The sequence below is a fragment of the Acinetobacter sp. CIP 64.2 genome, assembly GCF_000369645.1.
In the GTDB taxonomy this organism is placed as follows: domain Bacteria; phylum Pseudomonadota; class Gammaproteobacteria; order Pseudomonadales; family Moraxellaceae; genus Acinetobacter.
In genome coordinates, this window is the sequence record NZ_KB850122.1 from 390,517 (window position 1) to 448,047 (window position 57,531).

A 57,531-nucleotide genomic window follows, 5' to 3' on the forward strand; every position below is an offset into this window, starting at 1 on the left:
TAAGGTATGAATCATATTGACCTACTTTTAAAGTACCAATGCCATCTGATTTAATACCAACAAAACGGTTACGCATACCCCAATCTGTGTCTGAACCAGTACCGTCAGTTGCAACACCCCATTCTGCTAAATAAACTGCAGAAAGTTTATCAGTCAGTTTTTCTTCACCTTTCACACCAATACGAGAAGCGTTAGAGTTCACTTTTGTTACGCTTTCGTCTTTAAAACCATTTTTATCAATTTGATCCAAAGATACACTGAGCTTACCATACAATGTTGGTGCTGCTTGTGCTGCATTCATGGCTAAAGTTGCTACAGTAGCAGCAAGAAGCAATTTTTTCATTGAGATTTCTCCAAAACACTTTTTTGTAAATGGCTGATGCCTTAGTTACTGTTATAAGCTTGCTTGTGTACATAAAGTTACACAGCTCACTGACTTGTATGCAGTATCGGTAAACTTTGTGACAGAGAAGTGAAAGAAAAATGACAGTTTGATGACGATTCACATTTGGTAATAAATATATTTCTTGTTATTTTTTATGTAATTATAAAAATAAAAAACGGAGTCACTACTCCGTTGTTTTGTTCAAAGCATGACTTAAAGTGCGGCTTTGATCTTTTCAGCAAGCGCCTGAATTTTCTCTTGATCGCCCATTTTTGCTGCATGACGACCAAGTTCATGAACTGAGCTTGGGATCAAATGAAAATGTACATGGGGAACCGTTTGTCCAGCCGCTGCACCTGAAAGCTGCATGAGAACAATACCTTTTGCATCTAAAGCTGTTTCCATTGCCTGAGCAATCTTCTGCACGATTTGGATGGTATACGCCGCTGCATCAGCAGGTAAATCGAGTAAAGTAACAGCAGGCGTCTTTGGAATCACTAAAGCATGACCATCTGCTTGGGGCATGATATCCATAAATGCGAGTACCTGATCATCTTCATAAATTTTGATTGCAGGTAGTTCACCACGAAGGATTCGTGCAAAAATATTTTGGTCATCGTATGCCATAATTCATCCTTTAAATGGAGCGTATTCTTTAACAACTGACAATTTCACTCTCTTGGAAGAGAGTGAATAGGGAAGCTTAATACTTCAGAAAGCTTTCTTTATTTGCAATTAAGCTCTTTTTGACGTGCTTTGATTTCATCAAGACGTTGTTGCTCTTTGTCAGAGAACTTTGGCTTTGTGGTATGGCAATTTTCATTACCAAACTTTGCCTTAGCATCTGCATCTTTGAAACAGAATCCTTTAGAAGCATAGATCAGGTTATAGTCATCCTGTAACTTTTTACATTCTTGTTCTGGTGTTGCAGCTTGTGCACTAAAACCAGTTAGGGTCATTAAGCCAGCAAAAACTGCAACCATTAACTTATTCATGAGGCGTTCCTCTAATTAAAAAAGTATAAATCAAAGCTGTAGATATAGGGCATTTGATCGCTACGTATATACCAATATAAGGTTTATTAATGAAATTTCAATGAAACTGTATGGTAGGAGTGTAATTTTACTCCATAATTCATCCATATAATATTGAAAAACCTTATATATCAAATACTTTTTTATAATTTTATATAAAACAAATAATTATAAGTGATTTTCTTTTGTATTATTTGACTTGGTTTTACACTATATTGCTCTTTTTTAACATTTATTTATGCCTTAATTTCACTCATATGCATTTTAACAAATTAAATTGTAAATGGTGCTATGGACTGTATTTTGTCGAGTTTCGGAATTAACAATCCCAAATATCAACGTTGTTTGGGATCATAGAGTTCGATTGACTATGGATTTATCTAAATCAACTTGAATACTTATTGATTAACGCTTCAGCCTTTGAGGGGAAAGCCGCTAGAAAATAAGATAGGCCAAGAAATGCTTAATCCTGTAAGACCATTAGAGCGAATCCTTGCACAAAAGGATTTTTTGTTTTTTGATTGCGAGAAACTTAAACTATATTTATAGTTATTTGAAATTTATATAATTTTAATAAAAACCCACGACGAATCAAACAAGATGCTAAAAAACATTAAAAACAACTTTCCGATTTTTATACTGATCATCATTGTAGTTGCTGGGTTAGGCTATCCCTTTTATTCAGGTCAGTGGATTATGGCGCCTAGACTCAGTGAGATTGATACTCAGTGCTATGGGGTTGATGTACCTGAACGCATTAAGCATAACGATGTCCTGCACTTTTGTTCGTGTATTCATACCGTTGGAATTGAAAACAAAGAAGAGAAATATAAGTACTGTATGAATCAGTCATCTCTTGAGAACCAAGCTTCCTGACATGGTAATTGTTATTCAGCAAGAAAAAATAAAGCTTTGTTCTACGTTCTAATTTGTATGACCTGTAGGCCTATTGTGTAGCTGAGCTTTAAAATTTTATCAAAATAAGCATAATTTTGTTGATTCACGTCACACTTTTATCTATATTTAGCCTGTTGTTTGATAATAACTAAACAACAATAACCTTCGTTCAGCGCAAAAGAATTAAGGGGAAGCCCACTCATTAGAGTGGGCTTTTTAATTGTGTACAATAGATGAAAAATACCAGCTAAATTCCACATATATCGGTAGTTTTTTATTTTTATATGTGACAAAGGATGATCAATTTGCTATAAGAAAGCCCTAATTTATAACAAGTGGTAAATTCATGAAAAAATTGGTATTTATAGGGTTTTTAGGGTTGAGTTTGACTGGATGCGGTGGTGGTAGTGACTCCACTTATGTACCAATAGATAAAGATAATAATGGTAATGGCGGTTCTCATAATGCTGAAATCCAAGGTGTTTATTCTGGTTCGACGAGTCAGGGCCAAAGTGTTACTGGAATTATTGAAAAGAACAATAAATTTTGGTTTTTATATACACCACCATACCAGAACGTAGTCTCAGGTTTTATGAGTGGCGATTTAAAAGTGACAGGTAAAGTAGCACAAACGACCAATGGTAAAGACTACTATTTTGCTGGAGCAACCAGTTCTAATACCTCAATTATGGCCAATGCTGAAACTAAAAAAAGTCTAAATGGAACGATCGCTTATTCGGGAATGAATCAAGTAACTTTTAATACTACATATGATGCAAGCTTGAGCGAATCTTCAGCGAAGCTATCTGATATCGTTGGTACTTATAATGGTACTTCGGCAATTGTACAGGGTGTAGAAAAAGCTACTGTTTCGATCACGAGTAATGGTGAGATTTCTGGACGTGGAATAAGTGGCTGTACCTTTACCGGTAAGGCAACAACCATTCCTGGTGCTGCGTATTTTAAATTGGATTTATTATTTGGATATTCTCAATGTTATATGGCAGGTCAGGCCGTAAGCGGAATTATCTACTATAATAAAACCAATAGGGCATTCTATGCCGCGGCTGAAAACAGTAGTAGACAAAATGCTGTACTATTTCTAGCGACCAAATAATTTTGCTTATTATTGAGTATAAAAGACCATCTATGCAGATGGTCTTTTAATTAGGGGGATAAACATTTCACTTATTCAGAATTGGTTTGTAGTCACTTTCATCAGTACTACACCGAATATGATGGATGCTGCTGCTAAAAGGCGTAAAAATCCCATGGGTTCATGTAAGAAGAAAATCCCAATCAGAAATGCACCGACAGCGCCAATTCCCACCCAAATCGTATAGGCAGTGCCCAAAGGGAGTGTTTTCATCGCAACGGCTAATAGACCGAAGCTTAAAATCATAAAAACAATCGTAATGATGCTAGGCGTAAGCTTGGTAAAACCGTCGGACATTTTCATGGAATATGCCCATACAATTTCAAAAATACCAGCTAAAATTAGATAAGCCCAAGCCATTTCGACACCTCATTTTATTAATATTTTAGGTCGTCCTAAAGCTTGAAATTTGAATAAAGAGGTCGTCCTCTTCGTTAGATATATAAGCACTGTTAAGCAGTTAGTTCAATTTCTTTTTGTTAAATTTTATTCCAGTTGGTAAAAAGGTACCTTTAAGACAGATACCTTTTTAGATCATTATCATGAATAAAAAGCTCATTCATTACGAAACATAAGCTTTTACATCATATTCAGGCTCTCCAGCCAAAACAGAAACAAATTTCTCGACAGTTTCGGCTGTTAGCAGATAAGGGTTAAATTCTTCTAAATGGTATTTCATGAAAAAATCTGAAATGTTCTGATTAACAGGTGAGAACTTCATCGACCATTGTGAAAAAAATTGATTCTCGCATTCAGTGTAATAGAGAATTTCACAATTGATATGTCGTTCATCTTTCACAATTTTGTTATAAAATAAATCATCAACGATGTTCTTTTGACCTTCTAAACATTGTACAAAATAGCCGTGACCATAATATAAAACACCTCTGATATCATTACAATAATTAAAATCTACAGCCTCATCGAGGATCTTAATCAAATCTGTTTTTAAGTTTGAGTCAATATTCTTAATTTTGCTTACGTATAAAAGTCTGACAGACTTCATCAGTTTTGCTCATTTTTAAGGTTGAATTCTTGTTATATAGAAAAAACAAAAGCTTGTATACTTGAGTCTGTAACTGGAACTTCAGCTTTCGTAAATAATGCTCTTTTAACAACCTGTTAAAGTATAAAAATAGAAAAGCAGTTAATCATTATTTTTCACATTTGGAATGTGATGTTGCTGTAAATCTTTTACTTAAATTTTAGCGCTACTTTTTGATCAAACATTATCCTATTATGTGAACTTATAGGATGCTATCTACATGGAATTATTGGGTAAATGTGACTTTTATCACAAACTTGAAAAAGATATCTTAAATTATTAATTAAACAGATTAAACGGTAATACTTTGATTTTAGATATAAAAAAATAGGCGTAATATTTTTCGTTACAACCATTTTGTCGACAACTGCTGATTTATTTTGCCATATTGCGTTTGCGAAACTTAGCAAAGGTATTTGTCTATGGTGTCATTTATGTTTATTGGTTTGATCATTACGATCTTACTAACACCTGGTCCAACGAATACATTATTGGCTTCGTCGGGAATCCAGACAGGCATTAAACGTTCATTGAAATTGATCCCTGCGGAGGTGGTTGGTTATTTCATAGCCATTACAACATGGGGCTTTTTACTTGAGTCTGTTTCACATTATGTGCCTTGGTTACCACCGCTAATCAAACTACTCAGTGCAACTTTTATTATCTATTTGGCAGTTAAATTGTGGCTTACGTCTACAAAAGAACTGGATTTGAGCCAACCTTTGATTGCGTCTAAGGCTTTATTTGTAGCGACTTTACTGAACCCTAAAGCTTTATTATTCGCTTCAGCCATTTTTCCACACACTGCTTGGCTTAACCTACATGAATACATTGTTCATATGGGTGTATTCCTGGCTTTAATTACTCCGATTGCTTTTTTATGGATTGCATTTGGATCTATTTTAATTTCAAACAAAATCTCTTGGCTGAATCAACGCAATTTACAACGCTCAGCAGCATTTGTTTTAACTTTCTTTGCGATGCCGCTGGCTTATTCAGCAATTTCATCGTTCTAAATTTTCGTTTTGCTGCTGTATTTAAAATTTAAAAAGAGGAGTTTTTTATGAACAATATAAAAATTAAAGTAAAGGATCAATTTGAGGCCGAAAAGATCGCGACAGCTAAAGTAAAAGTTGCTAATGATCAAGAAATTCCCTTGTTTAAGCGTATTGAACATATTGAAGTTGAGGGTGAAATCCTTTTACCCAATATCGATTTACTTTTTGAAAATCCCAAAGATGGTACTATTTATCGATATGTAGGGACGGTATAGTTTCACAGTCTGTAAGGTCAACCCATGCTTAGGCATGGGTTTTTATTGGTCTTTTCCTCATAATGTTAATTCGAATTACGTCCATTTATCTGTTTTTAATCACTTATTTAATTAAGAATGTATACTGTTTGTTCAATTATAAAAATAAGTTAATAAATGAAAAAGATCGTGTTAGGGACTATTGTGAGTCTAATGAGTACAGGGAGCACTTTTGCGGCTTGCAACGTAGTTTAATTCAACAGCTAGAGTATTATAGAATCGAGACAATTATCTTTGTGTTTTATCCTATGATCTATGTTGCACTTGCCTTGATTGGCGTTCTTTCGGGCTTGATTAGCGGCATTGTCGGTACAGGATCATCGATCATTTTATTGCCTATTTTAGCGTATATTTTTGGGGCGAAGCTTGCAGTACCAATTATGGCAATTGCTTCTATTATGGGAAATATTTCTCGTGTTGTGATGTGGCGTAACGAATTAAATATTAAAGCTTTCTTATTATTTATCAGTCTAGGTATTCCAGCAACTGTATTTGGTGCAAATACACTTTGGGTTATGTCTCCATTTCTTTCTAATCTATGTATTGGTCTATTTTTCTTATGTCTTATTCCGATGCGGCATTATGCAAAGCATCGTAATTTTACTTTGAATGCTTGGCAAATGGTGGTTGCTGGAGGGGTGCTCGGATACATTACGGGGATCGTGTTTTCTACAGGACCTTTATTGCTGCCAATTTTTAATGGTTTTGGCTTAATAAAAGGTGGGCTTTTAGCAACCGAAGCAGCAGCTTCCTTCGCAATTTACCTGACAAAAAGTCTAACTTTTGGGGTACTAGGTGTTTTACAGCAAAATATCTTAATTGCAGGGGTTGCAGTGGGCACCTCTTTAATCATTGGTAATTATATTGGTAAAACCTTTGTATTGAAAATGTCAGATCGAACCTTTAATTTTATGCTTGATGCGATGCTTTTGATTGCAGGTGGTTCTATGTTGTTTTCTATTTTTCTACACTAGGGAAACTTAACTCATATGGATTCGTTATAGAGCAGAAAGGGACTAAAAAGAGTACATAAAATTGGGTATTTTTAGTCTTAAACTGGAGAGTTTTCAAAATAGATGAAAATAATAAATAATTAAAACCAATATGTTAAATTGCATTCGAAGCATAAGGAGATCGCTATTTCAACCAAAATTCATGTGGTCGACGCATTGATTGTCGTGGATGTACAAAATGCTTTTGTGTCAGGTATAGATGCTGTACCCGAATCAGAACAGTTGATTGTATCCATCAGTATTTTACTTGCTAAAGCAAGATCTGCCCACGCGCCAGTGATTTTTCTGCAAAATGATGGAGATGAAGGAGCTATAGATGAGCCATTTCAAACAGGTTGGGCATTATTTTTTCCTCCGCTGTCAAATGAGTTTGTCGTACGAAAATATGAGGACAATCGTTTTGATGGAACATCACTCCAGAAAATTCTGGACGAACTAAAAATTAAGTCTCTAGTAATATGCGGTGTACTGTCCGAAATGTGTGTGGCTGCGACTGCGCGTGAAGCAATTGCACTAGGTTATGATGTGTTGTTAGCGCATGATGCGCATGCGACGTATGATGTACCCGCAGGGCCGGGATCGGAGGGTGTACCTGCTGCTATGGCAGCCAGAGCAGCAGAATGGTCATTGGGTGATGAAGTTAGGATTTGTGGATCAGTGAATGAAGTGGATTTTTATGCTGATTGATATAAAGACTAATATAAATAAGGCCCGATATATTAAAAAACCACTCAATAGAGCGGCTTTCATATTGGCAAAAGAATTTTTACACAAGAACTTGCTTATTTCAGCGTAATTTTAGTCCACGATTCATACATTTTCACGGCTGCGGAGAAGTCACTATCTGCTTCAGCGGTTAAATTCGCTGCCTGAATCAAGCTTTGCGTTAAAGACAGGATAGGTGCAGGAAGTTTTGCATCCTTGACTAAATCAAGAGCGATACCTGTATCTTTTGCAAGTAATGGAAGTCCAAAAGTTACAGGGAACTCACGGCTAAGAACACGCTGCGGAAAAATCGTTTCTGTGACCAGACTTTTACCACTCGATGCATTGATACAGTTCAGCGCTGCATCAAGGTTGACACCATGTGCTTTTAAAGTACTAAAGCCTTCAGCAACAGACCATAAATTCACAGCAAGCAACATATTATTAATGGCTTTTACCGCAAAACCAGCGCCAGATTCCCCCACATGTTGAATCAATTTACCGACTGCTGCCATTGCTGGATAAGCACGTTCAAAGGCATTAACATCCCCGCCAACCATCACAGTTAAGGTTGCATTCTCAGCGCCAACAGTTTGACCACTCACAGGTGCGTCTAGAAAATCGATATTTTGTGCTTTGAGTTTCTCTGCCAAACGGCGAGCTGTCTCGGGTACACCACTGGTACAGTCAATCCAGATGGCACCTGATTTAATTGAAACATCTTCAATGAGTTTCTCAACATCATCACTGGTGGGTAGGCATGAAAAGATAATATCAGCCTGAACCGCTTGTGCAAGTTCAACTGCTGTAGTCCCATATTCTGTTGCATGCTGTTCAGCTTTACTAAAATTTCGATTCCAGACATAGACCTTCTCGAAATATTTAGGCAAATGCGCCGCCATACGATAGCCCATAGCGCCTAAACCAATAAATGCAACAGATTGAGTCATAGCTTACCTTTTTATATGTGTCGACCGTTCGGCTAACCATGTTGTCAATGTTGGCCAGAACTCGATTGAACTGTTTTGACTGGACATTAAACCTAAGTGCCCACCAGGGATAAGAGTAAACGTGACATCTTGGCTACTTGTCAACTGGGTCAGCGGAAATGCAGACTCAGCAGTCACGAGCTGATCACCTTTTCCTGCGCCGACGAATAGAGAACAATTAATATTTTTCAGCTCGATGGTCTTGTTCTTGAGTTGAATTGCACCATTTTTTAACGGATTTTGTAGCCAGACATTAAACAGCATGTCTTGATTTACACCACCGGGGTAATCAATCATATTATTTAAGAAATGACTAAGCGTTGCATCTTCTTGTACCAGCTTTAGATTATCCAAGTTTTTCAATAACTGGATATTGCCATCAATCCAGCCTTTCGGATCTAATAGTTTGAATCCAAGCGAGTTTAGGAAGCCAGGTGAATGAATCATTAATTTCGGTAAACGGTTATAAATATAGTCTTTAATGGTCGGATTACGGCTAGTCAGATAAGCCAAAGTTTTGTATAGCTTGCCAATATAACCCGAAGCATAGCTGTCGATCGGGCTACCTAAGACCACAAGATTTTTGACTACACTCGGTTGATGTCGTGCGGTATAAAGGGTGACGAAAATTCCTGCCATGCTCCAACCATGCAGCGAAATTTTTTCAGATGTAGAATGTTGCTGAATAGCTTCTATGCATTTTGGAATAAACTTATCAATAAAAGATAGAAAGTTAACCTGATAGTTTTTATACGTAAGCTTGCCCCAGTCAATCAGATAGACATCAAAACCACTTTCCTGAAAATGCTTTACCAATGAACGATAAGGATATAAATCATAGATATCCATATTAATGGCCAAAGGTGCAACAAATACCAATGGTTCTTTATAGCGTTTGTTCTCTGATGCGTAGAAACGGACACAGGTCTGTTTAAATTGAGCAATCACTTGATACGGCGTAGATTGAGACAAAACCAGTTTGTCTGCATCGAAGACACGCATAGCTAGATGTTTAAAATTTATTTTTTGCTGTTCCACAAGCGATTTCATCTTAGAAAGTCTCATCATGAGTCAAGATTGCACGAAGTCTAAGCGATAATTTCATCTTACGCCTTGACCTTAAATACCTTAGGCGCTCAAAATATTGGCACATTTCGACATTATGATCATAAGGCATACAGAACGATGAATCCAAGCGATGATTTAGAATACCAATTAGAAACACTGGCAATTCGCACAGGGCATGATCGGACCTCTGAAGGTGAGCATAGTGAACCAATCTTCCTGACCTCATCATTTGTGTGTGAAAGTGCGGCTGATGCTGCAGCAAAATTTTCAGGACAAATCGCAGGGAATACTTATTCACGTTATACCAATCCGACTGTACAAGCATTTGAAAAACGCTTGGCTGTATTGGATGGTGCAGAACGTGCGGTTGCAACCAGTTCAGGTATGGCAGCGGTACATGCCATGTGTATGGCCTATTTAAAAGCTGGCGACCATGTGATTTGCTCTCGTGCAGTATTTGGTTCAATCATTGCCTTATTTGAAAAATACGTTGCAAAATTTGCAGTCGAAGTGACCTTTGTGGATTTGGGTGATCTAGAAGGCTGGAAACAAGCCATTCGTCCAAATACACGTATTTTATTTATCGAAACACCATCTAATCCATTGGCCCAAGTGGGTGATATGCAGGCGATTGCCGATATTGCCCATGCCAATGGGGCGCTATTTGCGGTGGATAACTGTTTCTGTACACCGGTATTGCAACAGCCGATTAAGTTTGGTGCAGATTTAGTACTTTATTCAGCAACCAAATATATTGATGGCCAAGGTCGTGCCTTGGGTGGTGCTGTTGTCGGAAAATATGATTTGCTTGAGGAAGTAAATGGTGTGATCCGTACTTTAGGTAATTCGATGAGTCCATTTAATGCATGGATTTTCTTGAAAGGCTTAGAGACCCTTAGCATTCGTATGAAAGCCCATTGTGAAAGTGCTCAAAAATTGGCGGAATGGTTACATCAGCACGAAAAAGTTGAAAAAGTGTATTACGCAGGTCTACCTGATCATCCAGGCCATGCGCTTGCGAAAAAACAGCAAAAAGGCTTTGGCGGTGTTGTATCTTTTGTCGTGAAAGGTCAACGTGAAGGCGCTTGGACGGTGATCGATAATACACGTTTCTTATCAATTACCAGTAATTTGGGTGACGTTAAGTCAACAATTACACATCCAGCAACGACCTCACATGGTAGAATGTCGGCTGAAGCTAAACAAGCTGCAGGAATTGAAGAAGGTTTGATTCGTGTGTCTGTTGGTTTAGAAGACATTGATGATATTATTCGCGACATATCACGCGGTTTAGATTTAATTTAACGAGAGAGACTTATGAACATTAATATGCTCATGCAGCAAGCTCAGCGCATGCAAAAAGATATGGAATCAAATCTTAAAAAAGCCAAAGAAGAGCTTGCAAATACTGAAGTTCACGCTGAAGCAGGCGGTGGTTTAGTTAAAGTGACCATGACTTGCCGCAATGTAGTGAAGCGTATCGAAATTAGCCCAGACTTGTTACAAGACGAAGCTGACATGATTGAAGATTTGATTGCTGCGGCAATGAATGATGCAGCTCGTCAAGCTGAAGCAATTTCTGAAGAGAAATTACAAAGTGCAAATTCAGGTATGGGCTTACCACCAGGCTTATCTGGTTTATTTTAAATCCCTCCCAGCCTCCCTTTAATAAAGGGAGGAGTACCCCTCTTTAATAAAGAGGGGTTAGGGGAGATTATGAGAGTTGATTTGTGTTTAGTGAACGATTTGAACAATTAGTTCAAGCATTACGCATATTACCAAGTGTTGGTCCGAAATCAGCACAGCGTATGGCATTGCATTTATTAATGAAAAATCGTGAAGGTGCATTTGCTTTGTCACATGCCCTACATGAAGCGTCGAGCCATATTCATGAGTGTCGTATCTGCCACTCGCTCACCGAAAATGAAATATGTGATATATGTGCTTCAGCAGAACGTGATGAGCAACTATTGTGTGTGGTTGAATCTCCTGCTGATGTAATGGCGATTGAACAGAGTGGTAGTTTTCGCGGAAAATATCATGTTCTTGGTGGACATTTATCGCCACTAGATGGAATTGGTCCAGAAGAGATTGGTATTCCTTATCTGATTCAACGTCTCAGTGCAGGGCAGATTCAAGAGGTGATTTTGGCAACCAATGCTACCGTAGAAGGGCAAGCGACAGCACATTATCTGGTTGAAGCTACTAAACATTTGCCGATTCATATGACCCGTATTGCACAAGGCGTACCTCAAGGCGGTGAGCTGGAATATGTCGATAGCCATACCTTAAGTCAGGCTGTACATAACCGTATGCGAATGAAATAATAGGCTTCATTCGCATTTTTTTTATATTTATATTAAATTCATGCTGTTAATTTAAACAAATAATTAAATTTTACATTTTGTCTAACATTATCGTAGATCAATTTATTGTGATTTGTGGCACTATTATCAAGCGAAAAGGATTTTCGTTTTTTGATAAAATGGGTAGAGGAGTGATTTCATGTCGTGTATGTGGAATACCAATTAATTTTTTGTATTTTTCAGTTGAGCAATGACTGACATTTGGCAGTTTTATTGCACATGGTTCTTTATTATTTTATTTGAGCACACATGTTTCAGTTTATCCAACAGCAACAAGATTTAGCTGTTCTCCTCAAACAGATGGAACAGTGTTCTGTCTACGCCCTTGATACCGAGTTTATTAAGGTTGATACCTTATACCGGCTTTGTTGCACAAATAGACGAAAGGTAGAGTTGTTCTAATCTTCAGATATTTATGCAACAGCCACCGTTTTAGCTGTACCAAGTTGAGTAAATTTATTCAAAATATCGACTCTTATTTGCAAGTCAACCACCTGACGATTAAAGCATCGACTAGATACACCATGTCCAAGTCGTTTCAAGGCAAACATTTTAGCCTCTATTCTGGATCGTCGATGATAACCAATATCTCGTTTCCACTGCTTTTGACCCTTGTCCCAACAGCCTTGTACTGCATGATTCCTTGCTTTACCAATTTCATTTTCTACCCATAAAGCAGCATTGGAACGAGGAGGGATAATTACATTTGCTTGCCGTTTCAAAATCGCATCATAACAATTCACTGTGTCATAAGCACCATCAGTCGTGACAGATGCAATGGGTTCATCAATTTGATCTAAAAGAGGTGGGAGCATTTCAGCATCACCATATTGGCAGGTCGTGACTTCAACCGCTTGTATTTCTCCACTGTTTGCATCTGTCGCAAGATGTAATTTCAGCCATTGACGATGTTGGTTTACGCCATGTTTTTTACGCACCCATTCCCCATCGCCTGTAACTTTGATCCCTGTGCTATCAACTAAAATATGCAAGTCTTCCTGTGGATTTTTTGCTGATTTATGTAGAAGTGGCTGGAGCTTATCTGCTCGCCGACTCAATGTTGAGAAGTCTGGAACATTCCAGTCGAGGTGAGCCATTTGAAAAAGGCTTTGAATGAAACCTTGTGTTTGGCGTAAAGCCAGTTGGAACAGGTTTCGTATCGTCAGGGCAAATTGAATTGCTATATCAGTGTAGGTAGGTTGACGTCCTTTTTTTCCACTAGGTGTTGCAGACCATTGCATTTGGGGATCAAACCAAATGGTGAAAGCACCCCGTTGACGTAAAGCCTGATTGTACTCAGACCAGTTCGTTGTTTTATATCGGCTTTTTGATTCTGTATTCATCTAACATGTATGGGGATGAAATTTATTTATGCAACAAAGCCCCTTATACCCTAAACTTGGTGTTTGCCAAATCAATTTAAATGGTCAAATTCTATTACTTGATGGTGCAGCATTAGATCTCAGTCATTTTTGGCCAAAGATTTTCGCGGCTCAACAGAATATTTTTCATGCCTGTGGTGAAGATATTGATCTGATCTATCATTATGCCGATCAAAAACCACTCAATAATGTGTTCGATACGCAAATTGCGTTGGCATTTCTCGGACATGGGCTTCAAGTTAGTTATCAAAACGCGCTTAAAACCTGTTTGAATATTGAGATTGAAAAAGATCAGACCCGTTCAGACTGGCTTGCGAGACCTTTGACACAAGAGCAGATGTGCTATGCGGCAAATGATGTCATCTATTTAAGCAAACTTGCAGATGCACTGAAAACAGATCTGAAAGCAAAAGGGCTGTATCAATACGTATTGGAAGATTGTCAAAATCTCACCAAAGAGATTGCGATGGAAACACCACTAGCGGAATTGTATACCGATATCGGTAATTATCGACATTCGCGCCGTGAGCTGATGCAGTTGCAACAACTCAGCATTTGGCGAGAGCAGATTACCAAGGCACTGAATCAGCCACGTAGTTTTATTTTGAGAAACTCTACTATGATTGATTTGGTGGAAAAGAATCCGCGCAATAATTTTCAGTTGGCACGGATTAAAGATATTCGCCCACACATTGTACGCGAACACGGAAAGACCATTTTGGATTTACTCAAGTTCTTACCACCAGAGGAAGAATGGCCATTACGTATGGTAAAACCAATCAAGAGTAATTCCAAAGAAGTTGCACCTAAAATTGATGCTTTGATTGAAAGCGTGGTTTTACAAACTGGTATTCCGAAAGAAGTGTTATTGCGTAAGAAATGGATGAATGCCATTTATGAACATGTGGTCTTTCATTTAGATGAGCAATCTTTACCGTCTTATTTAATGGGATGGCGTTATGACATTCTGACACAACCTTTGATTGCGTTGTTAAAAGAAGATATTGAATATTTAGCGATGCAAATGAAAATTGCACGTTAGAAAATCAAAGAGCTAAGTAATTAGCTCTTTTTTTTGGCTTTGATGATGAGCATCATGGGGCGTCTTAATTCATTCTGCCAACTTAGCCTTTCAACCATTTCTTTAGGTGGTGTTGGTTCAATCACTGCTGTAATTTCAAAACCTGCAGTTAATAAGGCTGTAATATAGGTTTCAAGCGTTCTGTGATATTTCACAACTTTTGCATCTAAAAAATGGGTTTCTCTTTTGCCTTGTGCGAAATAGTGGTCAACAGGCCAGTGCATCGGCTGTTGCTCTGCATCATAGTACCAATCTTGTTGCTCACAGGCTGTGAAAATAGGATGCTCAACCGAATAGTACAGTTCGCCTTGAGACGTTAATAAGGATGCAGCCTTGGCAAACACAGGCTTAATATCTTCGATGTAGTGCAAAGCAAGAGAACTGATTATGACGTCAAAGCTCGCTGTATCTGCTGCAAAGTCCTCAATTGCGGTATGTTGATAATCCACGTTTTGGGCTGATGTTAACAGACGTGCTTTTTCAAGCATTTTAATGGATAAATCAATTCCGATCACTGAACGAGCACCTTGTTCAGCAGCAAACTGACAATGCCAGCCATAGCCACAACCTAAGTCTAAAACCTTTTTATTCTTTAACTGGGGCATATGTGTTTTAAATGTGGACCACTCACCAGCAGCATTTAGGCCATGCACTGAGCGAGGCATTTTTGAGTATTCAGTAAAGAAGTGTGGATCATCATATTTGTTTTGTTGCATAGCTGTGCCATTGAAAAATCATGGCTTGATTATGACACTCTGCGCGAATACTCTGAAATAGGTTGTATTGTGAATCTGGAAAAAAGACGACTCTAGCGTTAACAATCCTTAATGTATCCATTTTTATTTTCATGTATGCTGTGTCTGATTGTTAATAGATGTGAGTCAATATGCACTGCGATATTTATAGATCGAGCAAAAAAGATGAAATGTATATGTACATTGCTCGTCCAAATTATCCTGATGACAAGGAACAAGAAAACCCATTTGAAGGTGTTCCAGAAACAGTTTTACAAGCATTCGGCAAAGCTACTTTTGTGATGCATTTAGAACTTCATAATGAGCGTAAACTTGCACGTGCTAACGTTTTACATGTTTTAGACTCCCTAAATACCAAGGGCTTTTTTATTCAGATGCCACCAGAAGGGTTAATCAATCCAAACGCGGTAGAACCTGAGGGCTTACGCGGTGCTTGAGACTTTAACAGCGATTTGGTCGAATATTCTTTCAGTACTGGATCAGTTTCCTGAAGAAAATGTTGCGATCATTGTTTATGTTACAGGGACATTAATTGCATTGTGGTGCTGGTATCGTTTGATGTCACGCCTACCGAATCCAATAGGTGGCATTCTCTGGATTGTTGCCTTTGCCGTTCTTGCAACACCAACTATTTCAGAAGGTCCAAACTCGGCCTTGGCGCCAGCGATTTTTGGTTTGCTTTTTGGTGTACTTACTAAAGAGCATGTCTTAATCTGGTCAAACTTATCATTGATTTTATTTGTCATTGGTACGGGTTTATTGATCGGTTTCTGCTGGTCGAAATATACTGCAAATAAAACTGCACGTTCAGTTTAGATACAACGTTAAATACAGAAAAATAAGGTTTTTAAATGTCTGCTGATACACAACACTTCACTGGTACAGATCAATATATTGCAACTGATAGCTTAAAGCTTGCAGTGAAAGCTGCCCGCGCTTTGCAGAAACCATTATTGGTAAAAGGTGAGCCCGGTACAGGTAAAACATTACTTGCAGAGCAAGTGGCTGAAAGTTTAGGTTTGAAGCTGATTACTTGGCATATCAAGTCAACCACTAAAGCCCAGCAAGGTCTGTATGAATATGATGCAGTATCACGCTTGCGTGACAGCCAGTTAGGTGATGATCGTGTCTACGACATTAAAAACTATATTAAACCGGGTAAATTGTGGGAAGCATTTACCAGTGAAGAACGTTGTGTACTGTTGATTGATGAAATCGACAAGGCGGATATTGAGTTTCCAAACGACTTATTGCATGAACTCGATAAAATGTCGTTTTATGTTTATGAGACAGGCGAGACTATTACTGCAACACAACGCCCAATCGTGATTATTACCTCGAATAATGAGAAGGAATTGCCAGATGCATTCTTGCGTCGTTGTTTCTTCCATTATATTGAATTCCCAGATGATGCAACCATGCGTGACATCATTGCAGTACATTTCCCGAATATTTCAAATACCTTGGTCAGTGAAGCATTGCAGGTGTTCTTTAAATTACGTGAAATCCCAAATTTGAAGAAACCACCTTCAACATCAGAGTTGATAGACTGGTTAAGCCTGTTGATGGCCGATGATATGCCAGAAGATGTATTGCGCAATCACGATAAATCAAAAGCGATCCCACCATTGTATGGTGCTTTGATTAAAAATGAACAAGATGTGCAATTGCTTGAACGTTTAGCCTTTATGTCACGCCGCTAAGAGTGTTTAAAAATGTTTGTGCGACTGTTTTACACCTTACGCAAATATGGCGTGCCTGTAACAACACGTGAGCTCATTGATCTTAATCAGGCGGTCGCTTCAGGTCTTGTGTTTGCAGATCAGGAACAGTTTTATCAATTGGCTAAAACTGTTTTAGTCAAAGATGAGCGTTTTTTTGATAAGTTCGATCGTGCCATGAAAGATTATTTTGATGGTATCGAAACTTTTGAGTTGGATGAGCTGCTGAAACAGGTTCACAAGTTACCGAAAGACTGGTTTGACCTTGAACTATTAGAAAAACATCTTACGCCTGAACAACGTGCTGAGCTACAAAAGGCAGGTTCTCTCGAAGAGCTGATGAAAATGCTGGAAGAACGCTTACGTGAACAGCATAAAAAACATCAGGGTGGCAATCGCATGATTGGTACCGGAGGAACCTCGCCATTCGGCGCTTTTGGTGATCATCCAGAAGGTGTTCGTATTGGTGGGCCAGGGCGTAAACGTTCGGCGGTTAAAGTTTGGGAACAACGTAAATACCAAAATCTGGATGATGATCAGGTTTTGGGAACCCGTCAGATGCAAATTGCCTTGCGTCGTTTGCGTAAGTTTGCACGTCAAGGTGCGGCAGAAGAGCTGGATGTCGATGGCACCATTCGTGAGACAGCAAAACAAGGCATTTTGGATGTACAACTGGTTCCAGAACGTCGTAATCGCATTAAAGTGTTGATGCTGTTTGATGTTGGCGGCTCAATGGATGCTTATATTGCTGAATGCGAAAAACTATTTAGTGCGGCCAAATCCGAGTTTAAAACCCTCGAATACTTTTATTTTCATAATTGTCTGTATGATCATGTGTGGAAGGATAACCATCGCCGTAGTTCAACCCGTATGAATACATGGGATCTGTTTCATACCTATGGCCGTGATTATCGGGTCATTGTGGTCGGTGATGCCAGTATGGCACCGTATGAGTTAAAGTCTGCGGGTGGTTCAGTGGAATATATGAATGAAGAGTCGGGTGAAGTATGGCTAAGACGTTTGCGTCAGCACTTTGACAAAACTGCTTGGTTGAACCCTGAGATGGAAGGTTACTGGCACTATACCCAGACCATTAGCTGGATTAAAGAAATTTTTGAAAATCACATGTTTCCAATGACCTTGAAGGGTCTTGAAGATATGACCCGTTATTTGTCACGTTAAAATTTTATATTAAAACTTTATAAGAACAGGAAAACATATGGAACATCACATTAATGGCATTGCTTTGCCGAATGAAGCAGGTTTCTTTGGCAACTTTGGTGGGCAGTTTATTCCGCCTCATTTAAAAGAGGCAATGGATGAAATTAATACGGCGTATGAGGAAATTCGTCATACCGCTGAGTTTCAGGATGAGTTGAATGACTTATTCAAAAACTATGTGGGCCGTCCAAGTCCATTGTTCCATGCCAAGCGCTTGTCAGACCAGTTGGGTGGTGCACAGATTTATTTAAAACGTGAAGACTTAAACCATACAGGCGCACACAAGATCAATCACTGTCTAGGTGAAGCTTTACTTGCCAAGTATATGGGGAAAACTAAAGTCATTGCCGAGACGGGTGCTGGTCAGCATGGCGTAGCTTTGGCAACGGCTTGTGCATTGGTCGGCATCCCATGTGAAATTCACATGGGGCAAGTGGATATTGAAAAAGAACACCCCAATGTCGTGAAGATGAAAATCTTGGGTGCGAAACTTGTTTCAGTCACACAAGGCACAGCAACCTTAAAAGATGCGGTGGATAGCGCCTTTGAAGAATATTTAAAAGATCCTAAAAACTATATCTATGCGATTGGTTCTGTGGTTGGGCCACACCCATTTCCCAAGATGGTTCGTGACTTCCAATCGATTATTGGCAATGAGATCAAAACCCAGTCTCATGACCGTTTTGGTCAGAATCCAGACTATGTAGTGGCTTGTGTCGGTGGTGGCTCTAACGCGATTGGTGCTTTTACTACATTTTTAAATACGCCAGAAGTTCAATTAGTTGGCGTAGAACCTGCGGGTCATGGTCTAGATACGGATAAACATTCAGCCACTTTAACCTTAGGTAAGCCTGGACAGATTCATGGTATGGCTTGCTATGTGCTAGAAGATGATAATGGTGAGCCGTTGCCTGTACATTCGATTGCTTCAGGCTTGGATTATCCGGGTGTTGGGCCACAGCATAGTTTCCTGAAAGAGCTTGGTCGTGTGCAATATGAAACAGCAACGGATCAGGAATGTTTGGATGCATTTATGACCCTTTCACGGGTAGAAGGGATTGTACCTGCCTTGGAAAGTTCGCATGCCGTTGCTTGGGCATTACGTGAAGCACCTAAGTTGGGTAAACAGGTAAAGATCGTAGTTAACTTGTCAGGTCGCGGTGATAAAGACTCAGATTATGTGGCTGAAAAGCTAGGTTTGTAAGTTCTTATCCAATATCTGGTTTTAATAGACCGCTTCTGGCAGAGAGGCGGTTTTTTTATTGTTAAATCAACCTGAATCCCGTTAGAATAAAGCGTTTTGCAATTAGCACTTTTGGAGACGCCTAAGTGGAGCGACCGACAATCAGCCCTGAACATTTACAAGAAGCGGCTGAAAACCTAGTAACCATTCGAGATTTTGTTCGTTTTGGGGTAACCGCACTACGTCAATATGACGCGCACTTAGGTCAAGGTACTCAAGATTATTTTGCAGAGAGTTCTGCATTGGTACTACAAACTCTATCACTTGAATGGAAAGCAGATGCTGAAATTCTGGATGCCAAACTTTTACCAAGCGAAAAAGCAGAATTTCTGAGCTTGTTAGAACGTCGTATCAATGATCGTATTCCAACTTCATATTTATTGAATTTAGCGTATTTCTTCAATAAGCCATTTTATGTTGATGAGCGCGTCTTGATTCCGCGTTCACCGATTGCCGAGTTAATCGAACAACGTTTCGCGCCATACTGCCTAGATGAAAATGGCCGTATGTTGGAAGCGTTAAATAACTTGCCTGAAAATAATAATCCAAAAACACCACAACGTATCTTGGATATGTGCACAGGTTCAGGTTGTATTGCCATTGCTTTGGCTTATGCTTTCCCAGATTCAGAAGTTGATGCGACTGATATTTCAAAAGAAGCACTGGAAGTGGCTTCAATTAACACTGAGCATCACGACAAACAGTATCAAGTGGCTTTACTTGAATCTGATTTGTTCTCAAAAATTCCTGCTGAAAACCAGTATGACCTGATCGTCAGTAATCCACCGTATGTGGATGCAGAAGATATGGCGGATTTACCAGAAGAATTCTTACATGAGCCTGAGCTTGCACTGGCTGCGGGTCAAGATGGTCTGGACTTAGTTCGTAAAATGTTGGCTCAAGCTGCTGATTATTTAACGGAAGATGGCTTGATTGTAATTGAAGTTGGTAATTCTGAATGGGCAATGCGTCAGAACTTCAATACAGTTGACTTCCATTGGCTCACTTTCCAAAAAGGTGGTTCTGGTATTTTTGCTTTAACTGCTGAACAATGCCGTCGTTATAAAGAAGTCTTCCAGCAATCAGTTCAAAACTAAGGGGTTAAAGCATGGCAGGGAATAGTATTGGGCAACTCTTTCGAGTTACAACCTGTGGCGAGTCACATGGTGCGGGTTTGATGGCGATTGTCGATGGTGTCCCGCCTGGTCTTGAGCTTTGTGAAGCCGATCTGCAAAAAGATTTAGATCGCCGTAAACCGGGTACATCGAAGTTTGCAACGCAACGTAAAGAGCCAGATCAAGTCGAGATTATCTCAGGTGTTTTTGAGGGTAAAACCACGGGAACATCGATTGGTTTATTGATCCGTAACACCGATCAAAAATCAAAAGACTACGGCAATATTGCTCAAACTTTCCGTCCTGGCCATGCAGACTATACCTATACCCAAAAATACGGCTTCCGTGACTATCGTGGCGGCGGCCGTTCAAGTGCACGTGAAACAGCGATGCGTGTTGCAGCTGGAGCGATTGCGAAAAAGTATCTTGCTGAAAAATTTGGCATTGATATTCGTGGACATGTCACACAAATCGGCAATGAAGTTGCTGAAAAACTGGATTGGGCTGAAGTGCCAAATAACCCATTTTTCTGTGGTGATGTGGATGCTGTGCCTCGTTTTGAACAATTGGTCACTGCGTTACGTGAGCAAGGAACCAGTTGTGGCGCCAAGCTTGAAATCATTGCTGAAAAAGTACCTGTCGGGTGGGGTGAACCCGTATTTGACCGTTTAGATGCCGATATTGCCCATGCTATGATGAGTATCAATGCCGTAAAAGGTGTGGAAATTGGTGATGGCTTTGCAGTGGCAGGGCAATTTGGTCATGAAACTCGTGATGAACTTACCACGGATGGCTTTCTTGCTAATCACGCTGGTGGCATTTTAGGTGGGATTTCAAGTGGTCAAAGCATTCGTGTGGCGATTGCATTAAAACCAACCGCAAGTATAACCACACCAGGTAAAACCATTACGATTGATCGGGAAAATACGGATGTATTGACCAAAGGTCGTCATGATCCGTGTGTGGGGGTACGCGCAACACCAATTGCTGAAGCGATGTTAGCGATTGTATTGATGGATCATTTTTTAAGACATCGCGCACAAAATGCAGATGTGGTTGCACCATTTAAACCAATCGAACCATAATAAAAATATTAAGCCGCACATATAATTTATTATATCTGCGGCTTGCATCACATTTTAAAACACTTTAATTAAATTAGTTTAATATTCATTTAATCATGATGAATGAATTATAATGCTTCAGAAATCATATTATCTGATGTCGCAATATGATACTGATTTCGACCATTACTTTTGGCGATATATAATGCATGATCGGCTTGTGCAACAAACTCAGAAAGACTATCTCCAACACTTGGAATCATGGTCGCGACGCCTACGCTAATAGTCACGTGTTTAGAGACGTTGCTGCGTGGATGTAAAATGCCAATATTACGCACTAACTCCATTAGCCTTTGGACTTGAATAAGCGCTTGGCCACGGTCAGTCATGGAAAATACCAAGAGAAACTCTTCCCCGCCATAACGTGCCGCAAGATCGCCACTACGTGAGGCAATAGAGCCAAGCATGATTGCGATTCGACGTAGGCATTGATCACCTTGAATATGTCCTAACGTATCGTTGTACAGCTTAAAGAAATCGATATCAATCATCATAATGGTAATGGGCATCTCATGACGTGTTGCACGTTTCCATTCATTCTCAAGTACTTCATCCAGATAACGCCGGTTAGCGAGCCCAGTTAAAGCATCCTGTTGTGAAAGAATGGAGAGCTGTTGTGCTTGGCGCATCAGTTCCAGCCGATTGAGTTCGATCATGCAGTTTTGCAAATAATTTTCACGATGCTGACGATCCGTGGCATAGGCCAATGCCATACCTAGAAAACTACTAAAAGTATAAGTACGGTTCAAGAAGGTCCAATCAATCGCTTCACTGAACCATGTACTGGCTGCGATACCAATCAAACCACCCACCCAGCCAGCAATGATTGCAGTATAGAAGCGCATCCCGACAAACCCGTAGATAATCACTACGGCATACATCATGGCAGCATGGAACAGGACATTATTTTGCCCTTGTTCCAAGACGTTAATGATGGTGAACGAGATTGCTACAGCACCTGTTGAGCCAATACACACATAATGATCAAACCATTTGTTCATCATGGGGAGGAATGATAACAGCCATGCAAATGTGATGATCACACCCACCCAGCCATAGGTTGCCATCAAGGTAATGCGTAAGTCTGTAGGCAAAACCTGATAGATACCGAAGCTTAGAAATAGATATAAACCTAAAATGATAGGGGCGCGATAGCGGAACTCATGTGCAGCCTCATTTCTATACTGATCTCGATAGATCACTTCTAATTCTTTAGGAAACCAAACTAAATTTAGCCCGCGAGAAATTAACAAGTCGATTTGTTCTTGTCCCAAAATATTGGAAGCTTTCAACTTCATCTTATCTCTCACCACTCCCAAAATGTTGTTATAAATGTCAAAATAGGGATTATTTTTTTAATACGTTACACTGATTTAAATAAAATGTGTATTAGATTATAAAAAAATATTAATTTTTATATAAGGGTCATTGCCTAATATAATGATTCAAGTTTAAATTAGATTCAAGAAATAAAACTGTTACAAACTAAATCACAAACGATTGTATCTTTGCTGTATTAGGATACAATTTATAAAAAAGCAGCAATCATAGAATATGATTGGGTTAAGTCATACGAAATAGGATGCATCGCAATGACTGCTATGAATCAATATGGAACAAAATTAGAAATTACACCTCATTCGGGTTGGGCTCAACGATTTTGGGATGAATTATTACCTTCAAAGGAACGGGTAAGCAAACATCCTTTATTCTTAGACATGGCGAATGGTTCTTTAAGCCTTGAATGTTTTCGTTCGGCCTTATTGAATTTTTATCCTTTGGTCGCACATTTCCCTTCCTATATGGCAGGGTCTTTAGCGAAAGCAACCGCTTTTTCATTGGATGGTGTAACCGAGACCCGAGACTGGTTAATTCAAAATATCAAGGTTGAAGAGCGACATTTAAGCTGGTATCAGGACTGGGCGGGAGGCTTTGGTCTGACAGTTGAAATGCTAAATAATGTGAAGCCACCTGTGGCCATGAATGCAGTCAACCACTTTTTATGGGACGTTAATTTTCGGGGAAGTTTGGCCGAAAGCATTGCAGCCACGAATCTTGCGATTGAGTGGGCCACAGGAGACTGGACGATTCAGGTCTATAAAGGGATTCAAGCCTATACGCAACATCCTGAAGTAAACATCAATAAGCGGTCTTTAGCCTGGTTAAGAGCACATGCGCATTATGATGATCTCCATCCTTATGAAGCGATGGAGCTGATTAAACGTTTGTGTGATAAAGACCCTGAGCAGCAAAGAAAAGCTTTCTTAGCCGCAAAAGAAGGCTTGGAATATTATGAACTTGCCTTGGATGAATGCTATAAATTGCAGCATAAGAGTTTAGATTTCGAACCATGTTTTGCAGAAAAATGATCTAGAAAGTTGATCAAGAAAAGGTTTTTGGTCAACTAAATTTAAAAAAAATTATAACAGTAGCTTTAATTCGCCTGAGATGGCAGCGGCAGCTAATTTTTACATTAATCAAACATTTGGAGTGTAGTGTGCTTACATTTAAGCTTAAATTAACACTAAAAGAATATTTATAGTAGAACAAAATAAGAAGCACAGATACTTCTATGAATGAGACTTTAGAGCCAAACAAAATTACAAAAAATAGCCCAAAAACCAAGATGCTTATTAGCTATATCATCTTGTTTATTATTTTATTTTTTGTTGGGTGGGGGATTTGGCACCTGACTCATAAATCAGTTACATCCGCTGCAGAATCAACACACGGAAAAAGTGGAAAAAATAGAGGCGCGGGAGCAAATGGGGGTGCAATAGTTGTCGGTGTTACTAAAGTCCGCCAACAACAGGTACAACAAACAGTTCAGGCATTGGGAACGGTGACCTCGACCAATACAGTGGTGGTACATCCACTGATCAATGGCACATTGATGCAAGTCTATTTTAAAGAAGGCAGTCTTGTACAGAAAGGCCAGTTATTAGCCTTGATTGATGATCGGGCACCCAAAGCAACGCTATTGCAAGCACAAGGGCAGTTACTCAAAGATCAGGCCTTATTGACCAATGCTAAACTTGATATGCAGCGTTACGCGCAATTGTGGCAACAAGATTCGATTGCAAAGCAGCAATACGACACACAAGTTTCTTTGGTTAAACAATATGAGGGCGTTGTCAAAACTGATCAAGCAGCCGTTGCGAATGCTCAGCTCCAACTGAGTTATACACGCGTTGTTTCCCCTGTAGATGGACGAATCGGTTTAAGACAGGTAGATGTTGGCAATATGGTCAATACCTCGGATGCGAATGGTATTGCCAATATTACCCAGCTTAAAAACATCTCAGTGGTGTTTGCCGTGCCTGAACAATATCTAACCCAACTGATGCAGATTATGGATAATCCAGAACAGCATGTCGGAGTACAGGCTTGGGATCGTCAAAATACCCAAAAACTTGCTGATGGTCAGTTGGTTGCCCTTGATAATCAGGTCAATATCAATACTGGAACGATCAATATCAAAGCCAGTTTTGATAATCAGAATCAACATTTATTTCCAAACCAGTTTGTGAATGTTCGCATGAGTTTAGGCAATATTCCCAATGCAATCATTGTTCCTACAGTCGCTTTACAACTTGGTGCCAAAGGGTCTTTTGTCTATAAGGTTAATCCAGACCAAACGGTCAGTGCCGTAACGGTCCAGACTGGAGCGGTTGTAGATGACAATACGGTTATTACTGGTGGAACATTAAATGCCAATGATCTTGTCGTAACTGATGGGGTGGACAAGCTAAAGGATGGCGCAAAAATTAGTGTTGCCAATACGGTTGGTCAAGGTAAAAGTATTCATTCATCAACTGGGAATGGGCAGCGGCACAATCCAGTAGCACAGGAAGCTACAGCTGAAACCAGTAACAATCCCGAAAGATCAAAACAATGGCAACGCCACAATAGTGGACAAGGAAACATGGTCATGACACCACCTTCTGCCCAAACTGCGCAGTAAGGAGTGTTCATGAATCCTTCTCGTTTATTTATTCAGCGGCCTGTAGCGACTACACTGGTCATGGTCGCAATTTTTTTGTGTGGATTGGTATCATGGAAGTTTTTACCTGTCGCTTCCTTGCCTGAAGTTGATTATCCAACCATGCAGGTGACGACGCTATATCCTGGCGCTAGCCCTGATGTAATTGCCTCAACCATTACCGCACCACTCGAACGTCAATTTGGACAGATGCCTGGTCTAAGCCAAATGTCGTCCACCAGTTCTAATGGTGCATCGGTCATTACACTACAATTTAATCTCAATTTAGCTTTGGATGTTGCTGAACAGGAAGTACAGGCAGCAATCAACGCCTCGAATAATTTATTACCTTCTGATTTACTCACACCACCAACCTATAGCAAGGTAAATCCTGCTGATAAGCCGATTATGACTATCGCAATCAGTTCCAGAGAGATGCCGATTACCAAGCTGGAAGATTTGGTTGATACCCGTTTAGCCCAACAACTATCTCAAGTGAGTGGAGTCGGGTTGATTAGTGTGAGTGGAGGACGACGCCCCGCAGTCCGGTTAGAGGTAAACTCAGCCGCGTTGGCGAATATGGGCTTAACCTTGGAAGATGTTCGCACCGCAGTTACTGCTGCGAATGTGAATCAGGCAAAGGGCACGATTAGCGGCTCAGTACAGTCATCAACGATTGATGGGAATGACCAGTTACATACGGTGGATGACTATAAAAATCTGATTATTGCCTATAAAAATGGCGCACCGATTCGAATGTCTGATATTGCGTCAACCCTAGATTCAGCTGAAAATGTTCGCTTGGCGGCCTGGGTCGGACATAATAACAATAATGCGCCAACGCAGACCCCTGCAATTATTATCAATGTACAACGTCAACCGAATGCCAATGTGATTCAGGTGGCAAATCAGATTAAACAAATTTTGACACAACTACAAAGCAGTTTTCCGCAATCGGCCAAAGTAGAAATCTTAAATGACAGTACCACCACAATTCAGGCTTCTCTTCAGGATGTCGAGTTTGAACTGATATTGGCAATGGTATTGGTCATCATTGTGGTGTTTTTATTTTTACGCAGTATTCGTGCAACTTTTATTCCCGCAGTTGCATTACCGCTCTCTTTGGTTGGCACCTTTGCTGTCATGTATCTAGTTGGATTTTCAGTCGATAATTTAAGTTTGATGGCACTTACGATTGCAACAGGTTTTGTGATTGACGATGCGATCGTGATGATCGAAAACATTTCCCGTTATATTGAACAGGGCGAGCCCCCAATGCAAGCCGCATTAAAAGGCTCGGAACAAATTGGTTTTACCATTATTTCCCTGACAATTTCGTTGATTGCAGTATTGATTCCATTGCTATTCATGGGCGACGTGGTCGGACGTTTATTCCGAGAGTTTGCCGTTACCTTGGCCGTCTCTATTTTAATCTCTGCTTTTATTTCGCTGACTTTGACTCCGATGCTGTCTTCAAGGCTGCTCAAGCATATTCCAGAGACAGAGCAAGGACGTTTTTATCATGCGATGGGAGGTTTTTTTGACAAACTGATAGGAATGTACTCCACTGCATTACGATGGGTACTGGCACGTCAGGGATTATTCTTGGTGGTGACGATTGCCACTTTTGTGTTTACCGTAATGTTGTATGTTTTTATCCCCAAAGGTTTTTTCCCAGTACAAGATACAGGACAGATTATTGCCACGACAGAGGCTGACCAAACCATTTCCTTTCAGGCGATGAGTGTTAAGCAGCAGGAAGCCGCAAAAATCATCTTGCATGATCCCGCAGTGCAAAGTATTTCTTCATTTATTGGCATTGATGGAACCAATAGCGCTTTAAATACAGGTCGTATCTTGATTAATTTGAAAGATAAATCCGCACGACCAGATATTCAGACCGTGATGAGCGATTTACAACAACGTTTAAATCAGGCTCAAGGCATGACGGTCTACTTACAGCCTGCACAGGATCTGACCATTGACGCGAGGCAAAGTCGTACTCAATATCAATTTACCTTGCAATCGACCAGTACCAGTGACTTAGCGACATGGGTACCGAAATTGATGCATGCATTGGCACAGCGTCCCGAACTTAAGAATCTGGCCAGTGACTGGCAAGATAAAGGTTTGCAGGTTTATGTTGATATTAATCGAGATGCTGCTGCGCAGTATGGGGTGACTACGGCGGGTATCGACAACATTCTTTATAATGCATTTGGACAACGGTTAATTAGCACGATTTTCACCCAAACCAATCAATATCATGTGGTGCTTGGGTTATCTGGGCAAGATCAGGATGGGTTACAGGCATTACAGGATTTATATATCCCTTCAAGTAATGGTGCACCTGTGCGTTTAAGCAATATTGCAACGATCCAGCCAAGAAGTACTTTGCTACAGGTCAATCATCTCGGGCAATTTCCAACAGCAACGGTTTCCTTTGACACTGCTACAGGTGTTTCTTTACAGCAAGCTGTTCAAGCGGTGAAAGATACCGAACAGCAGTTGCAGTTACCAAGCACCATGATGACTCAATTTCAGGGGGCAGCTTTAGCCTTCCAAGCTTCTTTGAGCAATACCGTTTGGTTAATTATTGCAGCGATTGTCGTGATGTACATCATCTTGGGCGTTCTCTATGAAAGCTTCATTCATCCACTCACCATCTTATCTACCTTACCCTCTGCAGGGATTGGTGCATTGTTAGCATTGGTACTTTCCAATAATGATCTTAACATTATTGCCATTATTGGGATTGTATTGCTTATCGGTATCGTCAAGAAAAATGCCATCATGATGATTGACTTTGCCTTGGAAGCAGAACGGCATCAAGGCTTGACCCCCATTGAATCAATTTATCAGGCCTGCTTATTGCGTTTTAGACCGATTTTGATGACTACCATGGCGGCTTTATTGGGTGCAGTCCCTTTGGTGATTGGTAGTGGCATGGGCGCAGAACTACGTCATCCGCTCGGGATTACCATGATCGGAGGCCTGATTCTCAGTCAGTTACTCACTTTATTTACCACGCCAGTGGTGTATTTAGCCTTTGATCATCTGGCACAACGAATAAAGGGGGATCATCGACCAGATAAGCATGCCAGTGAGTTACCACCTTATGAACACTTTAAGCCACAGGTGGATGACGTATGAGTATTTCAACGCCTTTCATTCGCCGTCCTGTGGCCACCACTTTACTTAGTATAGGCTTAGTGTTGCTGGGGGTACTGGCATTTAATATTTTGCCTGTGGCATCACTCCCACGAGTTGATTTTCCGACTATTTCTGTAACAGCCAAGCAAGCAGGTGCAAGTCCAGAGGTCATGGCGGCGACAGTTGCAACACCATTGGAACGTAATTTAGGACGTATTGCAGGGGTGAATGAAATTACCTCCTCAAGCTCGCTGGGGTCGACTCGGATTACATTGCAATTTGACCTGAATCGCGACATCAATGGCGCAGCACGTGATGTACAGGGAGCGATCAACGCCTCGCTTGCTTCATTGCCTTCGGGTCTACAAAACAACCCGACTTATCGCAAGGCCAATCCGGCCGATGCACCGGTCATGATTTTGGCGCTTACTTCAAAAACACTATCGCGTGGACAGATGTATGATGTTGCCGATACCATTTTAGGACAAAAACTCTTACAAATTGATGGTGTAGGAGACGTCAGTATTGGTGGTGCGGCGCAACCTGCGGTACGAATCGAGCTAAATCCAAGTCAGTTGGCGCATCATGGCATTGGATTAGACACGGTTCGCTCCGCAATTACCTCAACCAATGCCAATCGTCCAAAGGGGTTTGTCGAACAGAAAGATCAGCTTTGGGAAGTGCAGGCTAATGATCAGGCTAAACAAGCCGCAGACTATATTCCATTGATTGTCAGTTATAAGAATGGTGCGGCTGTACGAATTTCCGATGTTGCAACAGTGAAAGACGCTGTACTCGATATTCGTAATGCAGGCTACTATGTAGATCAGCCTTCAGTTTTGATCATGGTGTTTAAACAACCGAATGCCAATGTGATTGAGACGATTCAACGCATCAAGGATACTCTGCCAACATTACAGCAGGCCTTACCACCACAAATTGAAATCCATACCGCTGTTGACCGCAGCAAGACCATTCAAGCCTCGTTGAGGGAGATTGAACGGACTATGTTGATTGCAGTGATGCTGGTAATCATTGTGGTGTTTGTGTTTCTGAGAAATGGCCGTGCCACCCTAATTCCTGCAATTACGGTGCCGATCTCGCTGATTGGTACCTTTGCTCTGATGTATGCCTCTGGCTTCTCTCTGAATAATATTAGTTTAATGGCATTGACTATTGCGACAGGATTTGTAGTAGACGATACCATTGTGGTACTGGAAACGATTTCAAGACGAATGGAAGAAGGTCTGAGTCCGATGCAGGCCGCTATTACTGGCGCAAAAGAGGTCAGTTTTACGGTGGTATCCATGAGTATTTCTTTGATCGCGGTATTTGTGCCAATTCTATTGATGGGCGGTATTGTGGGACGGTTGTTCCATGAGTTTGCCATGACCTTGACCTACGCGATTTTAATTTCGATGGTGGTTTCACTGACCACCACACCGATGTTATGTGCATGGTGGCTGAAACAAAATCAGATTAAACAGCTTAAGTTCGATCAATCAACGGATAATCCCAGCACAGAGGTAATCACTGATAGTGAAGCGCTTTTGGTTGCATCAAATGATACGTATCTGAAACAACAAGGTCTATTTGGGCGGATAACCTTGCTTTATAAGCGAAGTCTAGCTGTAGCACTACAGTATAAAGCAATCACACTGATCATTTTTATTTTTACGATTGGGCTGAATATTTATTTATATATTGCAGTGCCCAAAGGCTTCTTTCCGCAGCAGGATACTGGTGTGATGATTGGGTCTTTAGTCGCAGATCAAAATATTTCTTTTGATGCCATGAATCAGAAACTCAAAAACTACATTGCAGCGATTGCTAAAGATCCTGCTGTTGACCATGTCATGGGAACAGCAGGAGGTTCACAAATGAACCGTGCCAATTTATTTTTGGCGTTAAAACCGCTGAGTGAACGAAACGATACTCCTGATCAGATTATGGCTCGTTTACGTAAGTCATTGGGGCATGAAGCAGGAACCCGTTTTACCCTGAGACCAGTACAGGATATCAATGTGGGTGGGCGTTCAAGTGATGCCAGTTATCAATATACTTTACAGGGAGATGATCTCAATACACTACGAAGCTGGACACCTAAAATTCAGGCTGCATTGAATAAGCTTCCCGCTTTGACTGATGTTTCCAGTGATCAGGATGTGAAAGGGCTGGAAACAAAGTTGACTTTTGACCATGACAAAATGAAGTCGTTGGGGATTACTCAAGCTCAGGTGGATAGCACGTTAAATGATGCTTTTGGGCAAAGACAGGTCTCCACGATTTACAATCCGATGAATCAATATCATGTGGTGATAGAAGTTGCCCCTGAGTATGCCCGAACGGTCGAGGCGTTACGCGGCATCTATGTGCAAAATAGTGCAGGGAAATCTATTCCTTTATCTACTTTTAGTGCCTGGCAAGCTGCAAATACCTCACTGTCTGTTAACCATCAAGGATTATTTGCTGCTAGTACCATTACCTTTAACCTGAATGCAGGTTATTCGTTATCAGATGCGACTGATCAGATCAATCAGGCAATGAATGAATTACAAGTTCCCAGCTCGGTGCGGGGTGGGTTTCAAGGTTCAGCCAAAGCGTTTCAATCTTCTTTAAGTTCAGAACCCTTGCTGATTTTGGCCGCCATTGTGGTGATTTATATTGTACTGGGGATTTTATATGAAGATTTTGCCCATCCTTTAACGATTCTTTCGACATTACCCTCAGCGGGTTTAGGTGCCTTAATTGCATTAGTTTTATTTAAAATGGAATTTAGCGTGATTGCCTTGATTGGGATTTTACTACTGATCGGGATCGTTAAGAAAAATGCCATTATGATGATTGATGTGGCCTTGACCTTACAACGACAGCAGAAATTAACGCCTGAAACTGCAATTCTGGATGCTTCAGTACTACGCTTTCGTCCCATTATGATGACAACGCTTGCAGCTTTATTTGGAGCATTGCCTTTGGCCTTGGGTCGAGGGGATGGCGCTGAGTTACATGTTCCTTTGGGCGTATCAATCGTAGGCGGACTCATTATTAGCCAGATATTAACCTTATATAGTACCCCTGTGATGTATTTATATATCGATCAATTAAGTCGGTGGGGGAAACGCAGGTTTCAAAATTTATTCCCAGCTAAGCCATTAAGTTTGAAAAAATAAAAAAGAGGACAACCAGATGTATCAGTTTTTTTCATTACACAACCCAACCAAATCTTTTAAAACACTGAATTTTATTGCTTTGGGTTTAGTGGGGGTGTTATCAGGTTGTCAAATGATTAAGCCGGAACCAACAGCAAAAGTGAATGTTGGGACGCAGTTTTCTCAACCCTCACAATATGGCTTGGATGCTAAAAAATGGGAAACAGAAGGTTGGAAGATTGCGGTGCCAAGTGATAGTTTACCTAAAGGTGAATGGTGGCAAATTTTTCAGGACACGCAACTTAATCAGTTGGTAGACCAGCTCAATCGTGAAAATGCATCGATTGCACAATATGAAGCTCAATACCGTCAAGCGACGGCTTTGCTCAATCAAGCTAAAGCAGGTGCACGACCAACGATTACAGGCAATAGCGCTATAACCCGAGCTAAATCAGGTGATAGTGGTACGACAACAAACTATAACCTTGGTCTGAGTGCCAGTTGGGAACCTGACTTCTGGGGAAAAGTCCGTCAAAATATATTGGTCAATCAGGACAAAGCTCAGGCGAGTGAGGCTGAACTTAACTCGATTCGTCTCAGTATGCAGGCACAACTCACAAGTAGCTATTTGCAGTGGGTGGTACAAGGGTTTCAATTACAGTCTCAGCGAGAAAGTCTGGAAAACCTGCAGAAATCATTACAGCTAACACAAAACCAATATAAAGCAGGTATTGTTGCATCAACCACGGTTGATCAGGCACAAAGTCAATATCAAACTGCGCTCGCCAACTATACAGAGATGCAATTATCGCAAATACAATTACAGCACGCGATCGCCATGCTGATTGGACAACCTCAAGATCAGTTTCAATTGACGATGCCGAAAACATTACCCGTATTACCACAAATTCCAGTTGATCTACCTTCAAGTATTTTACAACGCCGTCCAGATGTAGCCGCAGCAGAAAGAACCATGGCAGCGGCAAACGCACAGGTTGGTGTCGCTAAACTGGCTTTCTTCCCTGATTTTAGCTTAGGTGGCAGCTTAGGATATAAAAGTAGCAAGTTAAGTGATTTATTTAATGCACCTAATTTTATCTGGTCCGTTGGACCAACACTTGCAGCAACGTTATTTGATGGAGGACTTCGTCACGCACAAACAGAGCAGGCAAAGGCCGCCTATGATGCAAGTGCTGCTTCCTATAAGCAAACAGTATTATCTGCCATCCAAAATGTTGAAGACAATATTGCTGCGCAATATTTGCTATCGAAAGAAGTTGCTCAGGAACAGCAGGGTTTAGCTGCGGCTACACGTGCCGAACGTAGTACCATGAATCAATATAAAGCAGGCATTGTTGGTTATTTAAATGTGCTGACGGCCCAAAATAGCCGTCTTTCTGCACAGAACAGTGTTTGGTCATTGATGAGTAAGCAATATCAAACGACTGTTAATTTAATCAGCTCAATGGGAGGAAGCTTTAAATCCAATGATTAATCATTGAGATCACAGCTTTATGCCAGTGGATTCATTCTATCATCAAAATTTTCCAATAGTGCAAAGGCTAAGGGCTGTAGATCGTCTAAGCCTTGTAAGTATTGTTCGAAATCCACCAAAATCTTCTGTCGATCTTCCTGACTGATATAAGGAACATGATAGGCTATATATGGCGGGAGTACCTCAAAGCCAACGTAGGCAAGTGTGCCACGTTGCAGAGGTGATAAATAATGCTCAAGAGGACCATGCACAGCACCTTCACCAAACATATGTTCGCGGCCACCGAGTGTTAAACACAGCATGGCTTTTTTACCCAACATACCGCCATGGTTATAAAAGCGTTTACCACCGTAAAATAGACCAGATACAAACACACGATCAATCCAACCTTTTAAAATCGCGGGTACAGAAGTCCAGTACAAAGGAAAGCTTAGAATCACCAAATCAGCACGTTGAACTTTTTCGATTTCTGTCTGAATATCAGGTGCTAAATGATGCTGTTTAAATGCATGACGTTGTTCAAGTGCATAATTTAAATAATCTGCTTGGTTTAAAGATGAGAAGTCATCTTTTGAAGCAACAGGATTAAAATTCATTGCATAGAGATCAGAAATCTCGACAGTATGACCTTGCTGTTCAAAAGTCTGCCGCGCGGTATCTTTAAGGGCTGCGGTAAATGATTGTGGTTCTGGATGCGCATGTACAATCAAAATATTCATAATAGGGTCACTTTCTCAGAGCCGTTTTTTAGATCAATCTACTATGCTTAAATTTAAAAAAATGTCATAGTTCATTAAGCGCCAACATTTACCATTTCACGCCAAATAGGTTCTGACTGAATGGAGCAAATATGAATCCAGAATTACCAGGTACTTATGTCAATCTATTGGTTGATGTCATACAGAAATGGGGTGTCTCTTCAGAACAACTTTTGGCTGGAACTGGAATTTCCATACAGACGCTGAATGCACCATTTTGGTATGTCGACTTTCATATTTTTAACCATTTATTAGAAAAAGCTGCTTTATTGACAGGTGAGCCTGCAATTTGCATCTATCTTGCTGAAGAGATGAAAGTCTCTTGCTATGGGCATGTCGGGATTGCAGCAACAGCTGTAGATAACTTGGAAGAGGCAATAAAAATTCTGGAACAATTCATTGGCTTACATTGTTCCGTTTTTCAACCCAAGCTAAGCATAGAAGGCGAAATGGCCTATCTATATTTCCAACAACCTTCACCAAAATTTAAACTGCATCGATATGGACTGATGTTTTTAATTTTGGGTTTTTCGCAAATTTTGGAAAACTTGGCTCAGCAGAAACTTGAAATTCATTTTCAGTTGCAGCAGGAAAAACCTGATTTTTATAAAAATATTAAAAAGTTTAATGATTTAAATATTTATTTTGACTGTGATAAGGATTGTTTAAGCTTTAAAAAAAAGTGGTTGTCTTTACCATTAAAGACAGCAGATACTTTATTGGCACGATTAAGTAAACAACAGTGTGAACAAGATGCGTATAAACTTGCACAAAAAAGGAATCAAAAGGGTCGTGTGGACTCACAAGTCAGAGCATTACTATATAACGAGCATGATGGCTTCCGATCTTTAAAACAGGTCGCTGAAAAACTGCATCTCTCAGAACGAACCTTACAGCGCCAATTAAGCAGCAAACAAACTTCTTTTCAAATCCTTGTTGCTGAAGTCCGCCGTAAACAAGCTGAACAGCTGTTAAAGCAATCTAAGCTTTCGATTGAGCAAATTGCGGAACGTTTGGGCTATGCTGATATTTCGCATTTTTCACGGGCATTTAAGAAATGGACCAATGTGACACCTAAGTTCTATCGTGAAGTCAGCATTGGCGATTCTTCATTTTAGGGGTTAACTCCACCAATAGCGTAGAATATGGAAGAAGATTGGTGCAGAGAAGCAGATAGAGTCGATACGATCTAACATACCACCATGACCTTGAATGAGTTGCCCCCAATCTTTTACCCCACGGTCACGTTTGATTGCAGACATGACCAGTCCACCGAAGAAACCAAAGATACAGACAATCAATCCAATCAGTGCGGCTTGCCAATAATTAAATGGGGTCAATGATGACATGAGTACGCCCAGCGCCGTTGCCAAAATGATGCCACCTAGCAATCCTTCTACGGTTTTTGAAGGGGATAGGGTTGGCGCGACTTTATGCTTGCCGAATAGTTTACCGCACACATATTGCAGTACATCTGAGGCTTGAACCACCATAATCAGCCAAATCGCCAACCAGATCTTTTCCCCCTTAAATTGGGGTAAATCTAGGTTTAACAGAGCAGGAACATGGGAAATACAGAATACACTGACCATCAAACCCCATTGAATTTTGGCGCTGCGTTCCAAAAAGTGTGTGGTATCTTCCAGCTTTAAACTGGCAATTGGAATGAGTAAAAATACATACAGCGGGATGAAAATCGAAAATAACCCATACCAATTGGTGTAGACCAAATAATATTGATAGGGAATAACAAAGTAGAACGCGATCAGCAAAGGCAGGTAGTCGCCACGCCGTGTCGGTAATAAACTAATAAATTCACGCAATGCAAAAAATGAAATAAGCCCAAACAGCACAATAAAAGCGGTTTTTCCCAATAGAATGGCGGCTGCTAATACAATCAGCATGATCCACCACGCATTGATACGGGCATTTAAGTTATCAATCACTGGAGATGGCGTTGCTCCTGCTTTTTGTTTCAGGATAAAGCCAATACTTGAGGCAATCACTAAAATCACAGCGAAGATGCCAAACAGTAGATAAGTTTGTTGCAGATTATCTAAACTCATTGATTCTCGGCCTCTTTTAATTTTAATAATTGCTGCTGAGCATGATGTAGAAACTGTTCTTTATCTGCGAATTGATCTAAAGCTAAAGGTTCACCAAAAATAACAGTAGAAAGTAGAGGTAAAGGAATAAATGCACCTTTGGGCATCACCCGTTTTAAATTAGAAATCCAAACGGGAACAACTTCAACTTCAGGAAACTGTTGACTGAGGTAATACAGACCACTTTTAAATTCAAGTAACTCAATATCGTCATTTAAGTTCCGTGTTCCTTCAGGAAAGAAAATAATCGAATAGCCTTCCGCCAAGACATCTTTCACTGGTTGTAAGGGATCTTGTTGATCGCTACGATTACGTTGAATGGTGACGCCCGAAAAGGTGTCTTGAATTAAGAAACGTCTAAATCCATCTTTTAACCAATAATCGGACGCTGCGATTGGGCGTGTTTGTCGGCGTATATGAATGGGCAAGGAAGACCATAATAAAATGAAATCGATATGACTATTATGGTTGGCATAGTAGATCCGCTGTTTAAGTTCAGGCTCACAGCCAACCCATAAACTTCTTGCACCTGTTAATAACCTTGCACCACGACGGGTGAGGAAAGCAATAAAACGGGCAAAGGATTGTGTGATTATATTTTTTTTCATTCAATCTTCATCTATGCGCTAATTTATAAAACAGTATGATGAATACCACATATTGTACCAAGACAATAGCGATCTGTATTTTGAGTAATCTCAAACATCCCTTGAAGCGTACCAACCAATCACGGCCAGCTTTATTTGCAGGCATCAATTTTAAGTCTAACAGTGCTTGGTCAAGTTGTTGAGTCAGGTTTTCTGCATCATCAGATTGGTCAACCATATGCTGCAACAAACCTCGATCAAGCTCAATTCGAATAAATAAATAATGATGAATTATCAATAGCCCTGTAACAAGTAAAAGAGGCATCAGGATCTGCATTTTCGAAAATAAAGATAAGGTAATAATTGACAAAACAAAGACCAAATAGCCTGACTTTAAAATACTCTGACTCTGCTTTAACAGGCGCGTTACCACAACAAAATTCATTTTCATTATTGCATCTCCTGAGTGAGTAGCATTTGGAAATGTTTAATTTCAGCAATATGTGTCTCACTCAAAACAATCCAGGGACGACATCGTTGGATTAAGGCAATGGCTTCTTCAACATCAGTGGCATGATTCTGCTGTAACAACCAGGCAATCAATACACTACAACTACGCGAATAGCCAAGCGCACAGAAGATTAGAACCTTTTGTGCTTGATTGCTCTGTCTTAAAGGCTGAATCAAACGACCGAATGTTTTTACGGCTACCTGTAGTTGCTTAGTTTGGATGGGGATCAAATCGAGCGTGCTAAATTTTTCATAGTGTTGTACATACTGATTTACCGCTAACTCAGCACAGCAATCAAATAAAGCATCATATTGTTTGCTATGTTCAGCAGATGGAATACGACCCAGATAGAGATCCACGCCGTTTAAGTTCAGAATCAGGGAGTCTTCAGGGTGTCGATAAGTCCATAATCGACTATTTAGCCTTGCCACTAGAAAATAAGGGGCAAACAGTAAGTACGCAGCAACCGTCATTCGGCCATTCTGTTGTTTTTGAAAAAAGTGCGGTCGAACCGTGAAATAAGCCAATGCAATTAGCAATAGACTGATGGCTGGATATAACATCCATAGCCAAGTGCCTTTAAATAAGAATACAGGTATCAGACACAGTAAGGCGCCTATCAGATAAAAACAGCCTAATTTTAAATGTTTGCGGGTACGTTGCTGTAATGGATCTTTTTGATAAGGTGGTTTGACTGTGAGTGGAAACAGCCATAAACATAGCGCACCTGCCAGTAAACCCAATGGAATATCAATAAAATGATGCTGCCATGTGGTTAAAACAGAGAGTCCGATCAGGAATGACCAAATATGAACCAGCCAACGGTAGCTTGGCTTGATGTGTCGACGATAAAAATCCCACAAAATCACCAAAAGTACGATATGTAAGGAGGGTGCTTGGTTAAAAGGTTTATCAAAACCCATCAACACATCAAACCAGAGTCCAAAGAAACCATCTAACTCAGCCCGTTCAAAACTAAACTTGAGTGGATAGATGATAAAGCAGCTAATGGAAATAAGCTGGGCAAAAAATAGCCTAAGTGAATGTTGTTTTAATTCAAATTTATTCCAGCACAATAGCAAAGATAGACCATAAAAAAGATCAATCGACCAATAAGGCACAATGGTCCATGCCCAAAGTGGAATGTGATGTTCCCAAGCGAAAACGATACTCGGAACATTCGTTAAACTGGATGCATACTGATTTGCAAAACCATAGGTTAAAAAGAAAAAGGGGGCTAAAAAGACTAAACAGAGTAGCCCCCATTTCCATGTACCCAGTTGACGATCTAAAATATTATTTTGCATAAAAGGTCTTTATTTAAATTTTTTGGGCAACCGAAACTGTAAAAATACCAAATTCATCAATGCATTGATCTACTTTTTTAAAGCCTGCCTGTTCAACCAGTGCATCCATTTCGGCTTGTGAGCGTAAGCGCATCACCCAAGCATCGCCTTGACGGTGTGAAGTTAAAGCACGTGCAATAAATTCTTGTTGCGGGTGCCAAATTTGTCCCGTGTAAATCAGGAAACCACCTTGTAACATGGCTTGATGAATACCTGAAAGTGATTGTCTTAATAAGTCATTATCACTAAATAGCTCATAAAGCCCAGACACAATGACCAAATTTGGCTTTGGTTTAACTTTGGCCAATGACGCCGTGTCAAAAGCATCACCTAATTCAAATTGAGCAATATTTTCAAGCTTTCGCTCTTGGATCAATGCAGAACCAGAATCAACATTTAACTGACTATAATCTCTTAGTAAGACGGACTTCGGTGGTGTTGGTAGTTGACTGACTGCATCTAAAATATAGCGACCATGACCCGCGGCGATATCTAGGATGCGAATGTCTTTGCGTTGCTTATTTAGAACTTGTGCATATTTCGCCAATAGCTGCTCGATATGCTGTTTACGCACGCGGATGCCACGCCAACCAATTGCATTTAAATACTGTTGATCAATGATATTGCCGAGAATGTTTTTGCTTTCACCTTGATTGCGATAAACAAAATCTAAAGTACTGCCAGAGTCATAACCGGTATCTTCACCAATTTTAAGACCACGGGAGAATTTGCTGCCGAGTTTTAAATTACGTTTGGTTAAATTCCAGAGCAGATTCTTGATTGAAGAAGCGGGAAGTGGACTACTCAATTGTTCAGCAGTTGCACAGCTTGAACCAATTTTATCGGCATTGAGTACATCTGGCGCCTGATAGTCTTCAGCAAAGCTTTGTAAGATAAAACGACGAATTTTTTCGATTGCAATATGACGATCTTTTTCACCTAAAGTATCGTGATAAAAACCCTCTAGAACATGAAATTCTTTACGTGGATGAGGAAGTTTTTCGTAGAATTGTCGTTGTGGCTTACGGAACACCACAAAATCAGAGCCAGAGCATAAAACCTGAGTGGGCACAAAGATATTTTGTGCATCATTGACGATACGCTCAGAGGCAGCATATAAACCCAAAAGCATTCGTACAGAAATGGCTTTGGCAATTTGTGGATCTGTATCATAGGTTTTTGCACGCTCAACATCATGCGTCAGCATTTTGGCTTTTACATAACTGGTAATAAAGAAATTACCTTTAACTTTGCTGAGAACCGTTAAGCCTGTTTTCGCAAATGGGACATAAAGTTTAATATCAAATGCGGGTGAAGCTAGACATAAAGCTCTGATTTTTGGTGCATAATCATGGACCCAAGTTGCCGCTAAAACAGCGCCAACGCTTTGACCAATAACTGCAATATTGGTTGATGAAATATTATACGTAGATTCAATATGTTGCACAAAATATTGAATATCTTTTACACATGCAGAGAAACTTGGCGCATCACCACGTAAACCAGGTGATTCTCCATGTCCACGAGCATCCCATGCAAAGAAATCAAATTCTGGTAGATTAAGCTCATTGACCAAATGTGCCATACGGCCAGAATGTTCATGTCCACGATGGAATAAAATAATTGCCTTTTTTATGTCTTGTTCTGTAGCCGCTGGCCAATGTTGATAGGCTAATTGGGTATCATCATGGCTAGTAAATATATGTTTTTGTGAGCTTTGCATCTGATTTTCCTTAAAGTTGAATACTATTTTTAATACGGTTATAAATTGTCAAAACCAATAGTGCTGCAATAAAAACAAGCAGTCCATTACAGATGTAAATGATTGAATTTGTGTAGTTATTTTGAATTAAATATGGGCTAAAACTGACACATACTGCAATTAAACTAAACCAAAATGCACGATCACTTTTGCCCATAGGACCATCATAACGACGTTCCTGACCAATTAAAGGTGCCATAACGCCAGCATATTCACTCAGAATTGCCAGAAATACGACCAAACCTAATAAATAGGAATTAACAAAGGCTAAGCCTAAAAAACATAGATAAAGCGCTGAATCTGAGATGACATCGCAAATTTCATTTAAATATGCGCCAAGTTTTGATTGTTGATTGAATTCACGCGCGAGCATGCCATCAATTGCATTAAAACCCATACGAAGCAACATCCATACAGGCAATAGTAAAAATAGGATTAAAGGTTGTTGGTAAAGATGCAGGCTATAAAGTGCGATTGCTAAGGCTACAGAAATGAACATGGCTAAGAGCGTAACTTGATTCGCTGTGATTTTTTTAGAATAAAGCCATTGTACAAATGGGCGAAGTAAATTCTGAAATGCTGGTTTTAATTGATAAATCGAAGGCATTGTTATTGGTATAAACACATTTATATAGTGAAAGCATTGTGTTTAATATTTGAGTGCATGTCAACATACATCCAGATTTGAGGGAAATTGAGTATTATAAAAGTCATTACATATCAAATTATTAATATTGTATTATTTCGCATAATGTAACTGACAGATTATGTTACATAGTGAATTTGCTAGGATAATAATACTTGCAAATTCACGTAATTTAACATCAATCTGCATTATGCGAAGTTGATTAAAAAACCGACTATAAAGTCGGTTTATTTATTTGAGAGAATAGGGGAGATCGCATTAATTTTTTTAGTAGTCAGGATCGACGAATATAATCAGTCCGCTTTTTTTATCTCCTCGATATATTTTGTTACATCTTTAGCTGTAATGCTGTCTAAGTGCTTATAAATTAAAGCATTAATTATATCTGCTTCTTCAATTCTTTCCTTGGTTTCGATAATGAAATCAAGTGATTTTCCTTTGATCGTTTCAACGAATTCCCCGCGTATTCTGTAAGTTTTTGATAAGTCTGATTTTTTCATGTGATGTCCTAACATTGTTTCATGCAACAACATTATTGTGTCACACGTTGCAGTGTTACATGCAATTCTGTTATATTTCTGTCAAATTGTTACGTGTGATGTTGTTACATGGAAAGAGAACAAGCTTTTGAGACGGTGGCAAAGATCGTTCACGACAGGGGGGTTGAACTCATTGTCGGCGGTAATCCTGCATTTGAAACTGAATTTGTCCTTTTTTACCTTGAATCAACAATGATGGCTTGGGGCTATAAAAATCCAAAGGTCGCTGCTTACTGTGACGCTATAAAAGCCGAAAACGATAATTTTAGAGCTATGGGGATTTGCTAATGGACAAGTACAAAAAACAACCAATACCCACTGTCTCACAGGGGGGAATGAAAAATGAAGCAGTTGGAACCCCCATTAATAAGATGGGGGTAAAGAAATTCGATACTCGTCCACAATCTGCCGATCTCCCGTATCAACATAATCCGTTGTACACAATTCCACATACCCACATGCTAATGACAAACGAAGGTGTTAAGCATGTTGAATACAGAATGCCTGCCGACAATGAAATTGCTGTCATTGATTGGGTCAACTTCACTTGTGGTATTGAGACTCTAGGTTCAATTACTCACGCATCTGGTTTCGTAACTTCAAAGTATGAAACTGACGATGAAATTGTGCTGGATGAACAACGTTATCTATCAGCAGTCACCGAGCTTGACGAACATTTAGAGCATATCTTTGGCTTTAAAACTGAATATCGCAGATCAGGCGGTCTTAACTTCTATAGCCAAAGCTATGTTTTAGGTGAAGATTTTGGTTTCGTTTGTATCGGTGGGCAGCGTAATACGATCTTGATCATGATCAACGGCCGTGGCTGCAACTTTGCTAAAAGTGGTTGGGAATTAAGGCTTTATCATTTCTTAGTTACTCAAGCCAAGCGTCCTAAATTAACCCGTGTAGACATTGCACATGATGATTTCCAAGGCAAGCACATCAGTGTTGATTGGGGCAATATGCAAGATGGTCTTGGGGGCTTTCAACTTGGCAATCGTGCCCCAAATATCGAACATAAAGGCAATTGGCGCAGACCGAACGGCAAGGGACGTACGCTTTGTATAGGTAGTCGTGATTCAGGAAAGTACCTGAGAATATACGAAAAAGGTCGTGCAGAGGGTGATCCTGAAGACAATTGGCAACGTGCAGAAGTTGAATTTAAAGCAATTGACCGTGTCTTGCCATTCGCAATGCTTCTTGCACCATCAGAATATTTTATCGCTGCTTATCCTTGTTTCCGTGATCTAGCAGAACATATACAGCCTGAACGTATTGAAACCATTACTAAAACGGCTCAAATCAATTTCCAAAACGCTATTGAGAATATGAAGCATCAATACGGGAAATACATCAACGTCTTTAAGGACGTATTCGAACCTGAAGAACTCATCAATTTAATTTGTTGCTCTGATCCGCTTGCATTTCCCAAGCGACTCGATCACGTGCTTATAACTGCTCGGAGAATGTAATGCATACATCAAAAGTAAAAATCTTAGGTGCTAAAGCTGTTGATTTTAAACCAACGGATGGTAGCGGTCGTCATTACGATCACGTAGCACTTTATTGTCAGATTCCCATGGATTTATCTCAAGGTAATTCTATTGGTAATGGTTGTGAGACGTTTAACTGGCAAGATTCGTCAAACATCGCATTGTTACGCCACTTTAAACAAGCTGACTTTCCAATTGAAGCGGAAATTACGTTTGACATGGTTACCAGTGGTAAAGGCGTTAAATACGTTGTCTGTGATGTGAAGCTGCCAACGCCACCAACAAAGCCAACAGTTTAAGGATCTCGCCATGACTGAACGTGTAGTTAAGGTTTATCCGAAACAAGAACAGCTTGAAGACATTGTTCAGGGCTTTAACAAGGCTCTTGTACATGTTCAGTACTTGCTAGCAAATCATCACGAATCATTCATTGATAAATCTTCATTGCGTGCATTGCAGAACGATCTTCAAGTGCAGATTCATAAACTGGAAAAGTTATATAAAACAAAGGCTTGAAATACAGCTGTTAGAACCCATTTAAAGTGTCTATATTCTCACCAATAAAAATGTCTGGTTTATGATGGTTTTTATCACCATGGACTGGATATAAAATATAGATGCTGATCACTATGTCTGACAAAGAAATTCAACGTCTTGCAGTTCTGCAAGACGTTCGAGATCATCGTATTACCCAAGTCCGTGCTGCTGAAATCCTGAATCTTTCCACCCGTCAAATTACCCGGTTATTGCAGAAGCTCAATCAAGATGGTGTTTCAGGCATGACGCATGCCAGTCGTGGTCAACCGGGTCATCATCGCCATGACGATTTATTAAAATCGCAATGTCTTTCCATTATTTCTGAACATCTGCTGGGCTTTGGACCTACCTTGGCGCATGAGAAGCTCAGCAGCATGTTTGACCTGAATATCCCGGTAGAAACGGTTCGGCGCTGGATGACTGCAAATGACCTTTGGATTCCGCGATCCAAACGTCTAAAACGCCCATACCAGCCACGCTATAACCGTGATTGCTTCGGTGAACTGATCCAAATTGATGGCTCATATCATGACTGGTTTGAAGGACGCGCTGCTAAGTGCTGTTTATTGGTGTATATCGATGATGCCACTGGAAAGCTGTTGCATCTGCACTTTTGTGAGGCTGAAACGACCTTTGACTACATGCTTTCAACCCGAGCCTACATTGAACAATACGGCAAACCTCTAGCCTTTTATAGCGACAAGCATTCGGTATTCAGAGTTAATCAGAAATCCAGGCAAGACAGCCAGATTACGCAATTTCGCCGGATTCTGAATAATTTGAACATCGATATTATCTTTGCCAACTCACCCCAAGCCAAAGGTCGCGTAGAACGCGCGAATAGAACTCTTCAAGACCGTCTGATCAAGGAGATGCGCCTGGAAGGTATTGGTTCGATTGCAGAGGCCAATATATGGTTACCCTGCTTTATTGAGCAGTTCAATCAGAAGTTCGCCAAATGTGCGCGAAACTCAAAGAACCTGCATCGGCCATTAACCGAATCTGATCTTGAACTGGATGATATTTTTACCTGGCAGGAACCGCGTAAGGTCACCAAGAATCTAACCATCACGTATGACAAGTGTATTTATCTGCTTGAACCGACAGAGCTGAATCATAAGCTTGTTGGGCAATACATTTCATTTCTGGAGTACCCGGATGGTACTGTGGCAATCATGCATGAAGGACGGAAGATCAACTATAGCGTCTTCAATAAACTAGCTGGACTACAGCAGAATGAAGTGGTTGAGAATAAACGGTTAGGTTCAGTCCTGGCACATATTCAACAGCAACATGAAGAATTGGAAAAACAGAATAAACGTTCCCGGGCCAAGAAAAGTATGCCGAGTCGTAAAGCTCAGAAAGCTGTTATTGAACAAAGAAATTTAAATCCTGTGCTTGACTCTTGTGGTTAAAAACAGGACATTTTAAATGGTTTATCGCATAGACATTTTAATTGGTGAATAACAACAGCCTTTCGTATAATGTAACTGACAGATTATGTTACATAGTGAATTTGCAAAAATAATATACTTGCAAATTCACGTAATTTAACATCAATCTGCATTATGCGAAATTGAATAAAAAACCGACTATAAAGTCGGTTTATTTATTGGGGAGAATAGGGGAGTTTCGCTATTCTCTAGAGGTCTTATTGATTGTTCTTTAATCAATCCTCAAGTATTAAAGCTCCAGAGCTTCCAATGTTTATTTTCTCGAGTGCTAAATCTAGCACTGCATGAACAATTTCGCTGTCTTTCATTGGCTGTTTGTTCTTTTCCATAAGTTTCTTGTTGATTGCAACGGCTTTTTTTCTGATCGCTTCTTGTTCAGCATCAGTCAATCTCACGGTTTTGGACATCTCTAAAATTCCCTAGTTCTATACACGGCTATAAATATACAAATAAATATGTATACATGTGTTGCATATACATGTGTATTTGTTCTATATTTCGCTTAATGTGATTTGTATACATGTATAAAAATGGAAAAAGAACACGCTTTCGAGATGGTAGCCAAGATCATTCATGATCGTGGGGTCGAATTGATAGTAGGGGGCAATCCAGCTTTCGAGACTGAGTTTGTTCTTTTTTACATCGAATCGACAATGATCCAATGGGGCTTTAAGAACCCTAAAGTCGCTGCGTACTGTGACGCAATCAAAGCCGAAAACGATAATTTTAGAGCTATGGGGATTTGCTAATGGATAAGTATAAAAAACAACCAATACCCACTGTCTTATCGGGGGGAATGAAAAAGGAAGCAGTTGGAACCCCCATTAATAAGATGGGGGTAAAGAAATTCGATACACGTCCACAAGACGCTGATCTCCCGTACCAACACAATCCGCTATATACCATTCCTCATACTCACATGGTTATGACGAACGATGGTGTTAAACACATCGAATACAGAATGCCTGCTGATAATGAAATTGCTGTCATTGACTGGGTCAACATGACTATGGGTTTAGAGACTCTTGGTGATCACTTGTGGCAAGAAGATGAATTCATCCTTGAATCACATCGTTGCACGGCTGCAATGGATATTCTTGATCCGATTCTTGAAGATATATTTGGATTTTCAACTACTTATTGTCGTGGTACTGGTCTCAATTTCTACAATCAAAGTTATGTTCTCGGTGAAGATTTCGGCTTTGTATGTATTGGTGGCCAGCGCAATACTATCCTGATCATGATTAACGGTCGTGGTTGTAATTTCGCTAAAAGTGGTTGGGAATTAAGACTTTATAACTTCTTAGTTACTCAAGCTAAACGTGCGAAATTAACTCGTGTAGATATTGCACACGATGACTTTCAGGGCAAGCATGTCAGTGTTGATTGGGGAAATATGCAGGATGGGCTAGGTGGCTTTCAGCTTGGCAACCGTGCACCAAATATCGAGCATAAAGGCAATTGGCGTAGACCGAACGGTAAAGGCCGTACACTGTGTATTGGTAGTCGTGATTCAGGAAAGTATCTGAGAATATACGAAAAAGGTCGTGCTGAGGGTGATCCTGACGACAACTGGCAACGTGCTGAAGTCGAGTTCAAGTCTATTGATCGTGTCTTACCATTCGACATGCTTCTAGCTCCAAGTGAATATTTTATTGCTGCTTATCCGTGTTTCTGTGATCTAGCAGAACATATCCAGCCTGAACGTATTGAAACCATTACGAAAACGGCTCAAATCAATTTCCAGAATGCTATCGAGAACATGAAGCATCAGTACGGGAAATATATCAATGTCTTCAAGGACGTATTTGAACCTGAAGAACTCATCAATTTAATTTGTTGCTCTGATCCGCTTGCATTTCCCAAGCGACTCGATCATGTGCTTATAACTGCTCGGAGAATGTAATGCATACATCAAAAGTAAAAATCTTAGGTGCTAAGGCTGTCGATTTTAAACCTGATGACAATTCAGGTCGTCACTATGATCATGTTGCGCTTTATTGTCAGATTCCGTTGGATCTATCGCAAGGCAATACCATTGGTAATGCATGTGAGACTTTCAACTGGCAGGATTCATCAAACATTGCTTTGTTACGTCAGTTTAAAACAGGCTGACTTTCCAATCGAAGCTGACATTACGTTTGACATGGTTACTTCGGGTCGAGCAATTAAATATGTCGTCGTTGATGTGAAGCTACCAGTACCGAATAAGACGTTAGCATAAAAATGAAAGCTATCAATCTTTTGTTGGTTATAGCAGTTCTAGTTGCTTTGGCAGTTCTTCAGAAAGATTGTTCTGAGTTTGCCAAGACACAAGGTCTACATTAAATACTTAGATATCAAAGGCTTGAAACACAGCCTTTCGTATAATGTATATTATGTTAAATAAAAGATTCCAAAGAACGGCACGCTACACACTACTGGTTGATCGTGCCGCGTTTGACTAAATTTAATTAAGCTAGAGAACCTAGTTAATCAAACCTAGTCAAACGTCCTTTATGTAACATAACAAATATTATGCAAAATCAGGACACCTTCATCTTAACCAGCATTGTCTAGATCCAAGTTACTCACCTACCTTTAACCGCATATTATAAATGGGGGTTGCTCGATCTGAATTTGTGAGGCTTTCCTTTGTGTTTTCTTTGTTTTTGATTGTTTTTTTGAACAGGCTTTTCTTCATAGCGAATTTGAGTAGCTTCCACTCTATCCAACCATGATTTTTGTTGATCTTGGGTAACGAGGTTTAACTCGAAGTATGATTTGATGAAGATACGCATCTTGTTCAAATCTGATTGAAGTGCTTTCTGTGAAATCGGCTTTTTATTCTCAAATTTAGAGATACGTTGTTCCAGAGAATCAACCAGCTTCTGTATATGTTCCATTAGCACTCACCCCCTAAATATTCCAATATTTCAGCGTTTGATTTTTTATAAGTATCTAAATAAGCATCGATTTTTGTGTAGTCATACGACCAATCAGCAGCAACAAGAGCCAATTGCTCTAAACAGCGTTCTGTAGGAATTGCAGGAACACATGCCTCCAAACAAGCATTTCCATGTTCAGAAACGATTTTTGCCACCTCATTAAAAGCAGCCTGTATGAATTCTTGTCGGTCTATAAAAAGCACATTTTGCATAAAAGTTACCTAGTAACTTGGTTTAAACAATTAAACAAAGTTTATAGGTAACTTGTCAACCAATAAATAAGGTTAAAATTAACCTAGTAACTAGTAAACGGATATTCCCTGCATGAGCAAAGTCTACAAAATCAGAACTGATGAAGTTGAAAGCGTAAAAGAAACACTAATGAAATTCGTGGTAGCTAAGAAAAGTCTAATGGCTGAAAGTGATGTAATTCATGCACTTATCAAATACCATCTTAAAGACCTAAAGGCAGACGAAGTGATGAAGTATAGACAAGATGTCTTAGGAAAAGACGAATAATGAAAGGATTAATCACAGGTGTATTGTTAGCAATAACAAGCACCTACGCCCTTGCAGATCAAGAAAAATACATAAAATTTGAAATTATATTAACAAAGGACTACGAGCGAGTTTTGGCAAATATATCTAAAGAATTCAAAAATATAAAGCCAGAAGAAAAAGAGAAAGCACTAAACCAGTGTTATGAATACATGATGAGCGAAGACGGAAGAAAGTTCTTTAAAAAAGAATCAGGAAACCAGAAAAGAAAAATACTATACATATGCAATGTAAAGCTGTAAGTCACTGAAATCGCATAATATCCTATTATGTTAAATAGAATATCTAAGACTGTGGCCTACACAATACTGTTTGTTACCACAGCTCAGTAACATGAATCTCTACGATCATAATTAACGTTGCTGACTTAGAGTTCTCATTCCGTAAAAGAAAGATCTAGATTTTATTTAAGACACTAAATCAAATGGCAGAAGATTTTTACCAGTTGGCTATCTCGATTCTCCCAAGTGATTGATCCTGCCATTTCAGCATACATCATTAGGAAATAAGCTATACTTTTCTATATTAATTACGCTTAAATTCCAACTCTCTCATTTACGAACTAGCTCAGGTTATAATAATGGTCTCCCAAAACATGGTTGATCTATTATGAGCACCTCCAATGACCCTCTGCACGGCAAAAAACTTGCTGACATTTTGGATGAATTATTGAATTACTACGATGGCTTTGAAGGCTTGAGTCGTAAAATTGAAATTAGATGTTTTTGTATAGATCCAAGTGTTAAGTCATCATTGCGATTTTTACGTACCACACCATGGGCACGTGAAAAAGTAGAAAACTTATATTTGTATGTCTTACGCCAAAAAGCCAAACAGAAATCGTAGTCATAAAAGCCCTAGCCTCAGCATTTTAATTAGTGGTGGACTGCCACCACTCTCGTAAACAAATTTAGCCTATTCTTAAGACTTTTTTGGCAGGAGAAAAATAATTTTATGCAACTAAGCCTGTAGCTTAAATATAAATGCTATATTTTCGGTTATACTCAAAATCATCTTCTTTTTACTAAAACTTTCATATATCACTGGTTCTAAACATGCAACGTGACAACAATAAAAAAAACATAACTATTAGTGATGTAGCACTTGCTGCAAAAGTTTCACGCACAACGGTGTCTCATGCCCTGAACGGTAAAGGCGAAGTGAATTCTGAAACACGGAAAAAAATTCAGGATATTGCTGAACAATTGGGATATCGTCCAAACAGATTTGCAACAGCGTTACGAAATGGTGGTACGCGCACAATTGCATTGATTTCCACTATTCCAAGTGCTATTTCTGGTGGCGCATCTAAGTTGGGTTTTATGATGGAAGTGGCCAATGTCGCAGCAAGTTATGCTTTAGAACATGATTTGTATGTTTTATTGGTTCCTTTCATGGATCATAATAATTTTGATGTTAATCGAATGAACGTTGATGGCGTTATTTTACTTGAGCCATGCCTCAATGATCCGATAGTTAAAAAATTAATGCAGTATAAAATTCCATTAGTGTGTATTGGTACACCGAGTCAGGATAATACAGAAATTCCTTATGTCGATTTACAGTCTGAACAAACAGCCGCAAAACTGCTCGAACATCTAGTTGAAGAAGGTGCTCAACAAATTGCATTAATTACGGGTCAATCTAAACGGAATGTATCTCTACAAACTGAACAGATATACCGTCAATACTGTCAACAGCATGCCATGACTGAAGTTGTATACCAAATTGAAGAGCGTCTAGGTGAAATGGGGGGTAAATCTGCGACAGCAGAGATTATCAAAAAACATCCAAAAACAGATGCTATCTTGGTAATGATCGATACTTTTGCTACTGGTGTGATGCAATATTTAGCTGAACAGAAAATATCTGTACCCAAGCAAATGAAAGTAGTAACACGATATAATGGAATTCGAGCATTAACATCTACCCCTCCACTCACGGCTGTTAATCTGCATCTTGATGATGTAGCTAAAATAGCGATTGATTTATTGGTGATACAATTAAGTGATAGTGTAGAAATAGTGCCTGTACGAACAATGCAAGAACCAGAAATCATAAAACGCGCATCAAGTGTGCAAATATCATCTTAAAAATTAAATTTAAGGCAATTTATTAACAATATCCCCTAGTCTCTTTTTAAGATAAAAATAATAAAATCAGGTTTTTTCTCCTACAGTTTTTATAAATTTAATATAAAACAAATACTTGATTTTCATTGATCGTGAAGTCTTAATATTTTTAGTAATTTTATTTTTTGGCACATTAATTGCTTTTAAACATCACCCAAATCGATTTGGGTGATGTTTAAATTCAGAGGGCATGATATGAGCACAGTAGTAAAGAACGGAACATTAGAACAAGATAAATCACAATGGTTTAAATATCTGCTTTTTGGCATTCAGCATGCCTTAGTCATTGTAGCAGTTCCCATTACCTCCGTATTTTTGGTCGCTAAGGCGTTAAGTTTGTCCGACCAACTTACTGTGAACTTAATGAGTGCAACTTTTCTTGTATGTGGTTTGGGGACGTTACTACAGTCAATTGGACCGTACAAATTTGGTGCACGACTGCCCTTTGTGATGATTCCGGGAGGCGCTCCAATTGTAATGTTTTTGGGAATAGCGCAAGAAAAAGATCTTGCGACAGCATCTGGTGCTGTGATTCTCACTTCACTATTTTACTTTCTTGTTTTACCCATTTTTAAACGTTTTTTGAGATTTTTCCCAAACATTGTGATAGGTACGTTATTGATTCTCGTGTCTATTAATCTAATCAAAATTTATGGCGGCTTAGTGGTTGGTAAACCAGACACTGCCAATTTTGCGAGCACGTTAAATATTGGACTTGCTTTTGCTACTATCGCAGCTAGTTTATTTTTTGCACGTGTATTGAAAGGCACACTATCTCAACTTTCTATTTTACTAGGTTTAATCTGCGGCACAATTTTATCTGCTTGTTTGGGGCAAATGCATTTTGCAGCAACATATCAAGCAGCTATTTTTAGTTTTCCAACACTCATGCCTTTCGGTATACCGAAGTTTGATTTGGTTGCGACTATACCGCTCCTCATTTTCAGTTTAATTTCGATGGTTGAAGCAACAGGCCAGACCATTACGATTTCAGAATTAGTTGGTAAAAACGATACAGCTCTCGAACGTGTGCCATCTACTATTCGCGGTGATGCCTTGATTTCACTATTGGGTGGTGGATTAGGTACATCAATGATTATTACAAGTGGTGAAAATATTGGAATTGTACGCGCCACACAGATTCGTTCGCGGTGTGTGACGATTGTCGCTGGCATCATTTTACTCATTATTTCAGTTTTCACGCCGCTTGCACATCTGGCAAATGCGATTCCTGTTGCTGTCGTCAGCGGTACAGCTATTATTGTTTTTTCTATCATTGGTACTATCGGTATCGATATTTTACGTCGCGTCGACCTACATGAGAAAGGCAATATGTATGTTCTTGCCTGTGCTTTGACTATGGGACTACTCCCCATTCTGGTCAATGGTCTATACGCAAATTTCCCTCATGCCTTACAACCTATTTTAAATAATGGCCTAGCAATGGGGGCATTAACGGCCATCATCTTAAATATTGTTTTTAACACGCATTCACATACCAATACTTATCAAGAATCAAAATAAGGATAGCTCCAATGAATACTGCCAAATTTTCAGTACATCAACTACAAACTGAACGTTTGCTCCTTTTGCCGAGCTATATTTTACTAAAAGAAGGTTTAGCTCAGGGTCAAGCTATTTTAATTGAAAATGGTGTATTTCAGGATATTGGTACACATATCGAGTTGACTGAAAGGTATCCTGACATTGCTCCAGTCAAATTACCTGAACAGCTGATTATGCCTGGAATGATCGATGGTCATCATCATCTAACGCAGTCATTTGCCAAATCCTTGGCCTACGGAGAACCCTCTGAAATTTTTAAAAGAATTTGGGTTCCATTAGAATCTAATCTTGATGAAAATTTTGTTTATCTATGTACAAAATTGGCTGCCCTTGAGTCGTTAAGAGGTGGATTTACGACCGTTTGTGATGCTGGTACACGCAGTGAAAGTAGTATGCATTTAATGGCAGGCGCACTTGAAGAAACTGGATTGCGCTGTGTCCTTAGTCTGATTTGTAATGACGGTAGAGAGCTTAGTACGTCAGCAAAACGTCAAAATATTTTGAGAAATGCACAAAATTATATAGAAACTTATCAGCAACATAAGACCATCCATCCTTCACTGGCTATCTCGATTCCTGAAGTCGCCTCTGATGAGATGCTTTATGAAGTTTCAAAATTATGTGCTGATAATAATATTATTTTTCAAGTACATGTAAATGAACATTTGGCATCAGTTGAACGCTCGATTATTCAGCAAGGCATGCGCCCATTAGAGCATTTGGCAAATGTAGGTGCACTAGGACCACAAACTTTGATTGCTCATGCCACAATGCTTACCCCATCAGAATTGTTGATGCTCCAACGTACCAATACTGCTGTCAGCTATAACCCAGTCGCAAGCCAATGGAAAGGCAATGCTGTAGCATCAGCACAGCTTATGCATGAATTGAATATCCGATTTGCCTTAGGAACTGATGCAACCCGACCCGATGGATTTCGTTTGCTCGATGCAGCTGAAGCCACACAAAAACTAATATTTGGCATACCTACAGGAGATTGTTCAACCGGTGGTGGTTGGATGTGGCTTGATCATGCCACAACGGCTGGTGCTGATGCAGTTGGATTATCACAATTGACGGGCTCAATAAGTATAGGCAAACAAGCTGATTTTCTGCTAATCGATCTAGATACCCCTGAATTTTGTACTTCACAAGATATCACTTGGGACATGGTACGTCTGTGTCAACGTGATCAGATCCAAGCAGTTTTTGTCGGTGGTCAAATGCGCCTCTGGCAAGGTTGGCCAGTTGACTGGGATGCAAAAGCATTAATGCGCCAAATGACTGTACTAACTCAGAAAGCTATCGCTGCTTCTCTAATTCAAAAGGTTCATCCATCTGCTGAACAACATCGACAATTACATGGTCAAACTTCACAGCAACAGAGTGTACGTATCTGATGAATTTTGAAGTCATAACTGTCATTAGTCTAGCGGTATTGCTGGGCGCATTTATCCAAGCTACTTGTGGCATGGGATTCGCGTTGATTGTTGTCCCTGTCATTAGCTTGCTTAATCCAGTCAGTTTACCAGTTACTGTACTTCTGCTAATGCTGCCCTTAAATGCCTATGTTGCATGGCGTGAATGGAGTGTCCTCGATAAAACCGGTGCAGTCTGGATTGGTATTGGCCGTTTTATGGGAACTTTTGGTGGGATTGCCATTCTCAGTGTACTTTCAATGAAAAGTCTATCGATTTTTATTGGTTTATCCACGATTTTCGCAGCCGTAGTGACATGGTTTATTCCACCGTTTAATCCCAATAAAAAAGCATATATCAGTGCAGGTTTGATTACCGGGATTACTGAAACCACTACTGGTATTGGTGGGCCTCCGCTCGCATTGACCTATCAGTATCGTCCTGTTGCCGAAATGCGTGCCACCATTGCTATATCTTTTCTTTTTGGCGAGATTATTTCATTAATTTTTTTGGCTATATCAGGGCATCTCTTTCCTGAACTGATATACAGCACTTTATGGTTTTTACCTGCATTAATCTTAGGCTCTCTTTTAAGTCAGTTTATTCATAACCGTATTAATCAAAAGTATATGCGGCTATTTGTGCAGATATTTGCACTGAGTTCAAGTGCACTACTCATTATCAAAGCATTGAGTAAATGAAAGATAGATCGTTTATTGCTCATTGTTTTTTATATTCAGCCTGTATTAAGGAAGTATTTTTTTATGTTAAATTTTAAAAGATTTGCGATCTTAAATTTATCGTTGATCTGCATATCTAGTGGCCATGCTGCTGTCTATCTTCAATCAGAATGCAAAGACAAAGTAACTGTCGACAACATTACTGATATGTTGCGCTGTGGCACCCTTACTGGTAGTGCAAGGCTACGATCATTTTCATTTAATAATGCTTTTTTTAATGGGCAAAGTCAGGATACAACATCTATAGGTGGATTTGTGACGTATAAAACGTCTGAATATAATCATATCTCGGCAGCGATTGGCTTACAGGGACAACAACATATTTTAAAAGGTGCACATGCGATTGGTGGATTTAATAATGACAATATTGGACTCGGTGAAGCTTATATACAGTGGCAAAATAAAAATACGAAAATGACGCTGGGTAACCAACGTCTGAATGTTCCATTCCTTGGTGATTATTCTTCATTTAGAACTCAGCCTTGGCTTTATCAAGCTGCAGATTTTGTCTATGACAATCAATCCTACTTTATTCATCTAAATACCTTTAAAAAATATAAAAGCTATATGGGAGATGAATTTACCTCTAATTCACGACTAAATGATAACCCATACCTTAAAACTATTGACGGCAAAAGTTACACACTTAACTCTGATTTAACGTCATCAATTGGTATTGGCAAAACGATTAAAATAGATAACAACAATCTGTTGCTTCAAGCATGGTTCCAAAATTATAAGAACATTACAAATATTTTTTATACACAAGCAAACTACACTTTGCCAGACCAACCCTTCCAGCCAGAATTTGGTGTTCAATATATTCAAGGAACTGAAACCGGGGATGCTTATTTAGGTAATATTGACAGTAAATCTATTGGGATTAAGTTGAAACTGAACTTCCCAAATAAAATTACCATAAATAGTGGGATTAACCACATTCAAACCAACAGCGATGCATGGCAAAAAGGACGCTTAGTCACCCCATATTCCCATCAAACTACATCAGACCCATACTTCGCTCAACCCTTTTTTACCAGTATACAGGACATCGGATCCGGAACATTTTATATGATTGATACATCAACCAGATCTATAGATAACCTGAATATCGGTCTGCGTTTGACCTATGCAAATATTGACAAGGCATATCAAAATAACAATGATATGTATGAAGTAATGCCTTATTTTATATATAATTTTTCAGATAAATATAAAGGTCTCTCTATTAGTAATTTTTTTGGTCTGCAAAAAGAAAAAAATGATAAAAATGCATTTCTCAACAGTCGTCTCGGTATAAATTATAACTTTTAAAGGCTTATACATTTGTCACTTAAAACAATGAATAAATTTTTTTCAGAACTGCCTCAACATATATCTTTTAGTGGTTTGAATAAAATTTATCTGTTTTGAGCCTTTAGCTTATCACACGATTTGTAGTTACAGTTCAGCGAGGCGAATCTTAGCGATCGTAATTCATGTACCGAGTATTACAAATAATGTATATACGTTACTTAGAAATCAGATTGCTTTCGAGCGGTATGTGAGCAGGGCTGGTGCAAGTCGATGTGGTGAATTTAAATCATATCCCATCATCTATAGCCATATTTTTCTCCCTTTTAAAAAACATATCTTGCACTTTATATTTTAATATGTATGATTGAGTAATCACTCAATTAATTAGTTTGTATATGGCTCGTCCTCGTAGTGAAGATAAACGTAATGCAATTTTAAATGCTGCGATTGAAACATTGGCAGAATTGGGAGAACGTGCGTCTACCTCAAAAATTGCTAAAGTCGCTGGTGTGGCAGAAGGTACTTTATTTACTTATTTTAGTAATAAAGAAGAGTTACTTAACCAATTATACCTTTCGCTAAAAGCCGAACTGCGTCAGGTCATCATGCTCAATTACCCTACCCACTCAGACCTACAAAGCCAAATGCTTTACATCTGGCAAAGCTATTTGGACTGGAGTTTAGCTACCCCGCTTAAACGTAAAGTCATGGCACAGCTATCGACTTCAGAACAAATTACAGAGCAGAGTAAGCAAATCGGTATGCAAACTTTTTGTGATTTTACCAAGACCATTCAAGAACATATCGATGACGGTAAATTAAGAAATTATCCTCCCCTGTTTATCGGTTCAATCTTGGGTGCACTTGCTGAAGTTACACTCAATTTTATTGCCCAAGATGCATCCCAGGCTGATCTTTATCGTAAGTCAGGTTTTGAAGCATTTTGGCATGCAGTTTCCATGTAGATAAAAATCAAAGTAAGGATGCGCAGTATTCTTATTTTAAATCAATTAATGAGTGATTAAATACTCATTTAAATGAATCAAAATAAGCACTTATCTCGAGTTCTTATTTACAGATATAGGTTGTTCCACTCAAGGAAAACAAAATGACGATTTCAAACACAACTGACCTGCCTTCTCCCTTCATGTCATCACAGCAGCATAACGGTAAATTTAGAAATACGCGACCGAATCAGCAGACACATTCTTTTGGAAAAACGCTCGGCTTAATGTGGAAATTTTTGTTTAACAAACCCAAAAATACGGTGCCAAACCGAGAAATTCCTGTTTTAAGTTTATCTAAAGAGCAACTCATGAGTGCCCCTGACCGCTCTCTATTTCGTCTTGGTCATTCGACCATTTTATTAAAATTGCGTAATGAATTTTGGTTAACCGATCCTGTTTTCTCTGAGCGTGCTTCGCCTTTTCAGTGGATTGGCCCAAAACGGTTTCACCAACCACCGATTAGCATTGCGGACTTACCACCCATTAAAGGCGTGATCTTGTCGCATAATCACTATGACCATCTCGACTACCATGCAGTACTCCAACTCAAAGACAAAGTTGAACACTTCTTAACACCGCTTGGTGTTGGTGACACACTGATTAAATGGGGTGTGCCAGCAGAAAAGGTTCAGCAACTTGATTGGTGGGACACAACTCATGTGGATGGTCTTGAGCTGATTGCCACCCCTGCCCATCATTTTTCAGGCCGCGGTATGGGCGATAGCAACGCAACGCTTTGGGCATCATGGGTAATT

Annotated in this window: 61 protein-coding genes and 2 pseudogenes (2 of these 63 cut by a window edge); 42 read left to right on the forward strand and 21 right to left on the reverse strand. The window is 39.6% G+C overall.

All coding sequences use genetic code 11. The features are described 5' to 3' along the window. The 3 genes from F895_RS09255 to F895_RS09245 all read right to left on the reverse strand — a co-directional run. On the reverse strand, positions 1-343 hold the start of the coding sequence (locus F895_RS09255) for a porin (protein WP_005241439.1). It extends 758 nt beyond the left edge of the window; only the first 343 of its 1,101 coding nucleotides appear in the window; it begins with the start codon at positions 341-343; its stop codon lies off the left edge, out of view. Between the two features lie 255 nt (positions 344-598). Further along, positions 599-1,012, reverse strand: coding sequence for an HIT family protein (locus F895_RS09250; RefSeq protein WP_005241441.1), 414 nt, complete (start codon positions 1,010-1,012; stop codon positions 599-601). 98 nt (positions 1,013-1,110) lie between these two features. Beyond that, complete coding sequence (locus tag F895_RS09245; RefSeq protein WP_005241443.1) at positions 1,111-1,380, reverse strand: YARHG domain-containing protein; 270 nt, start codon at positions 1,378-1,380, stop codon at positions 1,111-1,113. A gap of 639 nt (positions 1,381-2,019) precedes the next feature. On the opposite strand from F895_RS09245, the gene F895_RS20435 reads away from it, so the two are divergent. Further along, positions 2,020-2,295: a hypothetical protein gene (locus tag F895_RS20435; protein WP_005241445.1), complete on the forward strand. Its 276-nt coding sequence runs from the start codon at positions 2,020-2,022 to the stop codon at positions 2,293-2,295. A gap of 367 nt (positions 2,296-2,662) precedes the next feature. Continuing rightward, the gene (locus tag F895_RS09235) at positions 2,663-3,433 is read left to right on the forward strand and encodes a hypothetical protein (RefSeq protein ID WP_005241447.1); all 771 of its coding nucleotides are present in this window, start codon (positions 2,663-2,665) and stop codon (positions 3,431-3,433) included. A gap of 75 nt (positions 3,434-3,508) precedes the next feature. Here the strand turns inward: F895_RS09235 and F895_RS09230 are convergent, their stop codons facing one another. Continuing rightward, complete coding sequence (locus F895_RS09230; protein WP_005241449.1) at positions 3,509-3,832, reverse strand: DMT family transporter; 324 nt, start codon at positions 3,830-3,832, stop codon at positions 3,509-3,511. Positions 3,833-4,034: 202 nt separating this feature from the next. Then, the gene (locus tag F895_RS09225; RefSeq protein WP_005241451.1) at positions 4,035-4,478 is read right to left on the reverse strand and encodes a BLUF domain-containing protein; all 444 of its coding nucleotides are present in this window, start codon (positions 4,476-4,478) and stop codon (positions 4,035-4,037) included. Between the two features lie 461 nt (positions 4,479-4,939). On the opposite strand from F895_RS09225, the gene F895_RS09220 reads away from it, so the two are divergent. The 4 genes from F895_RS09220 to F895_RS09210 all read left to right on the forward strand — a co-directional run bounded on the left by F895_RS09220 (position 4,940) and on the right by F895_RS09210 (position 7,529). After that, entirely contained in the window at positions 4,940-5,533 is a 594-nt protein-coding gene (locus tag F895_RS09220) for a LysE family translocator (protein WP_005241452.1), read from the forward strand. A gap of 47 nt (positions 5,534-5,580) precedes the next feature. After that, positions 5,581-5,790: a hypothetical protein gene (locus F895_RS09215; RefSeq protein WP_005241455.1), complete on the forward strand. Its 210-nt coding sequence runs from the start codon at positions 5,581-5,583 to the stop codon at positions 5,788-5,790. Between the two features lie 287 nt (positions 5,791-6,077). Further along, a complete protein-coding gene (locus tag F895_RS0118925; protein ID WP_026040127.1) occupies positions 6,078-6,803 on the forward strand; it encodes a sulfite exporter TauE/SafE family protein in 726 nt (241 codons plus the stop codon). A gap of 138 nt (positions 6,804-6,941) precedes the next feature. Beyond that, positions 6,942-7,529, forward strand: coding sequence for an isochorismatase family protein (locus F895_RS09210; protein WP_005241458.1), 588 nt, complete (start codon positions 6,942-6,944; stop codon positions 7,527-7,529). A gap of 95 nt (positions 7,530-7,624) precedes the next feature. On the opposite strand, the gene F895_RS09205 is transcribed toward F895_RS09210, so the two are convergent. Both F895_RS09205 and F895_RS09200 read right to left on the reverse strand, forming a co-directional pair. After that, positions 7,625-8,497 (reverse strand): NAD(P)-dependent oxidoreductase, encoded by an 873-nt coding sequence (locus F895_RS09205; RefSeq protein WP_005241459.1) that lies wholly within the window; start codon positions 8,495-8,497, stop codon positions 7,625-7,627. 3 nt (positions 8,498-8,500) lie between these two features. Next, positions 8,501-9,586 carry an alpha/beta fold hydrolase gene (locus F895_RS09200; RefSeq protein ID WP_005241460.1) on the reverse strand — a complete coding sequence of 362 codons (1,086 nt, stop codon included), beginning with the start codon at positions 9,584-9,586 and terminating at the stop codon, positions 8,501-8,503. A 135-nt stretch (positions 9,587-9,721) separates the two neighbouring features. Between F895_RS09200 and F895_RS09195 the strand changes: the two genes are divergently transcribed. From F895_RS09195 to F895_RS20470, 4 genes and pseudogenes are all read left to right on the forward strand, one after another. After that, positions 9,722-10,909 (forward strand): O-succinylhomoserine sulfhydrylase, encoded by a 1,188-nt coding sequence (locus F895_RS09195; protein ID WP_005241461.1) that lies wholly within the window; start codon positions 9,722-9,724, stop codon positions 10,907-10,909. A gap of 12 nt (positions 10,910-10,921) precedes the next feature. Then, the gene (locus tag F895_RS09190) at positions 10,922-11,251 is read left to right on the forward strand and encodes a YbaB/EbfC family nucleoid-associated protein (RefSeq protein WP_005241462.1); all 330 of its coding nucleotides are present in this window, start codon (positions 10,922-10,924) and stop codon (positions 11,249-11,251) included. A gap of 83 nt (positions 11,252-11,334) precedes the next feature. Continuing rightward, the gene (recR, locus tag F895_RS09185; RefSeq protein ID WP_005241464.1) at positions 11,335-11,931 is read left to right on the forward strand and encodes a recombination mediator RecR; all 597 of its coding nucleotides are present in this window, start codon (positions 11,335-11,337) and stop codon (positions 11,929-11,931) included. A 288-nt stretch (positions 11,932-12,219) separates the two neighbouring features. Next, positions 12,220-12,330 (forward strand): annotated as a pseudogene (locus tag F895_RS20470) (hypothetical protein); the annotation flags it as partial. Between the two features lie 53 nt (positions 12,331-12,383). Here the strand turns inward: F895_RS20470 and F895_RS09180 are convergent. After that, positions 12,384-13,313: an IS5 family transposase gene (locus F895_RS09180; protein ID WP_005238191.1), complete on the reverse strand. Its 930-nt coding sequence runs from the start codon at positions 13,311-13,313 to the stop codon at positions 12,384-12,386. Between the two features lie 28 nt (positions 13,314-13,341). Here F895_RS09180 and F895_RS09175 point away from each other — a divergent pair, with 28 nt between their 5' ends. Continuing rightward, a complete protein-coding gene (locus tag F895_RS09175) occupies positions 13,342-14,394 on the forward strand; it encodes a ribonuclease D (protein WP_005241468.1) in 1,053 nt (350 codons plus the stop codon). Between the two features lie 20 nt (positions 14,395-14,414). On the opposite strand, the gene F895_RS09170 is transcribed toward F895_RS09175, so the two are convergent. Beyond that, positions 14,415-15,149: a class I SAM-dependent methyltransferase gene (locus F895_RS09170; RefSeq protein ID WP_005241469.1), complete on the reverse strand. Its 735-nt coding sequence runs from the start codon at positions 15,147-15,149 to the stop codon at positions 14,415-14,417. 170 nt (positions 15,150-15,319) lie between these two features. Here F895_RS09170 and F895_RS09165 point away from each other — a divergent pair, with 170 nt between their 5' ends. The 7 genes from F895_RS09165 (at position 15,320) to aroC (ending at position 21,573) form a co-directional block, all read left to right on the forward strand. Then, positions 15,320-15,625 carry a YcgL domain-containing protein gene (locus F895_RS09165; RefSeq protein WP_004653415.1) on the forward strand — a complete coding sequence of 102 codons (306 nt, stop codon included), beginning with the start codon at positions 15,320-15,322 and terminating at the stop codon, positions 15,623-15,625. Next, positions 15,618-16,004, forward strand: coding sequence for a hypothetical protein (locus F895_RS09160; protein ID WP_004772126.1), 387 nt, complete (start codon positions 15,618-15,620; stop codon positions 16,002-16,004). Before F895_RS09165 ends, F895_RS09160 begins: the two co-directional genes overlap by 8 nt. 35 nt (positions 16,005-16,039) lie before the next feature. Next, positions 16,040-16,891 (forward strand): AAA family ATPase, encoded by an 852-nt coding sequence (locus F895_RS09155; RefSeq protein WP_005241473.1) that lies wholly within the window; start codon positions 16,040-16,042, stop codon positions 16,889-16,891. 12 nt (positions 16,892-16,903) lie between these two features. Beyond that, the gene (locus F895_RS09150; RefSeq protein WP_005241475.1) at positions 16,904-18,091 is read left to right on the forward strand and encodes a vWA domain-containing protein; all 1,188 of its coding nucleotides are present in this window, start codon (positions 16,904-16,906) and stop codon (positions 18,089-18,091) included. Between the two features lie 37 nt (positions 18,092-18,128). Further along, positions 18,129-19,334 carry a tryptophan synthase subunit beta gene (trpB, locus tag F895_RS09145; RefSeq protein WP_005241477.1) on the forward strand — a complete coding sequence of 402 codons (1,206 nt, stop codon included), beginning with the start codon at positions 18,129-18,131 and terminating at the stop codon, positions 19,332-19,334. Between the two features lie 125 nt (positions 19,335-19,459). Continuing rightward, a complete protein-coding gene (gene prmB, locus F895_RS09140) occupies positions 19,460-20,470 on the forward strand; it encodes a 50S ribosomal protein L3 N(5)-glutamine methyltransferase (RefSeq protein WP_005241479.1) in 1,011 nt (336 codons plus the stop codon). Between the two features lie 11 nt (positions 20,471-20,481). Continuing rightward, complete coding sequence (gene aroC / locus F895_RS09135) at positions 20,482-21,573, forward strand: chorismate synthase (protein ID WP_005241480.1); 1,092 nt, start codon at positions 20,482-20,484, stop codon at positions 21,571-21,573. 107 nt (positions 21,574-21,680) lie between these two features. Here aroC and F895_RS09130 read toward each other — a convergent pair whose 3' ends face one another. After that, positions 21,681-22,910, reverse strand: coding sequence for a GGDEF domain-containing protein (locus F895_RS09130; RefSeq protein ID WP_005241481.1), 1,230 nt, complete (start codon positions 22,908-22,910; stop codon positions 21,681-21,683). Positions 22,911-23,204: 294 nt separating this feature from the next. On the opposite strand from F895_RS09130, the gene F895_RS09125 reads away from it, so the two are divergent. The 5 genes from F895_RS09125 (at position 23,205) to F895_RS09105 (ending at position 33,391) form a co-directional block, all read left to right on the forward strand. Then, entirely contained in the window at positions 23,205-23,981 is a 777-nt protein-coding gene (locus F895_RS09125) for an iron-containing redox enzyme family protein (protein WP_005241483.1), read from the forward strand. 203 nt (positions 23,982-24,184) lie between these two features. Next, positions 24,185-25,576 carry an efflux RND transporter periplasmic adaptor subunit gene (locus tag F895_RS09120; RefSeq protein ID WP_005241485.1) on the forward strand — a complete coding sequence of 464 codons (1,392 nt, stop codon included), beginning with the start codon at positions 24,185-24,187 and terminating at the stop codon, positions 25,574-25,576. 9 nt (positions 25,577-25,585) lie between these two features. Beyond that, on the forward strand, positions 25,586-28,747 hold the full coding sequence (locus tag F895_RS09115; protein WP_005241486.1) for an MdtB/MuxB family multidrug efflux RND transporter permease subunit: 3,162 nt from the start codon (positions 25,586-25,588) through the stop codon (positions 28,745-28,747). Further along, on the forward strand, positions 28,744-31,917 hold the full coding sequence (locus tag F895_RS09110; RefSeq protein ID WP_005241492.1) for an efflux RND transporter permease subunit: 3,174 nt from the start codon (positions 28,744-28,746) through the stop codon (positions 31,915-31,917). Before F895_RS09115 ends, F895_RS09110 begins: the two co-directional genes overlap by 4 nt. Before the next feature lie 16 nt (positions 31,918-31,933). After that, positions 31,934-33,391 (forward strand): efflux transporter outer membrane subunit, encoded by a 1,458-nt coding sequence (locus tag F895_RS09105; RefSeq protein ID WP_005241495.1) that lies wholly within the window; start codon positions 31,934-31,936, stop codon positions 33,389-33,391. A gap of 17 nt (positions 33,392-33,408) precedes the next feature. On the opposite strand, the gene F895_RS09100 is transcribed toward F895_RS09105, so the two are convergent. Continuing rightward, positions 33,409-34,110 (reverse strand): NAD(P)H-dependent oxidoreductase, encoded by a 702-nt coding sequence (locus tag F895_RS09100; protein ID WP_005241498.1) that lies wholly within the window; start codon positions 34,108-34,110, stop codon positions 33,409-33,411. Positions 34,111-34,241: 131 nt separating this feature from the next. Here F895_RS09100 and F895_RS09095 point away from each other — a divergent pair, with 131 nt between their 5' ends. After that, on the forward strand, positions 34,242-35,267 hold the full coding sequence (locus tag F895_RS09095) for an AraC family transcriptional regulator (RefSeq protein ID WP_005241506.1): 1,026 nt from the start codon (positions 34,242-34,244) through the stop codon (positions 35,265-35,267). A gap of 3 nt (positions 35,268-35,270) precedes the next feature. Here F895_RS09095 and F895_RS09090 read toward each other — a convergent pair whose 3' ends face one another. The 7 genes from F895_RS09090 to F895_RS09060 form a co-directional block, all read right to left on the reverse strand. Next, entirely contained in the window at positions 35,271-36,215 is a 945-nt protein-coding gene (locus F895_RS09090; RefSeq protein ID WP_005241508.1) for a phosphatidate cytidylyltransferase, read from the reverse strand. After that, positions 36,212-36,862, reverse strand: coding sequence for a lysophospholipid acyltransferase family protein (locus F895_RS09085; protein WP_005241510.1), 651 nt, complete (start codon positions 36,860-36,862; stop codon positions 36,212-36,214). The genes F895_RS09090 and F895_RS09085 overlap by 4 nt, the downstream gene beginning before the upstream one ends. A 7-nt stretch (positions 36,863-36,869) precedes the next feature. Then, entirely contained in the window at positions 36,870-37,292 is a 423-nt protein-coding gene (locus F895_RS09080) for a hypothetical protein (RefSeq protein ID WP_005241512.1), read from the reverse strand. After that, a complete protein-coding gene (locus tag F895_RS09075; protein ID WP_005241513.1) occupies positions 37,292-38,659 on the reverse strand; it encodes a phosphatase PAP2/dual specificity phosphatase family protein in 1,368 nt (455 codons plus the stop codon). The genes F895_RS09080 and F895_RS09075 overlap by 1 nt, the downstream gene beginning before the upstream one ends. A 13-nt stretch (positions 38,660-38,672) precedes the next feature. Then, the gene (locus tag F895_RS09070) at positions 38,673-40,421 is read right to left on the reverse strand and encodes a bifunctional alpha/beta hydrolase/class I SAM-dependent methyltransferase (protein WP_005241516.1); all 1,749 of its coding nucleotides are present in this window, start codon (positions 40,419-40,421) and stop codon (positions 38,673-38,675) included. 10 nt (positions 40,422-40,431) lie between these two features. Then, positions 40,432-41,067, reverse strand: a complete 636-nt coding sequence (locus tag F895_RS09065) for a CDP-alcohol phosphatidyltransferase family protein (protein ID WP_005241518.1) — start codon at positions 41,065-41,067, stop codon at positions 40,432-40,434. A 332-nt stretch (positions 41,068-41,399) separates the two neighbouring features. Beyond that, on the reverse strand, positions 41,400-41,606 hold the full coding sequence (locus F895_RS09060; RefSeq protein WP_005241520.1) for a hypothetical protein: 207 nt from the start codon (positions 41,604-41,606) through the stop codon (positions 41,400-41,402). Between the two features lie 108 nt (positions 41,607-41,714). Between F895_RS09060 and F895_RS09055 the strand changes: the two genes are divergently transcribed. The 5 genes from F895_RS09055 (at position 41,715) to F895_RS09035 (ending at position 45,093) form a co-directional block, all read left to right on the forward strand. Then, on the forward strand, positions 41,715-41,933 hold the full coding sequence (locus F895_RS09055) for a hypothetical protein (protein ID WP_005241522.1): 219 nt from the start codon (positions 41,715-41,717) through the stop codon (positions 41,931-41,933). Further along, positions 41,933-43,120, forward strand: a complete 1,188-nt coding sequence (locus F895_RS09050; RefSeq protein WP_005241523.1) for a replication initiation factor domain-containing protein — start codon at positions 41,933-41,935, stop codon at positions 43,118-43,120. The genes F895_RS09055 and F895_RS09050 overlap by 1 nt, the downstream gene beginning before the upstream one ends. Then, a complete protein-coding gene (locus tag F895_RS09045; protein WP_005241525.1) occupies positions 43,120-43,440 on the forward strand; it encodes a hypothetical protein in 321 nt (106 codons plus the stop codon). The genes F895_RS09050 and F895_RS09045 overlap by 1 nt, the downstream gene beginning before the upstream one ends. Positions 43,441-43,450: 10 nt before the next feature. Continuing rightward, complete coding sequence (locus F895_RS09040; protein ID WP_005241527.1) at positions 43,451-43,657, forward strand: hypothetical protein; 207 nt, start codon at positions 43,451-43,453, stop codon at positions 43,655-43,657. A 101-nt stretch (positions 43,658-43,758) separates the two neighbouring features. Next, the gene (locus F895_RS09035; RefSeq protein ID WP_005241529.1) at positions 43,759-45,093 is read left to right on the forward strand and encodes an ISNCY family transposase; all 1,335 of its coding nucleotides are present in this window, start codon (positions 43,759-43,761) and stop codon (positions 45,091-45,093) included. A gap of 254 nt (positions 45,094-45,347) precedes the next feature. Here the strand turns inward: F895_RS09035 and F895_RS09030 are convergent, their stop codons facing one another. Then, positions 45,348-45,539 (reverse strand): hypothetical protein, encoded by a 192-nt coding sequence (locus F895_RS09030; protein WP_005241530.1) that lies wholly within the window; start codon positions 45,537-45,539, stop codon positions 45,348-45,350. 123 nt (positions 45,540-45,662) lie between these two features. Here F895_RS09030 and F895_RS20280 point away from each other — a divergent pair, with 123 nt between their 5' ends. The 3 genes and pseudogenes from F895_RS20280 to F895_RS0118930 all read left to right on the forward strand — a co-directional run bounded on the left by F895_RS20280 (position 45,663) and on the right by F895_RS0118930 (position 47,356). Then, positions 45,663-45,881 carry a hypothetical protein gene (locus F895_RS20280; RefSeq protein WP_005241531.1) on the forward strand — a complete coding sequence of 73 codons (219 nt, stop codon included), beginning with the start codon at positions 45,663-45,665 and terminating at the stop codon, positions 45,879-45,881. After that, complete coding sequence (locus F895_RS09020) at positions 45,881-47,038, forward strand: replication initiation factor domain-containing protein (protein WP_005241532.1); 1,158 nt, start codon at positions 45,881-45,883, stop codon at positions 47,036-47,038. Before F895_RS20280 ends, F895_RS09020 begins: the two co-directional genes overlap by 1 nt. Beyond that, positions 47,038-47,356, forward strand: a pseudogene (locus F895_RS0118930) (hypothetical protein). Before F895_RS09020 ends, F895_RS0118930 begins: the two are co-directional and overlap by 1 nt. A gap of 367 nt (positions 47,357-47,723) precedes the next feature. On the opposite strand, the gene F895_RS09015 reads toward F895_RS0118930, so the two are convergent. Both F895_RS09015 and F895_RS09010 read right to left on the reverse strand, forming a co-directional pair. Beyond that, positions 47,724-48,017 carry a hypothetical protein gene (locus F895_RS09015; protein WP_005241534.1) on the reverse strand — a complete coding sequence of 98 codons (294 nt, stop codon included), beginning with the start codon at positions 48,015-48,017 and terminating at the stop codon, positions 47,724-47,726. After that, a complete protein-coding gene (locus tag F895_RS09010; protein ID WP_005241545.1) occupies positions 48,017-48,271 on the reverse strand; it encodes a hypothetical protein in 255 nt (84 codons plus the stop codon). Before F895_RS09010 ends, F895_RS09015 begins: the two co-directional genes overlap by 1 nt. Positions 48,272-48,383: 112 nt before the next feature. On the opposite strand from F895_RS09010, the gene F895_RS09005 reads away from it, so the two are divergent. The 10 genes from F895_RS09005 to F895_RS08960 all read left to right on the forward strand — a co-directional run. After that, entirely contained in the window at positions 48,384-48,578 is a 195-nt protein-coding gene (locus tag F895_RS09005; RefSeq protein ID WP_005241546.1) for a hypothetical protein, read from the forward strand. Further along, the gene (locus F895_RS09000; protein ID WP_005241547.1) at positions 48,578-48,859 is read left to right on the forward strand and encodes a hypothetical protein; all 282 of its coding nucleotides are present in this window, start codon (positions 48,578-48,580) and stop codon (positions 48,857-48,859) included. The genes F895_RS09005 and F895_RS09000 overlap by 1 nt, the downstream gene beginning before the upstream one ends. 367 nt (positions 48,860-49,226) lie before the next feature. Beyond that, positions 49,227-49,463, forward strand: a complete 237-nt coding sequence (locus tag F895_RS08995; protein WP_005241548.1) for a VF530 family protein — start codon at positions 49,227-49,229, stop codon at positions 49,461-49,463. Between the two features lie 209 nt (positions 49,464-49,672). Continuing rightward, a complete protein-coding gene (locus F895_RS08990) occupies positions 49,673-50,710 on the forward strand; it encodes a LacI family DNA-binding transcriptional regulator (RefSeq protein ID WP_005241549.1) in 1,038 nt (345 codons plus the stop codon). A gap of 234 nt (positions 50,711-50,944) precedes the next feature. Further along, positions 50,945-52,273 (forward strand): uracil-xanthine permease family protein, encoded by a 1,329-nt coding sequence (locus tag F895_RS08985; protein WP_005241550.1) that lies wholly within the window; start codon positions 50,945-50,947, stop codon positions 52,271-52,273. A gap of 11 nt (positions 52,274-52,284) precedes the next feature. Beyond that, entirely contained in the window at positions 52,285-53,715 is a 1,431-nt protein-coding gene (locus F895_RS08980; protein WP_005241551.1) for an amidohydrolase family protein, read from the forward strand. After that, a complete protein-coding gene (locus F895_RS08975) occupies positions 53,715-54,434 on the forward strand; it encodes a sulfite exporter TauE/SafE family protein (protein ID WP_005241560.1) in 720 nt (239 codons plus the stop codon). The genes F895_RS08980 and F895_RS08975 overlap by 1 nt, the downstream gene beginning before the upstream one ends. A gap of 63 nt (positions 54,435-54,497) precedes the next feature. Beyond that, complete coding sequence (locus F895_RS08970; protein ID WP_005241562.1) at positions 54,498-55,787, forward strand: hypothetical protein; 1,290 nt, start codon at positions 54,498-54,500, stop codon at positions 55,785-55,787. Positions 55,788-56,164: 377 nt separating this feature from the next. Further along, positions 56,165-56,734: a TetR/AcrR family transcriptional regulator gene (locus F895_RS08965; RefSeq protein WP_005241564.1), complete on the forward strand. Its 570-nt coding sequence runs from the start codon at positions 56,165-56,167 to the stop codon at positions 56,732-56,734. Positions 56,735-56,877: 143 nt separating this feature from the next. After that, positions 56,878-57,531, forward strand: partial view of an MBL fold metallo-hydrolase gene (locus F895_RS08960; protein ID WP_005241566.1) — the 5' portion only. 366 nt of this gene lie beyond the right edge of the window; the window shows 654 of its 1,020 coding nt (coding positions 1-654); it begins with the start codon at positions 56,878-56,880; the stop codon falls past the right edge of the window.

What these genes read in the sequence shown, in the direction of transcription:
- F895_RS09060 (WP_005241520.1), bottom strand. Translation starts at nt 41,606, where the DNA reads ATGAAAAAATCAGACTTATCAAAAACTTACAGAATACGCGGGGAATTC.
- F895_RS09115 (WP_005241486.1), top strand. Translation starts at nt 25,586, where the DNA reads ATGAATCCTTCTCGTTTATTTATTCAGCGGCCTGTAGCGACTACACTG.
- F895_RS09155 (WP_005241473.1), top strand. Translation starts at nt 16,040, where the DNA reads ATGTCTGCTGATACACAACACTTCACTGGTACAGATCAATATATTGCA.
- F895_RS09095 (WP_005241506.1), top strand. Translation starts at nt 34,242, where the DNA reads ATGAATCCAGAATTACCAGGTACTTATGTCAATCTATTGGTTGATGTC.
- F895_RS09125 (WP_005241483.1), top strand. Translation starts at nt 23,205, where the DNA reads ATGACTGCTATGAATCAATATGGAACAAAATTAGAAATTACACCTCAT.
- F895_RS09175 (WP_005241468.1), top strand. Translation starts at nt 13,342, where the DNA reads ATGCAACAAAGCCCCTTATACCCTAAACTTGGTGTTTGCCAAATCAAT.
- F895_RS08990 (WP_005241549.1), top strand. Translation starts at nt 49,673, where the DNA reads ATGCAACGTGACAACAATAAAAAAAACATAACTATTAGTGATGTAGCA.
- F895_RS09150 (WP_005241475.1), top strand. Translation starts at nt 16,904, where the DNA reads ATGTTTGTGCGACTGTTTTACACCTTACGCAAATATGGCGTGCCTGTA.
- F895_RS09205 (WP_005241459.1), bottom strand. Translation starts at nt 8,497, where the DNA reads ATGACTCAATCTGTTGCATTTATTGGTTTAGGCGCTATGGGCTATCGT.
- F895_RS09245 (WP_005241443.1), bottom strand. Translation starts at nt 1,380, where the DNA reads ATGAATAAGTTAATGGTTGCAGTTTTTGCTGGCTTAATGACCCTAACT.
- F895_RS20435 (WP_005241445.1), top strand. Translation starts at nt 2,020, where the DNA reads ATGCTAAAAAACATTAAAAACAACTTTCCGATTTTTATACTGATCATC.
- F895_RS09235 (WP_005241447.1), top strand. Translation starts at nt 2,663, where the DNA reads ATGAAAAAATTGGTATTTATAGGGTTTTTAGGGTTGAGTTTGACTGGA.
- F895_RS08980 (WP_005241551.1), top strand. Translation starts at nt 52,285, where the DNA reads ATGAATACTGCCAAATTTTCAGTACATCAACTACAAACTGAACGTTTG.
- F895_RS09045 (WP_005241525.1), top strand. Translation starts at nt 43,120, where the DNA reads ATGCATACATCAAAAGTAAAAATCTTAGGTGCTAAAGCTGTTGATTTT.
- F895_RS09080 (WP_005241512.1), bottom strand. Translation starts at nt 37,292, where the DNA reads ATGAAAATGAATTTTGTTGTGGTAACGCGCCTGTTAAAGCAGAGTCAG.
- F895_RS09250 (WP_005241441.1), bottom strand. Translation starts at nt 1,012, where the DNA reads ATGGCATACGATGACCAAAATATTTTTGCACGAATCCTTCGTGGTGAA.
- F895_RS09000 (WP_005241547.1), top strand. Translation starts at nt 48,578, where the DNA reads ATGAAAGGATTAATCACAGGTGTATTGTTAGCAATAACAAGCACCTAC.
- F895_RS09165 (WP_004653415.1), top strand. Translation starts at nt 15,320, where the DNA reads ATGCACTGCGATATTTATAGATCGAGCAAAAAAGATGAAATGTATATG.
- F895_RS09215 (WP_005241455.1), top strand. Translation starts at nt 5,581, where the DNA reads ATGAACAATATAAAAATTAAAGTAAAGGATCAATTTGAGGCCGAAAAG.
- F895_RS09040 (WP_005241527.1), top strand. Translation starts at nt 43,451, where the DNA reads ATGACTGAACGTGTAGTTAAGGTTTATCCGAAACAAGAACAGCTTGAA.
- F895_RS20280 (WP_005241531.1), top strand. Translation starts at nt 45,663, where the DNA reads ATGGAAAAAGAACACGCTTTCGAGATGGTAGCCAAGATCATTCATGAT.
- F895_RS09230 (WP_005241449.1), bottom strand. Translation starts at nt 3,832, where the DNA reads ATGGCTTGGGCTTATCTAATTTTAGCTGGTATTTTTGAAATTGTATGG.
- aroC (WP_005241480.1), top strand. Translation starts at nt 20,482, where the DNA reads ATGGCAGGGAATAGTATTGGGCAACTCTTTCGAGTTACAACCTGTGGC.
- F895_RS09010 (WP_005241545.1), bottom strand. Translation starts at nt 48,271, where the DNA reads ATGCAAAATGTGCTTTTTATAGACCGACAAGAATTCATACAGGCTGCT.
- F895_RS08975 (WP_005241560.1), top strand. Translation starts at nt 53,715, where the DNA reads ATGAATTTTGAAGTCATAACTGTCATTAGTCTAGCGGTATTGCTGGGC.
- F895_RS0118925 (WP_026040127.1), top strand. Translation starts at nt 6,078, where the DNA reads ATGATCTATGTTGCACTTGCCTTGATTGGCGTTCTTTCGGGCTTGATT.
- trpB (WP_005241477.1), top strand. Translation starts at nt 18,129, where the DNA reads ATGGAACATCACATTAATGGCATTGCTTTGCCGAATGAAGCAGGTTTC.
- F895_RS09030 (WP_005241530.1), bottom strand. Translation starts at nt 45,539, where the DNA reads ATGTCCAAAACCGTGAGATTGACTGATGCTGAACAAGAAGCGATCAGA.
- F895_RS09005 (WP_005241546.1), top strand. Translation starts at nt 48,384, where the DNA reads ATGAGCAAAGTCTACAAAATCAGAACTGATGAAGTTGAAAGCGTAAAA.
- F895_RS09035 (WP_005241529.1), top strand. Translation starts at nt 43,759, where the DNA reads ATGCTGATCACTATGTCTGACAAAGAAATTCAACGTCTTGCAGTTCTG.
- F895_RS09130 (WP_005241481.1), bottom strand. Translation starts at nt 22,910, where the DNA reads ATGAAGTTGAAAGCTTCCAATATTTTGGGACAAGAACAAATCGACTTG.
- F895_RS09065 (WP_005241518.1), bottom strand. Translation starts at nt 41,067, where the DNA reads ATGCCTTCGATTTATCAATTAAAACCAGCATTTCAGAATTTACTTCGC.
- F895_RS09075 (WP_005241513.1), bottom strand. Translation starts at nt 38,659, where the DNA reads ATGCAAAATAATATTTTAGATCGTCAACTGGGTACATGGAAATGGGGG.
- F895_RS09180 (WP_005238191.1), bottom strand. Translation starts at nt 13,313, where the DNA reads ATGAATACAGAATCAAAAAGCCGATATAAAACAACGAACTGGTCTGAG.
- F895_RS09020 (WP_005241532.1), top strand. Translation starts at nt 45,881, where the DNA reads ATGGATAAGTATAAAAAACAACCAATACCCACTGTCTTATCGGGGGGA.
- F895_RS09050 (WP_005241523.1), top strand. Translation starts at nt 41,933, where the DNA reads ATGGACAAGTACAAAAAACAACCAATACCCACTGTCTCACAGGGGGGA.
- F895_RS09220 (WP_005241452.1), top strand. Translation starts at nt 4,940, where the DNA reads ATGGTGTCATTTATGTTTATTGGTTTGATCATTACGATCTTACTAACA.
- F895_RS09055 (WP_005241522.1), top strand. Translation starts at nt 41,715, where the DNA reads ATGGAAAGAGAACAAGCTTTTGAGACGGTGGCAAAGATCGTTCACGAC.
- F895_RS09105 (WP_005241495.1), top strand. Translation starts at nt 31,934, where the DNA reads ATGTATCAGTTTTTTTCATTACACAACCCAACCAAATCTTTTAAAACA.
- F895_RS09120 (WP_005241485.1), top strand. Translation starts at nt 24,185, where the DNA reads ATGAATGAGACTTTAGAGCCAAACAAAATTACAAAAAATAGCCCAAAA.
- F895_RS09100 (WP_005241498.1), bottom strand. Translation starts at nt 34,110, where the DNA reads ATGAATATTTTGATTGTACATGCGCATCCAGAACCACAATCATTTACC.
- F895_RS09195 (WP_005241461.1), top strand. Translation starts at nt 9,722, where the DNA reads ATGAATCCAAGCGATGATTTAGAATACCAATTAGAAACACTGGCAATT.
- F895_RS09225 (WP_005241451.1), bottom strand. Translation starts at nt 4,478, where the DNA reads ATGAAGTCTGTCAGACTTTTATACGTAAGCAAAATTAAGAATATTGAC.
- F895_RS09190 (WP_005241462.1), top strand. Translation starts at nt 10,922, where the DNA reads ATGAACATTAATATGCTCATGCAGCAAGCTCAGCGCATGCAAAAAGAT.
- F895_RS09015 (WP_005241534.1), bottom strand. Translation starts at nt 48,017, where the DNA reads ATGGAACATATACAGAAGCTGGTTGATTCTCTGGAACAACGTATCTCT.
- F895_RS08965 (WP_005241564.1), top strand. Translation starts at nt 56,165, where the DNA reads ATGGCTCGTCCTCGTAGTGAAGATAAACGTAATGCAATTTTAAATGCT.
- F895_RS08995 (WP_005241548.1), top strand. Translation starts at nt 49,227, where the DNA reads ATGAGCACCTCCAATGACCCTCTGCACGGCAAAAAACTTGCTGACATT.
- F895_RS08985 (WP_005241550.1), top strand. Translation starts at nt 50,945, where the DNA reads ATGAGCACAGTAGTAAAGAACGGAACATTAGAACAAGATAAATCACAA.
- F895_RS09200 (WP_005241460.1), bottom strand. Translation starts at nt 9,586, where the DNA reads ATGAAATCGCTTGTGGAACAGCAAAAAATAAATTTTAAACATCTAGCT.
- F895_RS09070 (WP_005241516.1), bottom strand. Translation starts at nt 40,421, where the DNA reads ATGCAAAGCTCACAAAAACATATATTTACTAGCCATGATGATACCCAA.
- F895_RS09085 (WP_005241510.1), bottom strand. Translation starts at nt 36,862, where the DNA reads ATGAAAAAAAATATAATCACACAATCCTTTGCCCGTTTTATTGCTTTC.
- F895_RS09110 (WP_005241492.1), top strand. Translation starts at nt 28,744, where the DNA reads ATGAGTATTTCAACGCCTTTCATTCGCCGTCCTGTGGCCACCACTTTA.
- F895_RS09090 (WP_005241508.1), bottom strand. Translation starts at nt 36,215, where the DNA reads ATGAGTTTAGATAATCTGCAACAAACTTATCTACTGTTTGGCATCTTC.
- F895_RS09170 (WP_005241469.1), bottom strand. Translation starts at nt 15,149, where the DNA reads ATGCAACAAAACAAATATGATGATCCACACTTCTTTACTGAATACTCA.
- F895_RS08970 (WP_005241562.1), top strand. Translation starts at nt 54,498, where the DNA reads ATGTTAAATTTTAAAAGATTTGCGATCTTAAATTTATCGTTGATCTGC.